Source organism: Lewinella sp. W8, from assembly GCF_004375085.3.
Taxonomy (GTDB): domain Bacteria; phylum Bacteroidota; class Bacteroidia; order Chitinophagales; family Saprospiraceae; genus Neolewinella.
On sequence record NZ_SNAQ03000019.1, the window covers coordinates 56262 to 110251 of the forward strand.

Sequence of the window (53990 nt, forward strand, 5' to 3'; positions counted from 1 at the left end):
CGCAGCAGACGGTAACGGTATTCTAAAAGGTGGTATCGATACCGTTGAAAGTACAGGTTGGTGGGCCTTCCCGCTCAACCCTGATGCGGACGCCTACGGGCGTTTCTCCATCGGAAGGCAGCAAAACAGCAATTCGTTTACCTCGGGGCCTGTTTACACCGCAGCAGGAGGGGAGCAAGCGGCTTTTTTCTTCACGGTAGATTCCTTGGGGAATTATGTGAACGGGGAGTTTGTATTTAATGACGGCCTTAATACTACCCGCTACCGACCGGGGAGTATGTTTTTTCAAGGCAATTCGGCCCCCTTTGGGCATACATTAAGTTTCACAAGTACCGGGATGCAATTTAGTGCGACCCTTACGGGCTCGCCATATATCGCCATGCCGACTGCCGGACCGGGGGTAAGTGCAAACGGCCGGGTACGTGTCACCGACGGGACAGGAGCAACCACCTGGGAAGATTACACTCCAGCAGGGGACATTACCGACGATCAAACTTTATCCCTCAACGGAACGGACCTGAGCATCGAAGACGGGAACACCGTCGATCTTTCGGTAATTCAGGACGGGACAATTGATGGCGACTCCAACCCCGCTAATGAGTTACAAGTTCTAAGCATCAACGGGCAAGACCTCAGCATCAGCAACGGAAATACGGTGACGTTGCCGAGTGGTGGGGGAGGAACTGATAGCCAAACCCTCAGCCTTTCTGGTCGGACACTTTCCATACTTAACGGCAATTCCGTTTCAATTCCATGGGAGCGAACAGGGTCATTGATAGGGTCGTCAGATGTCACCAGAGTTGGTATAGGTACGACCGCTCCCGCTCAACCCCTGCAAATAAGCGTATCAGGATCAAACTTCAATGATCGACCCGGGATTGCCTTAAATAATACCGCGTTCTCAGGATTATGGGGAACGCTTCATGGAAATGGAGCGATAGGTTCTATTGGTCAATCTTACAGTTCTGACGGAGGGTTGTTCTTTCGTGGATTCACCTATTCAAGCCGTCCGGCATTTAGGTTGCAGGGGTATGTTGGAAGTTCATCGCCCGGGGCCGATGATGCAGCCGTATCCATTGAAGGACTCAAGTATGACGCCGGAAACTCGGGTAGCCTGAAATATCAGTCCATGTCGGGCAACGATTTGATTATGAGTGTTACCGCAGGATTCCCTACGGGCCAAACTGAAGTATTAGCGCTCCGCGCCAATTTTACCGGCAATCTAGGATTGTGGAACTACAATTCTGGCATAGCCGGAACGAACGGCCAAGTTTTAGGCTGGTCTGGGGGCGTTCTCCAGCCCATTACAATAAGTAGTGGGTCAACACAAACTTTGTCTATTTCCGGCGACCAGCTTTCAATTAGCGGAGGAAATACCGTAACGCTTCCTTCCGGCGGCGGGGCGGCGGATGGCAATCAAAATTATATTACTGCAACAGGAGATTATGACCCCGACAGTCCCTTGTCCAATTGGACGCAGCCTTCCGCCGTAAATGGGTCAACAGCAGCGGTTTATTTTGACAACGGTGTGGCAAAATACGAGTACGACGGAAGTGCATGGACAAAAGTTATTTTCATCCCCAATTATGTAACTCAAGCCCGAGAAGGATTTGCAACATTCCAAAACGTACATCCAGAAAACCCGGTAGAAACTCAAAACCACGCCTATACCTATATAGGGAGCCACCACAGGACATATTTTGCTTGGGCGAGGGAGACAAATGTCGAGGCCTACGTGAGCTATTATGACCACGAGAAGAAAGAGTTTGGTCCCGAAGTGGCTTGGGGTATTCCTCGTTCAGGAGCAACTGACGATCACGCCGTTCCTGCAATTGTGGTCGCCAATGACGGCCATATTCTGCTTTTTCAAGAGCAATTACTTGGAACCGCCGGATTCGCCAATAACAGCCCAATTCATATCCGCAGAAGCACGAACCCAGAGGACATTAGTTCGTGGAGCGCAGTTTCCGGTAGTCCCTTTAGTAACCGAGGCAGCTACCTGTATCCCAACGTGATGCCAAACGGGGATGTAGTGGTTTATATGCGATCCGATCACGAGTATATGAGTTGTTGGCGGTCTACTGACAACGGAGTTACTTGGAAAAACTTTGACGATACCGCTATTGGATCAACTACTGCCTCAGGTCCGCATATTGTCTCTTTGCCCGCAAACAATTGGTGCTACCTGTTTACGGCCCAGGTCAAAGGGGGACTATCAATCATCGTAAGACATCGAAACGGGAACGTGTCAGAATACCCTAATTCTCACGCTCTTTTCACGTCCGATAATATCACGTATGGAAACTGGACTTGGTGGATAAACGGACAGACTGGAGGATGGTCAAAAAACGTAGATACTGGAGGGGCAATATCTATTACGGAGCTTAATGACAACTGCCTAATTGTTGGCGATGCCGCTGAAACGGAGGACGTAGTTTCGGCAAAGCAATTCCAAGTTTCAGATGGGTACATGTGGATATACTACTTATACAACCCTGACCCCTCCACTTTGGCCACTAGGGCCCGCCTTCGCGTATATGATGTGAATTACAATCAAGTAAGCGATGTTGACATATTCGACAATATAAATAATCCCCCTGCTGCATTAAGATCATTTTCCTATATGGGGATGGATGTTCACGATACGGCCAATGGTGAGGCATCCTTTGTGTTTCCAAATGGTACAGAGTTGTGGCAAATAAAAACGCTTGATTTCGGAAAGAACTTCACCGTCCAAAGGAAAATAACCGATTACGCCGGAACAGAGGCCAATGGCAGTAGAGTTCAATTTTTCAGAAATCAAAGATTCAATGTTAGTGCATTGATGTTCAGGATGGACACGCCAAACCCCGAACTGGGAGTCTACATAATGGACCTGAGAGGCGATGAGTGGAGGTATTTGACAGACCCAATTACCGAGTAATGAGGACCATGCTTGCCACCATACTGCTTTTTGTTTTCGCGGCCGCTCAAGGACAGCACCGGGGGCAGATCACTATTGACGACTTCCCCGCGGGAGGTACTGTTCTTGTTGTGTCGGAATCAGGAGACACACTTGACCTTCAATACCTGAGCATCAATAATCAATTGATTGCCGATTGGAACTCCTCAACGCCCTGCGTTCGGATAGACCTCTTCCCCCGGGCGATTCGAAATTATGTGCTTCAGTACGGCGAATACTTTATCCAGGACATTGGAACCGGCCCCTTTCTGACTTGCCCGCCAGAAGGCGAATTCAACGTCACGCCTCCGCCTCCTTGCGACGATCACGTCTACCCAAATCCTACTTTCGGGCCCCTCTATTCCGATTGCGGCGGAAGGTGGACGGTTTACTCTATGAGTGGCCGGCTAGTCATGCAGCGGAGCAAATCAATTGATCTTTCAGGCCTACCAGCAGGAAACTATTTGCTCCGGCGAAAGAATTACAAGACTATCATCATCAAGCAATGACCGCACAAGCAAACACAGTAAAGGGGGGATTCATTAACCCGGACTTGCTCTACAATGCGTTGAGCTACATCGGCAATACGGAGGAGGTCGGCCCGAAGAGCAACGAGGTTATCCTCAACGCTATTCACACCTTGTTCCCGGGCTGGCGTGACGACAGTACAATCGCGTGGTGCTCTTGCTTTACTCACCTAATCGCAATCAATGTCTGCGGCGAGAATCCACTTCAGACGGGCCACAAAGCCCCGGGGACGGCCCGCTCCTGGCTTACCGTAGGCGACCCGGTAGAAACTCCTTTGCCCGGGGACATTGTTGTCTACTGGAGGGGATCAAAGAACAGTTGGCAAGGCCACGTTGGGTTCTACTGCAACCGGATAGGGGACAAGATTTTCACCCTCGGGGGGAATCAGGCAAACTCCATCACGGTTTCCGCCTATTCCGCCAACCGGCTATTGGGCTTTCGGCGGCTCCGCCCCGCGCCTGAATTTGAGCCAAACATCATTCCGTAAAACGAAAAGCTCCATGAAATACTTCATCATTACCTGGATTATCTCTTTTGGAATATCTGTGGATTGTCCCACGGAGCGAGTATTTGATCCAGTAACCCAAGATTACAAGACTCCGCACTTTGTCCATGCGGTTAACTGTATGGAAATAGTTTCGGACACCCTTTCAATAAGGTTTGAAACCGAAGAGGATTATTTGCGCCACATCGAGCTACTTCAAAGCGATAACCGGGTCAAATCCATCCAGGTAGAAGAAGTGCAAAGTGTAGTTGTAAAAGAATGGGCCAGACCGAAACCTAAGAACGTTTTCGAGACTGAGGTTTGGATCAATGACGCATCCCAAGTAACCCCGATCAGTTCTATTCAGCTAACCCCGGGCAAACAATAAGTTATGATCTGTTCTGAGACCTGCCCCAAAGGGACTAATTGCAAGCCACTCTCAAACGTAATTGCGACCGACGAAAACGGCGTGGCTCTTCCTAACGGTTCGCTTTGTTGTGTCGGCCTCCATGGGGAGCAGAAGCCCGAAGAGGTTGAAGACGACATTTACCGGCATTGCTTCAGGTCTGCCGGTGGAGTCGACCAAGTCAGCGACAATGATGAATACGATTTAATGTCCGTCGTTTCTGTGTTCTCTGAAGCACTCCTTATTAACAATCATTTAGAAGAGGTTTAGCTCCATGACCCCGCCAGACAACATACTCAAGGCTCTTGCCACAATCAACGAGGCCCTGGCAATGATCCACTTTGTATTGCCCACCGAAGAGGGGCGGCAGCGTCGCCGCAAGCAGCGGGAAGACCGGCGGATCAGGAAGGCCACAAGAAAGCTCAACAGAGAGGAACGGAAGTACCGCAAGGATTACGCCGACGGAGAAATCACGGAAAAGACATTCTATAACCTAATGGCATCCCTTCAGAAGAAAAGAAAGGAGCTTGGCATCGTTGAACAAAACCAAACAGCACAGTTAAACAACTAATCTTCGCGCTTTTCTTCTTGGCGTCTGCCGTTGCTTTCGGTCAGCCCTTGGATGAAAACGATTACATCCTACTTCCATCGTTCAGGGATTACCAGCCCTGGGAGTTGTTGCCGGTAAAGACTCAGAAGGACACTTTGGTCCCGAAGGTTTACCTCGAAGTCGACCACGACGTCTACCAATGGGCCGGGGGCCTGGAGGAGACGGAGCTTTTCATCAAGGGGGCTTTTGAGCAAGTCCGAACGCTTTACCTGGGCCCCAATACGGTCTTTGACCTTGAGCCTATCCTATACATTCACGAAAGCCCGAGCGGTTACTCAGGGCAGAGCAGCGGGGAAAGCCTCACGGAGTTTCAGGCATCCGCCCAAGGGCACCCGGGAAACGTTGCGATCCTTGTCTCCTTCAGAGCTTCCGGAGGGATTGCATTTGTAGACCAGACGTGCCGGAGTGCCAACTTTGGATTTGCCTCGATCAATCCCGAGTACATGGTCGTTCCGGTCTACTCCTGGTCGGTCATGGTGGTTGCTCACGAATTGGGGCATATCTTCGGGAGTCTTCACACTCATTCGTGTGTATGGAATGGGAACAACACCGCAATTGATGGTTGTTTCAATACGGAGGGAGGTTGCCCCCGGCCGGGAATCCCCCAAGGCGGGGGCGGGGTAATGTCTTATTGCCACCTGACGACCGCAGGAATCAGCTTTGAACCGGGCTTCGGGGTTCAGGAAGGAGCGGTCATGCGTAACCGGGTTATGGCGGCGGGATGCGTGGAGATCAGGCCAGTTGGTCCAGAGCCTCCCGAAGAGTGCGAACAGGACGAATTGATCGTTGAGCTGTCCACAGACCTTCACCCGAGGGAAACTGCGTGGATAGTCCGCAATGAAGCCGAAGAGGTAATCCTCCAGGGCGGGCCCTTTGACAAATCAGAATGGCTTACCGACTTCCGCAGTCCGGTTTGTCTTGATCCAGGTTGCTACACCTTCACCATTTTCGACGAAGAGGGGGACGGGATTAGTTCTCAGGACTTCGGGCCGGGAGCCTACCGCTTAATTCTGAACGGCGACACCATTGCGTCAGGCGGGGATTTTGGTTTTCAAGAAGAGGTCTCTTTCTGCGTTTCGATTGATCCGGAGGAGTGCGAACCGCTCGACCTTTCAGAAATCGCCAGCTACGGGACCAATCAGGACGCGGGCGTCGTCTTCGTGGATTACGGCGGGCAAGAAATTACGATCCGGGGCAATGGCTGGAAGTCAATACCCCTCGAATACACCGTCACCGAAAGAACGGTCCTGAAGCTCTCTTTCAGGGCGGGCCCCATTGGGGAAATCCATGGCATCGGATTCGACAATAACGACGTGATCGGGTCCAATCAAACGTTCAGGCTTGCCGGCACTCAGTCCTGGGGCATCCCTTCTTATTCTGGCTACCAGCCGGCGGACGGTTGGGTAGACTACGAAATCCCCGTAGGCAACTTTTACCGGGGAGACTTTGATCGATTGTTCTTTGTCAACGATAAAGACCTCGGGACAGCAAATAACGAAAGCAGCTTCCGCAATGTCAGGGTTTGCGAAGACGGGACGGGCGTTACCTCAGAACTCCCTGCCCCCGCCGAAGGAGAGTTTGACCTCCCGGTAATTCCCGAGCCCTACCCCAACCCTACTTCCGGATTGATCTTGCTTCCTGAGCCTGGGGAGTGGACTGTATTCAACCTGACCGGACAATCCCTTTCGTCCGGATCGGGAAGTCAAATTGATTTGTCAGAATACCCGCAAGGCGTCTACCTCGTAAGGCGTGGCGGGAAGACCTCGAAAATCGTAAAGCGATAAAAATAAATGCTATGAAACCGAAATAATCAAAATGTCAGAAAGAAATGAATTCGACCATATTACTGGACATCTTGGCTTGGCTCGAAATGGAGCCGCTGGGAGTAGTTACGGGAACGATAGGATCAATGTTGTCCCTCTTCGTGGTAAACGGAAACACCTTTACCTGGAGGCGGACGGTATTGATCCTAATGGCAGGAGTGGGGCTTTGTGGCTACACCTTAGCCATAACCGGAGTTTGGGCCGACAGGCTCTTTGACAAGCCCGAGGCAATACGGGCTACCTCCCTTGTCCTGAATATCGGAATCGGATTTATTGCTTCTGACGCGCTCTCCTCCATCAAAAGTGCCGCTCCAACATTCACCAACGCCGTTGTAAATCATTTCACAGAATTATTCAAGCTACTGACTAAGCCCTCAACCAAGAAAGATGAATAGCTACATCTACTCAATAACCTTTCAAATAATTGGCTACGTCACGCTTGGCCTGACCTTCTATTTATTGGCCGTTGCGCTGAAGAATGATCGGTTAAAAATGGATCATCCGGTTCTGAGCCGTAGAACAACCAAGCTCGCCTTGGTGGGGGTTTTTGTCAGTCTGTTCGGTTACTTGGCCGTCCCCGGAGAAAATCAAATTTGGTGGGCTCTCTTCAACGCCTCAATCATGGGGGCTCTCGGGACTTTTGCCTACTACTACAAAGAGCAATACGAAAGGATAAAAATTGCCTATGTGGATCATTCCGCATACCTCACGATTCCCACGGAAAACTACATCGAGGCAGAGCCAGGGGTTTGGCTTAGAGTGCTTACCCCAAAATCTAAAATCCTGACTCCAGAAGAAGTTGACCTACTGAAAATCATGGAGGATTACCCCGCTGATAATTGGCTCGGAATAGCTTTTGAAATAAGTGACGGATCAAATTTCCCGCCACACATCCACCCGAAGTGGGAACACACCTACCTGACGAAAGGGGAAGCCGAAGTCTTTGACAACTACCGAAAGCTGGAACCAGGAAAACACATCGAAGTCCCACCCATCACAAAGCATCATTTCAAAGCCTTGGCGAAGTGCCGGGGCATCAGCTTCATTCAAAAATAACCGACCGGGCGGTTTCCCCGGACACCAAACATACTGTACCATGACTACTACATCACCACCCGTAAGTCGGACGATTATCAAATCGACGAACTTTAACGTTCAGGCTCTCATTCCGCTGCTTGTGGCAATCGGGGCCCTCTTCGGGATTGATCCAGACGTAACCCTCACCGCTACTGATTACGCCGCCAACATTGGCGTTACCGTTGTCGGTGCGTGGTATTTCCTTCGGGAGCAATTCAAGGACGGACTTTCCCTGACGTGGAACTCAAACGTGCTGTTCTACATTATCGCGTTCCTGGCAAACTTCGTTCCCTGGATCGTGGACTACCCGATTCAAGAAACGGCCTCGGGACTGATTGAAGCACTCGCCTCCGGGGACTTCTCCCTGATTCTTACCTCCCTTTTTGCCGTTGGGAACATCGTCTACAAGATCATTCAGGACCGGAGAAACGCCAGTTCAGGCGGACAGCCCGCTCCCGCTCGGTAAAGCGGAAAGAATACTATGGTGTTTGGTCCCTCCTTCCCGCCCTGATCCTTCAGGGTTGGGGAGTTGGGGCTTGCAATGCTTGTTTGTGTACGTGTAAGTCCGTAGGAGCCCTTGGAGCTATGCTTCAGGGGTTCTTTGTTGGTGGCTTGGGTAAGGGCATCCAATGGGTGATGTAATTATTTTCAAACTGGAAATCATTACCAACGAAAACCTTAGCATCAGCATGATATTTAGCTATCCCCCAATACCTATCTTTAGTTACCATAACAACAAATTCCAGGTCGCAAGGGAACGCGTCCTCCACGCTTACCCAGGGGGCGCAATCGTTTAACTTATCCTCAATCGCCGCTAAAGCTAATCTCAAATCAGCATCACTAGGGAAAGGCCGATCGTTGGTTGCCGTATTACGATCGTGACGTATTTCGGTTATGATTTTCAAAAGCAGGTCTCTCATTCCTCCAGGCTTTTGAGAACTTCTTCTATTCGGCGAGCCTCTTCACTTTTGGTCTTTAATTTTTCTTCCATCCTGAGCCTTAAAATCGCCTTCACAGAAGAGAGGATTTCAGCCCATTTACTTTCGGCGACTTCCTGTATTATCAGGCCAGCAATTCGTTGATCCACTTCTCTCCCTTTTTGTAAGGGTTGAGAATTAATTGTGTCGAGAACCTTGCTGACGTCAACATCCAAGCCTTGAAACCTTGAAGGGTTTGGGTTTAGGTTAAGCGGCCCACGTATTTTGCGCTCTGGATAGTCGTCCATAAATGCCATAACGATTTGTTCTAATGATTTGAATTATTCGAGGAGGAAGGAATTTGATTATCCCTTTCCTCCCCCAAAGAGGCTTTTAAAAATGGTTGCTATTACATAAGCAACACCTACGGTGTAAGAGACTCTTACCGCAACCTCGGGCCATGTAATTGCCTCGCAGATACATTCATTCATAGTAGATGTGTTTTGGTTATTCTTCCTCTTCTTTTCCGGGGAGGTCAGGAATCCGCATATAGAGATCAACCTCGCTTACTGCATAATGCTTCCCATCAGGGAGAGTCCGGAAATCTTCCAACGGGCCGTAGGTAGCTACGGCAAATCGTTGGTTCACGCATTCGTAATCCATGTAAATAATTACGAGGTCTCCCTTTTCGGGAGGGGAAGCCTCGGGATTAACCCATGTCTTCAGTTTTGAAAGGGCAGCAGCAGCAACTCCAATTCCGTTTCCGAAACCTTCTCCGTAACTCTTTAAAGCGATAATTGTCTCTCTCTTGGTCATTATTGATCTTGATTTTTGAAAAAATCCCAAGCACACCCGATGCGTTTACTCCCGTTAGGCTTTCTCGCGTCCCTCCCTCATGGAAGACGCCTACTTGCGGCACCGGGAATGATACATCGACGTTTCGTTGATCGGCACCAACTCTATCCGCCAGCCGGTTCACTTGGCTAAAGTGTGGGGTGCTTGGGGGTTCTTTATTTGGACAAGGGGGTGTCTTTGATTGAAACCTCCGGGAAATCGTAAACTGTAATGTCTTTTTTGGCAATCTCGTCTACCAATTTCGACACCACATAACGACCTCTTGCCGTGGTAACAGTTCCCTCTTCCGTTTCTACGGCAAGACCGGCCTTTATCAGTCTTCTCGTAGCGTCGTTATTCAGGTTGCGCCCTGTACGAACCGGCTCGTGGTGTCGGAGGTGGAAAAGTTCGCGAACATCGACTTTATGCCCGTGAATAATCTGAGGATTGCTTTCTTGGCTGCTCATGGCTGTTCTGTTTTATGAAGAGTAAAGCGTGTTGTCGATTTGCCCCTCGAATCGCTCAAGAGACATAATGCAATACCCCTCTTTCAATCCAAAGGCACTACCTTCTTTGTCTGTCAGGATAGATGTCACCCGAGAAGCAACCTTGCCCCCGAAATAGGCGTCTAACTCCGGGTCATATCCTTCGCAGACCAAAACGTCACCGACCTCATAAGGACGGTCGTTCTTCCGCAGTTCGAACTTCTTGTTTCGGCTTTTCAACTGGGAGAAAAACGGTTCAACGGTTTTCAAATAATGTACTTTCATAACTCTAGTTTTGGAATGGTTACGCGTTTTGATAATATTGCCAAGCGGCTTCGACTGCCTTACTCCATCGGCCACAGATCGCGGCCAATTCCTTTACGCAATCGTAATCATCTAGCTCCGCGTCAATTATTGAAATAATGTTGTCGTATTGGTAGGACAATGCCCCCGCGTGCTCCGATGGGTTGATGTCAATACCCTCGCTCCATTCTTCGAGTAAGTCAATAGTGAACTGTTCGAGGTTTCTATCTAACCACTTGCTTGCCGCCTTTTCCATTTCTTCAATGAAGGGCGCGCTTACTGCTTTAGCTATCTGGCTAAATTCGGTTCCTGCCCTTTCTTTGTTTACAACTTCCATTTTCTTGCTGAATTTATTGCCCTTGCTGGGCGGGTTAATTAGATTCAACCGGACAAACGCAGTCGAAAATGTCATACATCAAGTCTATTGCCCATTGCGGTAAATCGATCTTGTCCTTGTTGTTCTCGTAGTATTGTCGCGGAGTGTCGCCAAACTCATACCCCATCGCCATCCAATCAACAACCATTTCAACCACGAAGGCGTCCGCATAAGGGTGGTTCTCGTACTTCTTTGTCCAGGTTTGCCAATGATGATCGTTATTAGCCTTGTGGTGCTCCCAGGCAGAATCAAAAGCGGCCTTATCCTTTTCTTCTCCCTCCGAAGGGAAGAACCATTGGCGGTACTGCGTAAACTCCTGCGCGGACAGCTTGCTAAGGTCGTGAGCCTTTACCCCGGCGGCTATGCTATGGTAAACGAAATCATCGTCTAGGAATCGAAACCCCTTCCCATTACATTGTAGCTTTATTTCTAGCCACGCCTTTTGGACGTTCAAGTAATGCCGTTCAACGTAGTCTAAATACTCTCTAAATTTTTGGATTCTCTCTAGCATAATTTCGTTTTTGGGTTGGTTAGTTATTCTTTTCCTGGTAGGCTAGCTCCTCCTCCTTAATGCGGTCAACGATGTACCGTGCAATTGTCCTACCCCATGTGTGTTTACCATGCTCCGGGTCGGTAGACTGCCAGTAGTGGTCCAAAGCCCAAAAGATTACGTCCTCCACCTTTTCGGGGTGTACGTTTTCTTCCAGTTCGTCAAGAATGACCGCTTTGGCTATTTTCCGTATTCCTTCCATTTCTCTTTGACCTTATCCGGCGTTAAACGAGGAAAGTATTAAGCCTCGGCCCCTTTTAGATTCGCCTATGTATTGCACTTTAACTTGGTCTAAATTTGAGGCACTAACCCAATTTCTTGAAGTGTATTCATATTCTCCCCCTTTGGTGAATGTGCCCATCCACATCCCATCTTTAATGTGGGTTACACATTCAGACGGATGAATATTCTTAGCATCTTCCTCGGATTCTGCGGATACTACCGCAGAATCATAAGTGTCATATCCATGTACTAAATCTTGAGTGATTAGGTAGATTTTCATCGTCTTTATATTATTCCCCGGTTGGGGAGGGGGTACAAATTTGAAAGCAAATCGAAGAGCCAAATAGTCCGAAGGCCCATGTTTTAGTAGTCCCGATTTGGTGGAACCGGAAGCCCTTGAGCCCGCAACTTTTGATCTTGAGGTAGAGTTTGTTTCCGGATAACGGGTTTAAAAGGCTCACTTCACTTTCGCTTTTGCAGCAGCCGGCGGCGGCGACAGCGTGACAAACTTCGGGCCTCCATACAGGCGGTTGAAACGATCCGGATCATTGTTTTTCATTTCAATTATCCTACGGACTTCCCGCTTCACGTAGGCGTAATTACTGACCTTGCCTTTCATACGAAGGACAGAGGGGGTTTTCTTCAGGGTTCTTCCGTTGGATTTCAAAGCCCATTGGAACATACCTACCGAAAACGTCCCCCACATACCGAGGGCTTTTTCATCAGGAATATCCGCGTCGAATTTTCCCGCGTGTTGAATTTCTTTAAAACTGTAATTGGTCATTTTGCCTGTTTTATTCTTTCATGTCTTCAAAATAGAAGACGATTTCATCTTCTGAGCACTCTTCCGGATCGGCCTGAATCGTCCCCGTTTCTAGGGGGTGGGAGTAGGTGATTTGATACCAGCCGGAATTTGTGCGGGTCGGGGTGAATGTTTTTTGGTTGTCCATCCCGGCCCTTCGGATTTTTACTTTTTCGTGGTCATGGGAGACGGCGACTTGTCCTTTCATCAGGTCGGAACCTTTCACCATCAGGTTTCTACGCCAGGGCTTCTTCCGCTCGACAATTGTTAGCCGGATCATTGACCTGGAGAATGTAGGAGGCGAAGCATTTCGTCCGCGAAGAGGTTTGCCTCCGGCTCGGTTTGTTCTCGGTAGTTCTCTTGGCTTTGGATAGGCTTGCCGCAATGAAATAGAACGTGTCCGACTTCGTGCCAAAAAGTGCGCTCCGCCCCTTCGTCAGATAGTGGTCGACACATGGTTATGACTCCAATATTTGACCAGCCCCAAAGCTCCCTTCCTGAAACATGGCAAGTAGTGTCTTGCCATTGAAGTTTCACTCCCAATTGCTTGGCAACGGCCATGTAACCGCCATACCCGCTTTCGCAATCAAAGGACAGACGGCCGTAGAGATTCGCCCGGTATTCTGCCTCCTTGATGATCTGAGCGGACCGGGTATAAACTTCGTCTCCGTCATAGACTGATTCCGCATAGCCGTCCGGGTACACCCCTCCCCCATCAGGGGAGAAGGCATAGAAACCGAAGGTGGCCAGCAGGAGGACCAATGCAAAAGTTTTCATTTGGTATCAGTTGAAATAGTGTTTTGGGAGGCCCTTCGCCCTTTTCGGCTATCTGGTTTTAATGGGCTGACGACTGCAAACCAGCAAAGTGTCGTCCCGTCCACCGGCGGAAGCTATCCCCGGCACAATCATCGTTCACCTAATCAGGATTGCACTAGCGTCCTAGCGGCCTCCCCTCTTCACTATTGATGTTGGGAGCAGGGAAGGTTTCGAACCTTCTGACAGCGACCTCATGGTGAAGGCCAGTGAAACATATGCTGCCCGCCGCTTCCGATGCGGCCCTGCTCATGTTGACCGTCTCTCCGGTCTGTCAAGCCTCTACCCACGTCGGCTTTCACTCCTCATTGTTATTGTGCGCGTCTAGCTGCTCTCCCCGCACGTAATGGCTTCAAACAGGATTTCCGGATAGTAGTCCTCCTGAGTTTGGGGATGCAAGAAGTACGGAACACATCCCCTCCAGAGCATGGCGCAGACCTAGCGAATAGCGCACCTCCCTTGCTATGTCTTCGCTTGGAAAAAGGGCAGAGAAACCGAACCGTAACTCCGCCCCAACAAATCATAATCCCAAGCATAATTTCTTTAAAGGCTTTAGGCAACCGGAAGGAAGAAGGCTATCCCCTCCGGCGTAGAAAAACACCTAAAACCCATATTCAATACCGTTTTCAACCCTGGAAATCAGGGTCACAACTCCGGCTGAGGTATCAGTAAGCCGGCTAAATTCTTTATGCGCTTCCGTCAGGCAATTGGCGTAAACGTGTTGCTTTCGCGGGCGGCGGATAATCGATTCGGGCTCCATATACTCGTAGGTGAATCGGTAGCAAACGCCCAATTGGTAGTACAGGTCGGAGTAGTTCAGATTTTCGAACGCCTGTTCCGGCGTCATTTCGACCACCTTCTCTTCGTGGTCGTCGTAGACAAAAAATACTCCGTTCTCTTCGTCGTAGTTCTCCAGGTCTCCAGGAAGGAGCTTTGCGGGAAACGGTTGGCGGATTTGCCCCGCTTCGGTCTCGATCACTACGTCCAGACCTTCGAAGTGGGTGTCTACTATCTTCGGGAGTATCGGAAGGTTTGCGGGAGAAATTTGAATACCCATTGCTAAGGATTTTGATTGCTTATTTTGTTCTCCACAAATCTAATCCAAAAAGAAATAAATTCCAAAAATTTCAGAATTAAAAAACCTCCAGAATTGTAAAATTCCAGAGGCTCAGTTCAAAAGCAATCAAATAAAGTTCTTTAGCCGATGTCCTGGACTTGGCTTTCGTGGTGGTATTCGTTCTTGATGGCGGAGCGGACCCCGGCCATGGTGTTGACCGTCTGCTTGTAAGCGGTGAACGCTGCTTGAAGCTCCCGTCTCAGCCGGATAATATCGGTTAGGTAGTCGTACTCTTCCTTACACTCCTCCTTCGCCTTTAAGTCTGCGGCCTTTGCGGACTCATTGTTCTGCCGGTAGTATTGCTGAAGGCGGGCCTCTTTGGTTTCTCTCCGGTATCGGGCGTTCCGCTCTTCAGTCTCCAGCCTTGCGACCTGGACGCCGAAGGCTTTCAGCCCTCGGGCCATTCTTGCGTTAGCCTTCATCAGCTTGGGGAAGTCCTCGATTGGGCTGCCGCGTTCCACAAACTCCGCAAACCAGCAGTCAAGTTTCGCCATTTCCTCTTCCGCGTTTTCCAGGTCGAAGGCGGAAAGGGGAACGCATGGATGGATTGTGTACCCAGGCTCCGCGTCTTCGTGCTCAAAAACCTCGTAGGGGAAGCAGCAGGGGAAAGAAATGTCTACGGCATGATCCGGAACCGGCTCTCCGATTTCTACCAGCCAATCAGCCAAACCCGAAGGGGAGGCAATCATCTTGTATTGGATCACAGCATTATCATTTTTGCGACTTCCTCCTCCACGTTCATAAGCACAGGCGAAAGTTGTTGGTTAAGGTATTCCCGGGTGCGTTCTACCTGAAGATGTACGTCTTCAATCAATTCCCTGTCCAGGTCAAAGGTCCACGTCCGGATTCTCAGGGCCATGGGCAGATGTGAGAAGGTGTACCGCTTCTTAATCTTGGTCCAAATCTCTTCGTCCACGGAAACGCCTTTCATCCGGGCATACTTCCGGGCCTCGAATTCGATTATTTCGTCTGGAGCGTCGACTAGGCAGTACGCAAGCCCCAATTTCTCTCGGCCGTACAGATCGCCGTAGCCGTTGAGTTGGTACATATAGTCCTTGTTGAACTCTTCGTCAGAGAAAAGGGGAAAGGTGAATTCGTCGTAAGGGGTTTTAACATCCCAAACCCATGTCTTTGGGAGTAGGACGTCACAGGTGCCCCGCTTGTAATCATCCACCCGCTCCGGCCCTTGGTACTTGTCGAGGAAAGGGTCGTTAAGGTAGGACCGAAGCAGGTCGATTGATTGGTCTTCGCTGATTGTCCCGCGGATGGTGTGCTTGGTGCTAAACTCTTTCCGATTGCCGTAAATCTGGCTCTTTCCCCAGGTCTGTGCAATGGTCTTCGTAGTCGCTCCAATTTCTACCGGCGCGTTGGCTTTCTCCAGTAGGGCGGCGTGGTCCTTCTTGAGTTTGTCCGTGTATTTGCCGAGGCTACCGCCTGGAGTCCGGAAAACTCCCGCCTTACGCTGCTCTAGCTCTTCGAGCGTTTCCTTTTCCTTCTCGGTCAGAGCTTCGCGGCGGAAGGCAGACATAAAGGAACCGATTGACGAACAACGGATTTTGAAGTCGTTTGGACTGATTGCCGGGGTGATGATCTTCTTTGTCATTACTCAGCAGTTTCCGGTTGCGCTGTCTGCTCCAGGTCTTTGCGGAGATTGTACTCAACCGCTTCCTTGTCGATCAACTTCATCTGTTCCTTCGTGACGTCGAAAAATTCTTTGACTCGGTCCCATGTGTGGCCGGCAGCAATGCCCCGGACGCATTTATTCCACTCTTCTGAGCCCTGGATGATTTTTGAGGGCTCAGGTGGTGCCTCAGTTGCTTGGGCGGCAAGCTCCATGTCTTTATTTTGGTCGTGGAACTTGTTGTCGAAGGAAATTGCCCGGGCGAGAAGGCTATCGTTAGCCCCCCAGGAGGTCCGCTTAATCATCCGTTTGAACGCCGTCTTGCGACGGAATTCATCAGGGTAGATTTTAGCCGCGGGGGAAGTAGACGAAGCGAGAATCCTGTCGCTCTCCTCCTTGGTGATAAGCTCCGCAATGCAATTCCCGTCGGGAAGGTGTCCAATGGAGTAGACACCAACGACTTTCCCCCGGGAGAATCCCTTCACTTCATGGGTGATCGGCTTCTTTGGGTTGCCTAAGTCCGCGTGGAAAACATCGGCAGCGTAGACTACCTGAGAATTGGAGGACGTGATCGCCCCTTCTTTTATCGCCAGGAAGTTAAGCCCCCGGGAAGTTACTTGAAGAACGGCCTTGGTCGTTCCGCTCCCTTTGAACCAACGGGCCTCCAGGTATGCGTACTGGTGTGCCGGGTTCAGCGTCAGGCCCAAAGAAACAACGTCCAAGACGGCGTTGCCAATGCTTTCGCGGGTAGCTTGTCCGATCTTCGGGTTCTCTTGAATAAGGCGGAGGGCGAAGTTTGCCTCCTTTTCTACGTCCTTCAGGTTCAGGCCCATTACCTTGATCCTGCCCTTTACCGGGTCGACGACTCTTAGACTGTTGTTTTGATTGCTCATTTCGGGTTTATTTGTTTTGATTGCTTACTATTTTTTTTACGATTCTTTGGGCGTCACTTGTGCGGATTTCAGGCATGACCGTAGCGAAGAAAATCTTCAGCCCTGTTTCGCTTTTGTAGTGGTTTTGGGTACCTACTCGCATCAATCCCCGCCCCGCCCTTGCTAGGCGCATCCGGTAGTTGTGATCGTAGATTCTACGGTTAAATTCATCGAAACAGCGGTCGCACATATCGACGCACTCTTCACGAATCGTATTTACCGGGCCGCTGCACTCAGTACATTTATCCATTGTCTTCAGCCTTTTCGGGTTCTTTGAGGTTCGGGATTCCGAAGCCGCCGTCAACAACTTCGATTGCGTCCTCTTCTACGCCGTAGACGTGATAATCCCAATTGCTCAGGTCGTCGTTTTTCAGGATTCGGAAAAGCCTTTGGACGGTCATTGGCTGTCCCTTAAAATCGTTTGCGATTTTATCACGCTCCAATAGAAATGCGTCGGGGTTCGGGTAGTAGTTCATCCCAACTCCAGGAAGGAGCCGGAAGAGCCATGCGTCATTGACGTCCGGACAGATGAAGAGACGGGAGTATTCCCGGTACTGCTCAGGGAATTTTTCCTTTGCGAAGTCGGTGACTTCAGTTGATCTTGCGAATTCGAATTTCATTTGATTGCTTGAAAAACCCCGGGAGCCTTTGGTCGGGCTCCCGGGAGGCTCGATGTGCGGCCTATGGTGTTAAGAAAAAGTGTTGTTGATAGCACCGGCTACGGCGTCCAGCGCGAGGCTTTCGACCTCCCGGCTCTTTTTGATCGCGTCCTTTGCGGACGGATCATTTACGGTTTCGAGGGATTCGGTCAGGTCGTTAACGGTTCCGAAGAACTGGAGCGGCTGTTTTGCGGCGTCCATGATCTTTGTCCCTCCTTGGTTGAGGTAGGAGCACGAAACGTCTCCTTTCTTGATTCCGACGACCAGACGCTTCCCGGTAAAGGTGGTTCGTCTGGTGACGGGGGTAATTCTTTCCATTGCTAAGGAAGTTTTTGATTGCAGGACAAAAATAGCTTTGCCAAATCAAAATTCCAAAAATTCCAGAATTTATTTCTTTCCAAATAAAAAGCCCCTGCCTCGATTTGAGACAGGGGCCTTAGCAACTAACTGAGAATTACTCTATGTGGAGCTTGTCGAAGGTGTAGGTCTTCACCTTGCCTTTTCGGTTCTTCGTGACTCTCCTTTTTCCGGGGCCCAGCTTAACGCTTATCCCTACGCGGCGGAGCGTTTTCGCCCTGCTTAAAAACTTCTTCCTTGCTGACGCCCTTCCCGTATCGGTAGCGTTTGTTTCGCTCCGCTCGTATGACCGCCGGCAAGCCTTCTTCAACTTCTCAAGGTCGTGGCTGGAGATTTCTTCTTCGTCACCCGAGGAGACGAGAAGATCACCGTCCAAATCAAAATCCGTGTCTGTGTCCGTGTTTTGCTGAAAACCGCGTGGCACAACACTTTCAGGGGTTGCCGCTCTTCCAGAAACACGACTTTTTACCTCTTCCGTGTTTCGCGTTTCTTGCTCAGGCTTCGATTTCGTGTCCGTGTTTTTGGCGGTGCCGGAATTCGTGTTTGGCGTGTGTCCGGATCGTGTTTTCGTGTCTTTGCCGTTTCTGTACTTTCTGACGGAGTCGAAAAGGTAGATCATAGCCACGGCCAGGAAGCCAAAATTCCAGGGGTAGGGGAAAATGTCCCCGGCCTTCCGGAAGTTGTTTACCTCGGGGATAACAGTCTGAGTGATTCCAAACAGGAAGGCGGCAAAGGCAAAAGCGAGATTGACAGTCCGAAGCCGGGGGATAGACCAGGGCTTCGCCTCTCCACGGTCTGCGACCTTCGCCCGGGTCGCTTCAGCCCCTTGGACCAAATGCTCCAGCTTGTCATGAAAAATCCCGCCAATGTTGCCCAGGAGCTTCCCGAGTAGGGCTTCGTCATTCCAGGCGATGCCTTCGTACTCGCGCCCGCTCATCCATTTGTAGAACTCCCTGAGAAAGATTCCAAACACAATAAGCCACACCGCGAAGTTGGTGCCGCCGGTCCAATCCTGGACCCGCTTTTCCGTTGCGGCTTTCGCTTCTGCTTCTTCCTGGTCAAATTTGTTCTCCCGCTTTTGGGCATTGCCGTTGTACGACGCTCGGGCCTCAGACAATTCCCGGGCCGCTTCGCTCTCGACCTTCGCAAGCTCGACCTTCATTGCCGCCTCAACAGTCCGGATTTTAGCCCGCATCTCTTGTTCTAAAATGTCAGCCTTCAACCTCCGGGCCTTCGCATCGCCCGGGGCCCAGGGGTGGACCTTTGAATCCAGGTCCGCGTTTCTGTCTGCGGTCTTTCGCTCCTTCTCGATTCGGGGCGTGTAAATGCTTGCGATACTGTCCGCCTTGCCTCCGAAGGAAAGCTCAATCGCCTTTGACGATGCCGCGTGAACCTTACGGATGTTCAGGGTATCCGCCTGGAAGTCTTCCTTCAGATCGGAAAGGTCTACCTCTTCCGGTGCATCGTGCATAGCCAAGGCCTGAGCCTCCGCGCCTCCTGCGCTTGTCTTACGGCTCAACAGGGTAATTCCTACCAGCATGGCGGCTAAGAAGACGAACAGGACCGCCCGGGGAAAGCTCCGAAACGTCTTCTTGTACATGAAGGCCAGCCAAAAAGTAATTGGGGGAATTACGTGGTGCATCAGTTCAATAACAGAGGAAATGGTAAGGGCTATAACCCCCCCAAAGATCATTGCAATTTCCTCGCCAAAGTAGGCAACGATCCCCCACGTTTCGCTTTTGTCATTCGCCCAAGCCAGTCCCCAATTGCAGCCCGTCAGGAAACTAACGACGTGGGCTAATCCGATGAAGAAGTTTAGCCACTTGACTGTCCGGCCGAACAGGATTTCGTTTTCAATCTGCTCTACCGTCCGGTTTTCTTCTTGTGTTAGTGTGTTGTCCTCCATGATTATTGATTTACAGTAAGATTGTGTCTTCCGGCGTTTTCGGTCTTCCGACGAATGTTCGCCCGGAGCCGTTCGACTCTCTCAGGCGTCACCAGTTCAAAGTCTACATCGATGGTTTCCCCCAGTACTTCGTGATTGACCAGGATAGGCTCAGGGTTTTCTTCACAGGCATAGGGAGCCGGGGGAAGCTCTTCGTCGTCTTCCCATACAGGCATATTTTCCGGATTGTCAACCGGCTCGAATGGATCAAAAATATTGGTGTACCGCCACAGGAACTCCCGGATTCCTCGCTCGATCCCGGGAATGAGGAACAACCTCACGAATTGGATCAAGAGGTAAGAAATGAAGCAGCAGCAAAGGAAAAACAGAATCATACCGCACTAAAAAGGCGGCTCACACATCGGATGCAAAAATAATTAAAACGTAGTGTTTATTCCAAAAATTCCAATTTGGAAACATATTTTTGCAGTAAAATGTGATTTCATGGCTTTGGATTTTACGCGCTACGACGAATATGACACCCAGCAAGTGACGATTTGGATTTATCACTTCGTCGAAAAATTGAAGAAAGATTTTGAGGCTCAAAAACGCTCTTTCAAACTGGAGCCCGAGACTCAGCGAGTGGCCGATAAGGTTTCACTAAGCAACAAATGGGCCATGAAACGTGGCTTTCTAGTTGGCCGAAAGATCATCCAGAAAAAAGAACTCAAAATAGGAGATTCCTTTGTCCGCGGAATAGATTTTGCTAAGACCGCGCATTTCTACTTAACCCAGCCGGGGCAATGGAAGAATATAGAAGAGTATCTAAGATCGATTGATGATAAGTTTTCAGAATTAGTAGAATTATCCAAAACCGAGAAAGAGAATAACAACTCCGTGCTTTTTCAAGCACAAAAAAAACTGGAGACCGCCTCCAGACAAGACGCAAATGCTATTCTAAGGGCCGTCCAGGAAGTTCAATCCATGGTGTTACCCTTAGTTGAAGAAAACCATTCCCTCAGAGAACAAAACACTACACAGCAAATGACAATTCTCCGATTAACTAAAGACGTGACGCGAAGAGTCGATCAAAACGAAAAACTGAAAGCCTCCGTTTCACGATTCAAGAAGTCCATGGATAAGCTCCTGGAGAGAATCGGCAAAGAAAAAGACCAAAGTAAAATTGAAGAAATGCGAAAAAAATACAACAAAATGTTGGAAGAGTTTGAAAAGTTGATGGAATGATTTGAGGAATAAATTTTGCCGTGCTAACTTTACACAGCAATAATCTCAGTCATCCGATTCTAAACGTACCCTAAATGCTTGCTCAAGATAGCTTTAACTACACGCCTCCCGAAACCAATGAAAATCAGGAAGTAGACGTTCAAACATCCAAAAAGGAAGATGAAATCTCCGCCAAACTTGATCTTATGTCCGACGACATAGACAAGTTCCTGGACGAGCTTTAGGCTGTAACTCAAGAACAGAAAATAGAATTTATTCCAAAAATTTTGGAATTATAAAATACTTGCTTAGTTTTGCTAACGCACAGCAAAGGGTGGTTCCTTTGACGACGGTGCGTTAAGTACGAACTAGGCCCGCCGAAAGGCGGAGCGCAACGAAAACCATTGCTGGGGTATGCCCTAGCACAAACGCGCCGTCAATTGGAAAGGGGCCGCTCTCGTTTTACGAGGCGGTCTTTTTCATTTTACCCCAATGCTGCCGGTCGATTTTGACCAAATGACTGATCCTGCCACGCGGCGGGCTGGAAAAGCTATGTCTTATGAATTATAAACCAAAGACTACCAGGATTAGCCCCGGGCTGAGGGTGAAGCGTTGCCTCCCCTTCAAGCTCACTAAAGAACAGAAGGACAGGCGGCAAGAAATCATCCAAAGGATCAAATCAAATGGAAAATGAGAGTAGTCGAACTGATAGTCCTTTAGACTTCACGCCGGAAGAAATCCGCTTCCTGGTCGAAGGTCTCAACAACATTATCAATATCCGACAGCGGCTAATTGCCTATTGCCTCAAGAACGGTAGGCATACCCGGGCAAGCCGGTTGACTGCTCAACAGAACGCGGATGAAAACTCAAGAAAATGGCTAAGGGAAAAGCTAGTGGAAAAAATGTCGTCCGGCTTGTAGATCGGATGCTCCGCCAAATGGACGCGGCAAAAGATTTGATCCAATTGGACATTGCCTTTGGGAATCTTGAGACCGCACTTCAGGCCGCGAAGATTAAAGGGCTTGAGGAAATAGCAAACGCCGTCATTGCCAAAGATTTGGTCTCCTCCAGAGAGGGACGGGATATGATAATGACGCTACCGATAGACGACCCCATGGGGGTAGTAGACAGAATGAAACAAAGCGTGAAGACTTATGAAAATGAATTGGCCGACCTATGAGTAAGATTGTCAGAAAAAAAAGGGACAAGCCCTTCGTTATGATCGGTAGGGACGCTTCTCAAGACGTGGAACTGTCTTGGAAGGCCCGGGGAATTCTCCAATATCTTCTTGGCCTACCCGACGGTTGGGAAATCAACATGGAAGACCTTGTCAAGCGGTCGAAGAAAGACGGAAAGGCGTCGCTACGGTCTGGAATCCATGAACTGATTATCGCCGGTTATATGACCCGGAAACTGAAGCGGAAAGACCAGGGCGGGCAACTGGCTGGATATGACTACGAAGTCGACGACGTTCCCGTACCTCCTGAGAAAAGATCAACGGACACCATTGTCCGAAAATCGAATAACGGTTCCACCGTTGTGCGGTTTTCCGATAACGGGAAAACCGATAACGGGAAACCGAACACTAATAAAGAAACAGAGAAAGAAGAGAAACATAGTAATAAAGAAGAGAGAGGAACGCGCTCTATTTCTGATGTTCCTAGGGGTGATTATGACAATGAAATTTCATTGGAGGATGAAGTCTTCTCGAACTGCGTGGAGGAAATCCGTAAACAGCCAAGACTACCTCAAATCATTTGCACCCGGGCGCGGCTTGAACTGACAAAGAAAGAATTCTACCACGAAATGAAGAAATGGATCAATCACAGAATCCAGGATCATGCTTTCGTGGAAAAAGCACATACCCGTCTACTCAGTGGCCGGGGCTCCTTCTTTTCGTGGGTGAATACTGACAAGACCCGGACGAAGTACGCTGCTCTTCGTGAACAAGGCGAAGTCAAAGAAGGCGTCCTCCAGGGAGAAAGCCCGCTGGCAAAACATCGCCAACTGATTGAGGAAATGAAAAAAGAAGACGCCCTATGACCAAAGCAATAGAAAGTCCGCTCCTGAAGGAGCTTACAGGTCTCGATAGTCTCAAGCCGTCAGCCGTCAGCATTGAAAAGCAACTAATTTCAGCTTGTCTTTTCTTTCAAGATGGATTCCCGAAAGCCATTGATCTAGTTAAGGCCGATCACTTTTTCGACCCGCGAAACCGGTTGATCTTCGAGGCAATGACCAGTATTTTCAATTCCCAAAGGGAGGTTGAGCTTTACTTGGTTGCTGAAGAAATGACGAAGCGGGGAACGCTCCAGGAAGCCGGCGGGATGCCCTACTTCCAGGAACTCCGGGGAAGAGTCTCTTCTTCCTTCTACGTTGAGGATCATTCTTTGGTGGTTGCTGAGAAGTATATCGCCCGCACAGGCATCGAGGTAGCGAACAACTTCTCCGACGCTCTTCTCCGCAACGAAGACGTTTTCGAGCAAATCGACGGACTGGAAAACTGGATTGGGGGCGTGAACGGAATTGGTCCGGACTCAAAACCTGAGCTTGCCGGTGACATTGGGGATCGGTACTTACAAAAGTTGGAGGAGTTTGCCGCGGATGAAAATGCGGAGGCCCCGGGCCTGAGTAGCGGTTACAAATCGCTTGACCGCGTTACCACCGGATTTCATCCTGGCGATCTCATTCTGGTCGCTGCCCGCCCTGCAATGGGTAAAACCGCTTTCGCAATGGGCCTCGGGCGCAACGTTGCCCGGAGGAAAGACAAAGGCGTCCTCATTTTCAACCTGGAAATGTCAAAGGATCAATGCCATGGCCGCAATCTGAGTGCTGAGTCCGGAGTCCCTGGAAACCGCTTGCGGGATTGGTCAAGGCTCAGAAAAGACAAAGTTGCTCGGGATTTAATGCACGAAGCGAACGCGAAGATCAAAACCTGGAGTCTTTTCATTGACGACACCCCGGGAATCACATTGTCCAAGGTCCGAGCAAAAGCCCGGGAAACGGCGCGGAAAATGGCAAAGAAAGGGACTCCGCTTTCCATGATAATCATTGATTATCTGCAATTGATGGGGACCAACGCCAAAAAGGGACAGAACAGGGAGCAGGAAGTCGCAGGAATCAGCCGTGGGCTCAAGGCTCTTGCCAAAGAACTGGAAGTCCCGGTCATTGCCCTTTCCCAGCTATCTCGGGCGGTTGAGGCCAGGGGAGGGGATAAGCGGCCTCAACTGTCGGACTTGAGAGAGTCGGGATCGCAGGAACAGGACGCCGACATGGTGATGTTCCTCTACCGCCCGGAATACTACAAAATCACCGAAGACGAACAGGGCAATTCGCTCCTTGGAATGGCTGAAGTAATTGTCGGGAAGAACCGGCACGGCGGAGCCCGAGACGTCATTCTCCAGTTCAAAAGCGAAACAGGGGTTTTCGAAGAACTTGACAATCCAGACTTTTCGCTAACGGGCAATCACCCGTCGGCCCCGAAGACGCCCGCTGCTGCTGACTATAACGATACAGATTCATGGCTTGAGGACTTGCCCTATGGCAGTTCCCAGCACTTTCCTGAAGGGAGTCCCGTAGACCTGGACGAAAACATCCCCTTCGATTAACCCGCCAATACTGGCACAATATCCAATTACCATGCCGAATACTATTCCACATCAGGTTGATCCGGATTACCTGGAAGAAGCTCACACCAAGCGACATTTCGAAGACATTGACTTCGAGCTTTCCGAAGAAGACACCGACGAAAAGAAGAAGCGGGTTGCAGACCTGGGCCTTTACATCTTCAACCGGGAGGAACTGGCGAAGAAGTACAAGGAAATCATCATCAACACCCCTGACCCATTGGAGGCCCTGGACAGAGCTTATGAAGAGCTTGACGGCCTCCCCCGTAGCCGATACGGAGAACTGACGGTCAGCGAAGCCAAGTCAGAGCAAAAACTCCTGAACAAAGTCCTTTCCGCTGGCAAGGAAGTTCAACGGACCGAGCTTTTCGCTCTCCCTTACTACGACCTCAACCGGATGGGCCTTTACACCAAGGAGGGCAGATACATCTACGACCGGTCTCTCCAGGACAATGAACGTCAGAGTTCCATCCTGAACATCAGCGCGAAGTCCGCATAATTCATTCACCAAAATCAAACACAACACCAATGGAAAAAATTCAAATCAGCGTCAATAACGACGAAGGAAACGAAGTGGTAATCCGTACCGGACAAGCCCAAGAACTTCCTGTCCAGCAGCGCGAAACGCTCAGGGGAGTAATTACCACCCCTGCCGATTGGCTGGAACAGCGTACCGAAGCAGAGGACGAATACCTCAAATTCTCCGAAATGTCTACCATCGTAGACAAAGAAGACGGAACCATTACTCTTCGGACCAACGACCGGAATCTTCGCCACGGCGGTTTCACCATCATCGGTAGCCTCCTCATGGACCCGAAACTCCAGGAGTTGAACATCAATCAGGAGCACAAGGTCGCCCCGAAGAGTCTTCACCAAAAGCTGAAATTCCTGCGCCACCTTTTCGCAGACCCCGAAGAGCATCAATCCACCCTGGAAAAAATCCTGAAATTCAAAGGGGCCGTTACTCAGGTTCTCGAAAAGGAAGATAATCTCAAGGGGAGCAAATTGCACCACTTTGAGCAGAAGCTCGAATCCGAATTTGATTGCCGTTTCACCCTGAAGGCCCCGGTTTTCAAAGGATTCAACTCAGAGCAATTCGAAGTGGAGGTCTGTTTCCAGATTGACGGAATGTCCGTTCTCTTCTGGCTGGAAAGCATTGCCATGGAGAACCTGATCCAAGAAAAGAAGTCCGCGATCATTGATAGCGTTACGGAACGCCTCCGGGAACTCGGCGTCACCGTGATCGAGGCCTAAGAATTGAATAGTTATCGCATGATCGACATTTTGCTCCCCGGCAGTTGAGCCGGGGAGCCTTTCAAAAAAAACATCCCTTATGGAACTGACGAAATTACGCGCTGGCCGCGCCGGAGTGATTCAACTCATGTCCGACAACAAAGAACGAAGCCTCAAGGAAATTGTAACCGTAGCAAAGCGGACGCAGAAGGAGACTAACGTAATCCTATCCCGCCTACTCGATGAACGCCTTATCGCTAAAACTCCCGCTGGCGGGTTCAAAAAGTCCTACCAATGAGAAGCGGAACATCTGCCTACGAAACGGCGCAACTCGCCGCGCTCCGACGCCTGGACCTCCCCCGGGAGGCCAGGACTTGCGCCCGTTTCTTCAGGGACTACTACTTCAACCATCCCGACGCTCCTTATGCGAACCGGGATCAACTCCAGGAAGTAGTAAAAATTCCCACGACCAACGCTTCCCGGGCCATGAGCAACCTGAAGGAAGAAGGGGTGATCTTCGACACCGACAAACGCCGGGGGCGTCAAGATTGCTGCCAGTACGAACCGGACCCCGAAAAATGGGCAACCCACCGGCAAAACTACCTGAACCGGAGAAAGCACCGCAGAGCGGAAGGCATCCTAAATGACTTCGGGCACACCATGGACCCAAAGCTCCGCGAAATGTTCCAGGCCTGGGGCCGTCAATCGGTGATTGTATGACCCGTCCCGCCCAAATCTACTTTATCAGCATGGCCCTGTTTGCGGTCTTTTACGCCCTGGCCGTGCCCGTCCTTGATCTGCTTTGCGGCATGGTCGCACTTGGGGCGGCTGGCGTCATGCTTTACAAGGCAAAAAATCGGTATCGGATATGATGTGGAGAGCCTTAGAACGAAACCCCAAGCTCGGGCCCATCCTGGCCATCTTGTTTACGGTCGCTGGCGACTTGGCCGCAACCGCACTCAACGGGCCCAGCCTGATGCGTCAAGCAATTACCGTAACCATGATGATCCTACACGGTGCCGTGTTTACTTGGTGCTGGATGAGGGAGAGTAAAGTTGTTGAGAAATGAGGGAGACGCTAAAATACCTGATCCTGATTGCCCCGACCCTACTTATGGGCATGGCCTACTATCAAATCAATAAGCCCACGCCACCGACTAGAGGTGCAGAACTGCAAAAGGCGGTCATTGAGACGGCTGAACTGTTCCGGTCAACCGATATGAGTTATGACGGCATGGCCCAGGCACTTGGGGTAAAGGTCGTTTACAAAGATGTATTGCAAAATGCACTGGGCCAAACCGATTGCAATGCTACAATATGGATGAAAAACGGATTGAATGTGCCTACAAAAAGGTTTGTGTTTTACCACGAGGTAGGCCACATCGTATTAAACCATTGCCCGGATTGGCCCAGCAACGAGGAAACAGCACAGACCGAGGCAGACTATTTCGGTAAATACTTGGCTGAGGAGTTGGGGCAGTCAATCAATTTTTACACACAACGATGACCCGCAACAAATTCACCGACGTGCTCCACGAAAACGCACCCAAGTATTTACCCGAGGGCGTGACGCTTGCCGAGTTGGTGGAGAAGCCCTACACGTCTGAAAAATGGAAAATGCTTGCTCACTTGAGCTTGCTAGGTGGCTATTGTTTCTCCCCCATGCTTTTATGCGACTGCTTCGGTCTTCCTGAGTATGCTTTTAAGAAAATCGAATGTCAACGCCATTTAATCACAAACAGAAAAAGAGGTTAGCATGAGTGCCACGATCAAAGAAATTCTTTCCGAACCCAATGCCCTGGATAACCTGATTTTGGATTATCTTTTCGACAGGGCGGAGGAGCAAGTCCTTTACCAAGAGGACGAGCCCAAAACCAAGCCGGACAAAGAAAAAGACACAGACAATCCCGAGTAGTGAAAATCACCGACCATATTTATTTTGCCGTTGGTTCCCGCGTAAGCACCAAGAAGCAGGACGCCGGAATATCCATTGAGTCCCAAGACAAGGGAGTCGAAGGGCATATCCTGAAGAGCAACCCGAAGGCGCAAATCCTTTTCAATTTCGCAGCAGCGGAAAGCGGATGGAAGGCGAACCGGGCCAACATTCAAAAAGCGTACGACGAGCTCAGGAGACACAATCAGAGCAACCCCTCGAAGGCGGTGACGTGCTTTGTGTTCCTGCAAGCGGACCGCTACATCCGTAACCTCCTCAACGGTGCTTCCTGGATAGAGAAATTCCAGCAAATAGGGGTTTACATCAACATTGTGGAACGTTGGGTCGATTGGGACGATACAATGTCCGTTTCCATGTTCATGCTTGACCTCGCCCGGGCGGAGGAGTATTCAAAGAAGAACTCTCAGAACATCAAACGGTGCTACACCCAACGGGTAGAAGTAGGCATCCTTCCCGTCCCCAAGCTCCCCCGGATTTACGTTCGGGAATGGATCACCAGGACGCCAAAGAACTACCGCATCCTGAAGGGCCCCGCTTGGGAGCCGTTCGTCAAGTTCAAAGACTACGTCCTTGCCGGGATCAACATGAAAGCAGCTTGGCGACGTGCCGGCGGCAAAGAAGCACTCGGGAGCTACGACTCAGCAATCCAACTGATTGAAAACCCAATGGCCTGGGGAATGTACCGGGGCTACCCCTTCGACGCTCCGGCCCCCATGACTCCGGAGGAGGGGAGGAAGATTGCCCGAATGAGGTCAGCAAAGCAAGCCAAGACAGCCAAAAGCAGAAAGAAGCAAGACGCTTTCATGGCCCCGGTATGCGCCTGTCCGCATTGCTCCTCCAGGCTTACCCTATCCGTTCCCAACGAGAACACCCGCCGCAAGCCGAAGAAGTATTTGATCTGTGGCAAGTTCACTCCGCGGCACTACCGGATAGACGCCGATAAGCTCAACAAGGACGCCCTTGAGTTGATCCAACAGCTAACATTGTCCGGAAGAGCCTCGCAGCGGCTCGGGAAGAAAGCAGAGGAGCGGAGCCGGATTCTCCGGGCCAATACTGAAATAGAGGTGAAAAACCTTCGGGCGGAAGCTAAGAAGGCCAACGAAGCCCGCCAGAACATTGCTTGGTTGCTGGCGACGGGTGCCGTCTCCGTCGAGGACCGGGACGCCGTTATCGCCCGGTGCGACGAAATCAGCGACAGATTGGCCGACGCGGAAGCACGGCTCAAAAATCACGGCAAGATACTGGAGTCCGTTCTTCAAGGCCTCAACAACCTGGGGGCGATCTTCCGGGAGGAGCCCCGCAGGGATATGCTCACCGATTTTCTGCTTATGGCCTTCCCCGACGGCTTGATTTACGACCAAAAATTAGGTATCTTTCGAACAACTACACTTAACTCGGCATTGACCGTAACTACCGATCTATCAAGCAGTTGCACCAAACTAAAAACCCGGCTACCCACTATTAAAGCGAGTAACCGGGTAATGAGCGGATGACCAGGTTCGAACCGGCGACCTCAACCTTGGCAAGGTTGCGCTCTACCAACTGAGCTACATCCGCGTCTGCTGGCTGCTCAGCCATACTTCCTTCCGAAAGCGGTGCAAATATAGGGGTGTCAAAAAGACCCTTGCAAGTAAAACGCGTTGAAAACGGAAAAAAGTTGCCTTCGTCCCCAGCAAATTCCTGATTTTCAGGAACATGTCCCCGAAAAAAAAATTTGCGCTAAAAGCAAGTATTTCGCTCCCGATTGTGGCGTGCCCCTTAGGTACGGATTTGCCCGCTGGTGTAGTTTTGTGCCATGACGGGCAAACAGTGGAAACCTTGGTCTTTATGGATACTCCTCTTCCTCGGGGGCAGTTTGTGGGTCCTGGCCTGGTGGTCTTCCCCTGCCCTGTTCATTGACGAGGCCAACGTGGCCCGCAACGTTTTTGACCGGTCCTTCGGCGGCCTGTTTTCCCCCCAGGATTACGGCACCTACGCTCCCCCACTCTACCTCGTCCTGACCAAGCTCTGCGGAGAAATTTTCGGCTACGGGGAACGGGCCCTCCGCCTCCCGGCACTGCTGGGCGGAATGCTCGCCGTAATCGGATTGCTGAGCGCTGGTCGTCATCTGCGGCTAGGATGGTGGCGCCTCCTGCTGCTGGCCTTCCTCTTCGTCAACCCCACCACCCTGCGCTACGTCAACGAAATCAAGCCCTACGCCCTGGACCTGGGCATCTCCGCCCTGCTGCTCGCCAGAGCCCTACGGAGTTTACGCCCCGGCTGGTCCTGGGCCCTGTGGGGCTGTTTGGCCATCTGGACTTCACTGCCCGCCATCTTTCTGCTGGCGGCCATCGGCCTGACGGGATTACTCTGCACCCGCGGTAACGCCCGCCTCAAATGGTTCCCCGTAGGCTTCCTCTGGCTCCTGGCCTTTGCGCTGCTCTATTTTCTGGTCCTCCAGCCCTCGGTGGGTGACCCGGAGCTCAACAAATACCATCAGGCGTATTTCTTTAACGTTTCCCCCGGCAGTATTGAGGAATTCATCCGGACGCTGGTGCAGCTAAACAGCCCGATCAAGCTGGCTTTCGGGTTTACCGCACTGGCCATGTTCGGAGGGTGGGCCCTCTACCTCAGTGGCCTACTGCAAGATTTTGACGACCGCAAGTTGCTGTTTGCGCTGCCACTCCTGATCGTTCTGGCGGCCTCCTCGGTAAAGCTCTATAGCCTCATTCCGCGGCTGCTCCTGTTCCTGCTGCCCCCACTCTGGTTGGCCGCCACCATCGGGGCCAGAAGCATCACCGACAACCTGCCGGGCAAATACTGGCGGTACGCAATGATCGCGGGGCTCCTCCTGATACTGGGCAGCACCAACGTGGTGCGACACTATCTCCACCCCCTGAAGTTTTCTGAATCCCGGATCATTTCCACCGATCTGCAGCCCGGTTTCCAGCCACTGTTGCACTACAGCACCCTACCTACCTACGACTATTACCGGCGCATCCACCCCCGCAGCCGTGACCGGGAGGAACGGCCGGTCATCCAGAGCATCCGCGAGGCCGAACGGCCGGGGAAATACGTGCTCCTCTTTGATGTGCTGACCCAGCAAAACGTTCGGGAAAGTATGCGCCGGGACACGCTTTGGGCGACGGAGCGCGGGTGCAAAGTCGATTCCCGGATGCTGTTCCGCGGGGCCCAGATTTACCTCGACTGCCCCTAGTCCTCCATCAACTCGGTCAGATTCACGGTCCCCCGTACCGGTCCGAGGACGGTGAGCTTACGCTCCGCCATCCCCCGGCCCGCCTTCGCGCAGGATTCCCAGTCGTGCCCCGCCAGGTGAGCGGCCAGGAAGCCCGACCAAAAGGCATCTCCGGCGCCGGTCGTGTCGCGGACCTCCACCGGACGGACGGGCAGGTGAAACTGTCCGTCGTCGTGCACCACGTAGCTCCCGCCTTCCCCCATCGTCAGACAGACCACGTCCGCGCCTTGCTCCCTGATCCGTTGGGCGGCCACGAAGGGATCTTTGACTTCCTCCGCAAACAGGCGGGCGTAATCCACGTCGCTGAACTTGGCCAAACTGCCCGCCGGCGCCAGGTACCGCCGAAGGATTTCAAGGGCTTCCCGTCGATCCGGCCAAATTTTTCCGGCGTAGTTGAAGTCTATACTGACGCGCGCGCCGGCGGCGGCGGCCAAATCGGCCGCCCGCAGGATGGCGGAGCGGGCCGGCTCCCGGCTCAGCGCAAAGGCCGTCGTGTGGAAGACCCAGCACTGTTGGAAGTAGGCCGGGGGGAATTGGTCGTCGGTAATCATCCGGTCCGCAAGCCGGTAGGCTTCGAAATTGGATACCTCCCGGGATTTGGTAACCAGGATCAGTGTCGTCGGTTCCTCCGATCGCCCCAAATGGGTCACGTCCACGCCAAGGGAGGCTACTCCTTCCCGGAGCATTGCGCCGGCGTCGTCCTGCCCTACCGTAGCCACCAGACCCACCTTCCGTCCCAAACGGGCCAAGTTCATGGCCAGATTGGCCGGGCTTCCTCCGGCCAGCCGCTGGTAGCGATCCGCCGATCGAAAATCTTCAGCGTATTCCGTGCTGATCAGGTCCATTAGAAGTTCTCCGGCACAAATGATCTCGGGGGTAACCATATAATTTTGACGTTTAGCGCAAGGGGGAAGATACTATCCAGGAGAAAACAAACGATTTCCCGGGCGAAATTTCAATTCAACTTGCGAGTGCCCGATCCTTAGGGCCCATATTTTGTTGGTACTTATTGACCGGAAACTCAACCACCACCTTAATTTCCAGTTAACTGGCTGGAGCTACTTTTACGATCAGGAGTATTCCCCACCCGAAAAAACATAACTCGACACCCATGCAAGCATCCCCGCAGCGACAGGCAAAAATCGACAGACTCCGCAACCACACCTTCGAACTGGTCATCATTGGAGGTGGCATCACCGGAGCCGGAGTTGCCCTGGATGCCGCCAGTCGCGGACTCGACGTACTGCTCATCGAGCGAAATGACTTTGCGTCGGGGACGAGTTCTAAATCCACCAAACTGATTCACGGTGGTCTCCGGTACCTGAAGAATCTGGAGATCGGTCTCGTGCGGGAGGTCGGACAGGAAAGGGCCATCGTCCACGACCTTGCCCCCCACTTGGTTCGGCCGGAAAAAATGCTGCTCCCCCTCGTGGAGGGCGGCTCGCTGGGCAAAATGTCCACCAGCATGGCGCTGTGGGTCTATGACTTCCTGGCCGACGTGGAGGGAGACGACAAGCGCGTCATGCTCAGCAAGGAGGAAACCAAAGAAAGGGAACCCCTTTTGCGGGACGATATCCTGAAGGGAGGAGGGTTTTATGCGGAATATCGAACGGACGATGCCCGACTGACCATCGAGAACGTGAAAACGGCCGAAAAACACGGCGCCACGGCCCTCAACTACGTGGAGGCCGTAGACTTCGGCTATAACGCCGAGGAGAAGATTGATGCCGTCGTCTGTCGCGATCGCTTTTCCGGAGAAGAAATTACCGTCCGGACCGAGCACGTCATCAGTTCGGCCGGCCCCTGGGTGGACGATCTGCGCAAAATCGACAAGAGCATGAACGCCAAGCGGCTCTTCCTGTCCAAGGGCGTCCACATCGTCGTTGCTCGCGAACGCCTGCCCCTGAAGAACGCCGTGTACTTCGACGTACCGGACGGCCGCATGCTCTTCGCCATTCCCCGTCTGCGGTCCACCTACATCGGCACTACCGACACCCCTTACGAGGGTGATCCCAACAAAATTCCTACCTACCTGGAAGACGTACAGTATCTGCTGGAGGGCGTCAATGGCATCTTCCCCACGGTCAACCTCACCGTCGCGGACGTAGAATCCAGTTGGGCCGGCGTACGCCCCCTCATCTTTGAGGAGGGCAAATCAGCCGGGGAGATGTCGCGGAAGGACGAAATTTTCGAGTCCGATTCCGGCTTGCTGTCCATCGCCGGCGGTAAGCTTACTGGCTACCGTAAAATGGCGGAACGGGTCGTTGACCGCTTGGGCAAACAGCTGCGGGCCGGAGGCGAAGACCTGGCCAAAAACACCACCAAGGACATTACGCTCTCGGGAGGACCATTTAAAAATTACGCGGACGTACTGGCCTACGAAAAAGAGATTGCCCAACAGCTGGAGGAAGCCAGTCTCAGTCCGGATCGCGCCGCCTATTTGGTGGCCAACTACGGCAAGCAGACGCCAGAAATCATCGAGGCCGCCACAAAAAGAAGCGAAGGAACGGACGTTGGCCGCCTGGCCGCCGCGGAAGCCGCCTGGTGCATCGAGCGCGAGTTGGCCCTTTATCCCATCGACTGGGTGGAACGGCGTTCCGGCAGACTCTACTTTGATATGCCGAGTATCGCTCCCATTCTCGACGACGTACTGGCCGTCTTCGCCGAAGCCTACCAGTACGATGAGGAGGACCTGAACCGGGAGCGGGAACGGGTACTGGAAGCCATCCGCTGGGTGAGTGAGTTTGAGCCGGCACCCTCCTCCGTGGCCACCCCCGAACAGTAGCCCTCCTTGCTGAGGCCCGACCCGAGGAATTATTTTTCCTTTCCCGGCGTAGTTCGGCACAAAGACGATGGTTTTTCCCGCCTATAATCACCTACCAATCAGGGGCTTCTCCCTATTTATGGGCCATTCCTCGCGGGGGTAAATCCTATGCGTGGATACCCGCCAATGGCAAGTCCGGGTCCTTTCATCAAACCAATGTTCTGCCGGGCACGTTACAGAGCCGTACTTTTGCGGCCAATACCACGCTCACTCTAACCCAGCCAGCAAAAGGTAACCTTTGCCATTCAGCAACCCCAAGTATGCGTTACGAAGTTAAAATTGGCATCCTCGCCATCGTTGCCATCGCCCTCTCTTTCTGGGGCTACAAATACATCGAAGGAAGCAACCTGCTTTCCCGTTCCCATATCTACTACGCCAACTACGACAACGTTGCGGGGCTGACCATCGGCACTCCCGTACAGATCAGCGGAGTGACGGTAGGTGCCGTAAACGACATTCAACTGGACCAACAAAGCCGTTTGGTCAAGGTGTCCATGGACGTCAACCGAAGCGTCAACGTTCCCAAGGGAACCGTGGCCTCGCTGGCGACCATCAGCCTGCTGGGCGAAAAGGCCATTGAACTGGAATACGAAAACCCCTGCTTCGGCAACGGAGATTGCGCCGAACCCGGCAGCCTGCTGATCGGGAACTCCAAAAGTATTCTGGCCTCCTTCACCGGCGGCGACGATGGAGAGAACCCCCTGGATGGCCTGAAGGCCGAGATCGGCAGCACCCTCGACAGTCTGGAATACATGCTGTTCAGTAAGGAAAGTGACAACCCGATTGCCCGGTCCAGCCAGGACCTGGCCGCTACGATGGAAAACCTGAAATTCTCCACGGCCCGCCTCCAGCGCATTATGGACGCCAACGCCGGAGAGATCAACGCCACCATGGAAAACCTGGAAGCACTCACCGGAACCCTGGCCAGTAAACAGGAATCCATCGCCGGCATCATCGATAATGCCGAAGAACTCACCGGCTCCCTGAGTGAGGTAGACCTGGATAAAACCATGGCCGAGGTAAACGCCAGCATCACCCAACTCCGGGGTACCCTTCAGGAAGCGGATCAGGCCCTCAGCGGCGTGAGTGGCATCATGTCGGACGTACAGTCCGGCAAAGGCACGCTCGGTAAATTACTTCAGGACGACGCCATCTACGACCGCCTCAACCGCGCCAGCATGGCCGCCGATACTCTCCTGACCGATCTTCAGGAACGTCCCTACCGCTACATCCCCTTCAAAAGTCGGAAACGGGTGCTGAAATTCGACCGGAAAGACGCCGAGTTGGAAGAAGAACAGCAGCAGTAAAGCACCATCTATGTACATCCTCACCGCCCAGCAGCACCGCTCGCTTGACCAGGCGACCATCAGCAGGCATGGTATCAGCAGTGAGGACTTGATGGAACGCGCCGCCACGGCATTTACGGAAGCCTTTATCCAGAGTTTGTCCGGGCGCCAGCCCACCATCATCATCGTCGCCGGATCGGGCAACAACGGTGGTGACGGTCTGGTCGCCGCCCGCCTTCTCCACCAACGGGGATATACCGTAAAAATCTATCTGGCGGAGATTTCTGCCCCCAGTCAGGACAATCTCGCCAACCAGGAAAAGGCTACCCGGGCGGGCTTGATCCTTCACCCCATCGAGGAAAACGGCCCCTTACCCAATTTCCCGAAGGATGCCATTCTCGTTGATGCACTCTTTGGCACCGGCCTTTCGCGGCCCATCACGGGATACTGGGCCGAGCTTATCCACCACCTCAATCAGCTTCCCCTCCGACGGGTAGCGATTGATTTACCCAGCGGCCTGATGGCCGATGGCCCGAGCCAGGAGCCCATCTTCCGGGCGCACCACACCTTTACCCTCGGCTACCCCAAGCTTTGCCTGTACGCCCCCGCCAACACGGACTACCTGGGCGACTGGAGCAGGGTTTCCTTCCAACTGGCGGACGATGCCGTGCCGGAAATCGTGGGGGAGGCCAACCAACCTACTCCCCGTCAAAGCACGGCGGCGGAGCTGGCTCCACTCCTGCGTCCCCGCCGGGCCAATGACCATAAGGGTACTTTCGGTCACGTCCTTCTGTACGCGGGCAGTTTCGGCAGCATGGGCGCGGCGGTCCTTACGGGCAGAGCCATCCTCAGAACCGGTGCGGGCCTCCTTACCTGCCACGTTCCCCGAAGTGGATACGAAATCATGCAGATCAGCTTCCCCGAAGCCATGTGTGAGGTGGACGCTCACCGCTACCACGCCACCGAGGTAGGCCCCCTGGATCGCTATACTACCCTCGCCATTGGTCCCGGTCTCGGTACGGAAGCCCTGACGGAAGCAGCCTTCGGCAAACTCCTTACCCGCTACGACCGCCCAATTGTCGTGGATGCCGACGGATTAAACCTGCTGGCCAGGAACCCTTCCCTGATGGAACACCTTCCCGCTAACAGCATCCTGACGCCCCACCCCAAGGAGTTTGAACGGCTGTTCGGCCAAACGGACGATGACTTTGCCCGCTGGGAGCTTCAACGGGAAATGGCCCGGACGCATCAGGTCATTCTGCTGCTCAAGACGGGCTATACCAGCATTGCCCTCCCCGACGGGCGCCTCTATTTCAATCCCACCGGCAATCCGGGCATGGGAACGGCGGGCATGGGTGATGCCCTCACCGGAGTACTGGCGGGCCTGCTGGCCCAGGGGTATTCCCCCGAACAGGCGGCCCTCCTCGGGGTCTATTTGCACGGTCTGGCCGGCGACCTGGCCGCTAGCGAACTCGGACAGGAAAGCCTGCTGGCCGAAGACCTGATTAACTATCTTGGTCAGGCGTTCCGCGGCTTGCGGTCCGCCGATCCGACTACCCCATAATTCCGAGGTATTCCGGAAAGGCCAGCACGGCCACCATCAGCAGTACCTGAATGATCAGAAAGGGAATGATGCCCCGGTAAAGGTGGCCGGTGGTTACTCCGGGCGGAGCCACTCCCTTGAGGTAAAAAAGGGCAAAACCGAAGGGCGGTGAGAGGAAACTCGTCTGCAGGTTGATCCCCAGCAAAATACCTAGCCAGATCAGGTCAGTGCCGTAGGCCACGAACAGGGGCGTCACGACGGGGACGATGATGAAGACGATCTCGATGAAGTCGATAAAGAAGCCCGCGATGAAGACCACCAACATGACCAGCGCCAGAAACTGATATTCGGGCAGGTCACTACGCTCAATCAATTGCACCAGAAACTGATCGCCCCCCAACTCCCGGAAAACGAGGGAAAAGGTCGTCGCCCCCAGCAAGATCATGAACACCATGGAGGTCAGGTGGGTAGTATCCTCACAAACTTCCCGCAGCACGGTGCCCGACAATTTCCGTTGGCTCCAGGTGAGTAAGATGGCGCCCCCGGCGCCAACGGCGGCGGCTTCCGTGGGGGAAGCCCAGCCCATCAGAATGGAGCCCAAAACGGCCAGAATCAGCAGCAACGGCAGGAACAGGCTGGCCAACAGCTGTTTGACGAATCCCGCATCCCAAACCCTATTTTCGGTTTGGCCCTGCGGGAAAAGTTTGGGCTTCACCAGGCCCAGCACCAGAATGTAGACCACGTAGGCCGCCACCAGCACCAGGCTCGGGTACAGGGCGGCCCGAAACAGTTTGCCCACCGAAACCCCGAGCACGCTGCCCAGGAGCACGAGCACCACCGAGGGAGGGATTATTTGCCCCAGGGTCCCGGAAGCCGCAATCACTCCTGTGGAGACCGTAGCGGGATACCCCTTTTTCAGCATGGGCGGCAGGCTGATGAGGCCCATGGTGATCACCGTAGCCCCAACGATACCCGTGGAGGCCGCCAGCAGGGCCCCGACCACAATGACCGACACCGCCATCCCTCCCCGGACCCTACCAAAGAGGTCGGACATCGTCCGCAACATGCGTTCGGCCAGGCCGCTCTTCTCCAGCATGATGCCCATGAAGACGAAGAGCGGAACGGCCAGCAGTACTGAGTTTTCCATTACCCCCATCACCCGGTTGGGGAGCAGGCTGAGCACCGCGGGATCGAGAAAACAGAAGGCATAGATCAGCGACAGGCCTCCCAGTGTAAAGGCCACCGGATAGCCGTAGAGCACCAGCAGGAAAATACTCACGAAGAGAATGATGGCCAGCACCGCGAGACTCATGCTCCTTCATTTTGGGGTTCCTGATCGGTGGCCTCCCCGGTGGCGTACGCCGCGTAGGCGCGCAGGGTACTCACCAGCCCCTGCAGGAACAGCAGGGCGGCCGCCAGGGGAATAATGGCCTTGATCGGAAAAAAGGTGGGAATACCGTTGGGGTTCGGGCTACCCTCCCCGCTCGTCCAGGCCTCGGCGGCAAATTGCCAACCGGTGTACAGCAACACCAGGGACCAGGGCAGCAGCAGAATCAGGCCGCCCACCAGATTGACCAGGGCACGGTTGCGGGGGGAAAATCGCTCAAAAAAGAGGTCCACCCGCACGTGGCGGTCTTTTTGCAGCGCGTAGGGAATGCCCAGCAAGAAAATAATGGCAAAAAGGTGCCACTCCAGCTCGATGACCCAGACGCTGGTGAGGGAAAAGGTTGCCCGCAGGAAAACGTCCACGATGATGATCACGATCAACAGCACGTTGAGGTAGCTCGCGCCCCGCCCGATGCGGGCAACGATCCGCTCGATGCCATCCGCTAAGGTAGTTTTTCCCTTCACGGGGGTTAAGATAGTGAAGCAGCGCAAAGTAGTTTTTGTGGCTGACCCCGGCTGAGCACGAGGGCGCGAGCGCGCAGGTGCCGGGTGATCACCGAGGAGCAAGGTCGTGACACCTCAGTAGATCCTGGCCGAAACGGGTAGCCTTCCACCGTAAATTTCCGGGCGCAAATCGTACCTTCACCCGGGGCCGGAACGGACCACCGGCAGCTTCAACTACCCCGCCATATGCCTAAATTATTTTGCGTGACCGGCAACATCGGGTCGGGAAAATCCACCGTTTGTGCGGAGTTTTCCCGGCTGGGGATTCCCGTTTATTACGCGGATGCCGCCGCCAAGCGGCTGATGCAGGAAGATCCCACGCTGCGGGACGAGCTGGTGGCGGCCTTCGGGCCGCGCACCTACACGGCGGAAGGCTCCCTGGACCGTAAATGGCTGGCGGCGGAGGTGTTCAATAATCCTCCAGCCCTGGAGCGACTCAACGGCCTGGTCCACCCGGCCGTCGGGCGGGATACCGTGGCCTGGCTGAAGCAGCAGCCGGAGGTTCCCTATGCGCTCTACGAGGCGGCCATCACCCTGGAAATTGGTCAGCGCGACCGCTTTGACGGCATCATTGTGGTCGCGGCGCCTTACCCGGTTCGTTGCACCCGCGTCCTCGCCCGAGACGGAATGACGGAAGCCGACTTCCGGGCCCGGGCCGACCGTCAGTGGACCGACGAACGGAAAGAAGCCGCCGCGGACTGGGTGATCAATAATGACGGCCGGCAGTTACTTTTGCCGCAAATCCTTCGTCTCCACCAGGCACTAAAAAACGCATAGCGCTTAACTCCCCCATCGATCATGTCTACTAAATTTGGCGGCCCTACCTGTACCATCCTCCGGACCCTCGATCATGAGTGGCTCCTGACCGGAAACCACGACCTCAGCAACACGACCCTCATTCACATCGACCTGCGGGAGGTAACCGTTGACTGGAACACCTACCATATCGATGACACCACCCTGTTCATTGGCTGTATTCTTCCCCTGGAACTGGAAATTGATCTCAGACGGAGGGGCGCCAACTTCCTCTACGCTCCGCAGAACATGCCCTACAACCCCCTGCGCCGAAACCTGTACACCTGGCAGGAGCTCATGGAGGGGTACTCGGTCCGGGAAGACAAGAGCACGGATTTGCACATTTACCGGTGGTTCGAATCTTCCCGCCACAAACCGGGCATCAACGAGGCCCTCTGGCAGCGCCTCCACGACTTCAGCATGGACGAAGGCCTGCGGCGGCTGCTGGACTTCAGCGACGATGGTCTGCCACGGCGCAAAACCGTCGGATTTATGGGCGGGCACGGCACGCGGCGGGATGATCCCGACTATCGCCAGAGCCTGATTACGGCAAAGTTGCTGACGGAGTCGGGGTATTTCGTCGTTTCCGGGGGAGGCCCCGGCATCATGGAGGCGGCCAATCTGGGGGCGTACCTGGCCGGAGTGGATAACCAGGAGCTGGAAGAGGTATTCCGCTGGCTCGCGGCTGCGCCGCGCTACGATGACCCCGGCTACCAGGAAGCCGCCTACCGGGTGCTGGATAAGTACCCCCGGGGCAAGGAGAGCCTGGCCATCCCCACCTGGTTCTACGGCCATGAGCCCAGTAACCTGTTTGCCACCTACATCGCCAAATACTTCAGCAACAGCATTCGGGAAGACACCCTGCTGGCCATCGCTTACCACGGCATTGTCTATGCACCGGGCAGTGCGGGCACCACCCAGGAGATTTTCATGGACGCCACGCAGAATCACTACGTCACCTTCGGGTACATCAGTCCCATGGTTTTCCTCGGCCGAAAACGGTATACGGAGGAAACGCAGTTGTTCCCGCTGCTGCAGGATCTGGCCAAAGGAAAAGCTTACGCTGACTACCTGTTTTTAACGGATGATCCTCAGGAAGTCATTACATTTATTGACAAACATCCACCGCTCCGGCAAACTGATTGACGGTTTTTTACTGTTATTAGGGTGAGCTTCCCCGACAAATTGATCCCATGAGAACTTTATTTCTGGCCCTTTTCTCGATCTCCGTGATCGCCTGTAGTGGCACCAAACAGGCCGCTCCGGTAGCCAATACTCCCCCCGCCGGACTCAGCAGCCCGGAGTATGATCCCGCCAACAGTCCGACCCCCATGTCGGCGAATACCCCGCTCCCCGCCCCCGCTCCCGCCGAACCATCGGCGTATAGTTACCCCTCAGCCAGCCAGGTAGCCACCAAGGGCGTGGAGGAAAGCGCTGCTCCCGCCACCTATGGGTCCAGCGTTGCCCTGGGAGCCGACGCCGCCGTCTACACTGCCGTAGCCCTCGACCTGGAAGGCTTGTGGGTCAACACTACTGATGACCGGGAAGAGGTCGAATTTGCCCTGGATCACTACACGACCTTCTTTGAGGGCGAACAAATCATTCGGGAACCGATGACCTTTCACCTGCAGTGTCCGGGAGAATGTTCCGGCGGCGTTCCCTCAGAATTTTCGTGTTTTACCGTGAAGGGGCCCGCCGGACAGGATTGCTACGGCATCATTCGCCTGACGGACGATATTCTGGAGTTGAGCATGCTTGGGGTGAGCACCGAAACGGTCGTTTATCGAAAAAAGAGATAGAAATTTTCTGAATTTATGCGGGACCCCGTAAAAATTATGGGTTCCTTAAGTCACAAAAGCCCCCATTCTTCCGTTCTGAGGGGCATGAATCGCACGCTTCTTTTTCTTTTTGTCCTTTCCGCCTCTTGTCTGGGGGCCCAATCCTACGATGCCGCCCTCGGTCTGCGTCTGGGGACCGAGTGGGGCGCCACCGCCCAAATCCGCCTACCCTTAGTCCAGAAAAACTTCGTGGCCGAAACGATTCTTCAGTCCAGCCTGCAACGCGACGAGGGGCTGTTCACGATTCTCGGCAAACAACATCGTCCGCTGCTCAGCCGCAGACTCAACCTCTTTTACGGAGCGGGGCTGCACACCGGCTGGAACAACGAGATCGACCCCGAGACCAACGAAAAATCAGCCGGCCCCTTCGGGGTTACCGGAGTCGTGGGGGCGGAAATGACCATCGGAAAAGTAAACCTCTCCTACGACTTCAAACCGGCCGTGAACATCAGCGGAGGAAACTCGGTGCTGTACACGCAAACGGCCGTTAGCGTGCGTTACGTCATTGCCAAGCGCCACGACATCTGGGACAAAGCCAAAGAACGCGACCAAAGAAGGGCCCGTAAGCAACGGCAGCGGGACAAGCGCAAGGCCCAGCGGCAACAGGATCGGGAAGCCCGGGGGAAACAGTGGTTTGAATTCTGGAAGAAGGGGAATTAAAAAGCCGGGTAGATCCCCAATTATCACCGGCCCCGTACCTTGAGCGCCACAAAGTCCGAACAAGATGCATCTAGCCGTGATCCCCGCCCGCTACGCCAGTAGCCGATTGCCCGGAAAACCCCTGGCCATGATCGGCAGCAAGAGCCTGATTCAGCGGGTCTACGAGCGGGTGAGCTCCTGCGCGGTTATCGATCAGGTGGTGGTTGCCACGGACGATGCCCGGATACTGGATCACGTCCATGGCTTCGGGGGCAACGCACAGATGACGAGTGCATCGCATAAGAGTGGTACCGACCGGGTAGCCGAGGTCGCCCGGCAATTCCCGGAAGCCACCGTGGTGGTCAATGTCCAGGGGGATGAGCCCTTTATTGATCCCGAGCAGGTAAACGCCGTCATCGCTCCCTTTCAGGATCCAGCCGTGGACATCACGACCCTGGCCCACCGCATCAGTGACGAACAGGCCCTGCTGTCCCCCAACGTGGTCAAGGTCGTTCGCGATAATCGGGGCCGGGCGTTGTATTTCAGCCGCCACGGCATTCCTTTTTTACGGGACGTCCCCGTAGGACAGTGGTTATCCCGGGGCAAACACCTGCAACATTTGGGAATTTATGCCTTCCGAGCTACGGTGTTAGAGAAGATCACCGCACTTAGTCCCGGAGCATTGGAAGTAGCAGAATCGCTCGAACAACTGCGGTGGTTGCAGGCCGGCTATTCCATTCGGGTGGAACTGACAGACCTGCCGGCCTTCGGGGTGGATACCCCGGCCGATCTGGCGGAAGCCATCCGCAGAATATCCTGACAAAAGAGTCGGGAGAAAACGAACATTCGCGAGACACGACGGGTAAGGGGAAAGGAAGATGGGGACATCATCCCCTGAGCTTTTTGAACCAATCCAAAACCAACTCCCATGAAACGATTCTTGTTCGTTGCCGTACTGTCGGCGCTCCTCGCTTCTTCGCTTTCCGCCCAGTACTTTGGCCTAAGAATTGGGGTGAATTCCACCAACGCTAAATTTGAGTCCAGCGCCTTTGACATTGAAACCGACGGAGAAACCAACCTGATGATGGGCCTCTTTTTCGACGTCCCGCTGGGTACCGACCTGATCAGCATCCAACCTGAGCTCAACTACCTCAACCGTGGATTCTCCACCGAAACCAACGTCGGCAACTTTATTTCCTACGAGCAGACCGTAGCCTACGTAGACGTGGGTGCCCTGCTGAAACTCAATTTCGGCCGTGAGGAAGGCCTCGGCTTCTACGTTGGTGCCGGTCCCTACTTCAGCTACGCCCTGAACGGAACGGTCACCGAAGTAGGAGAAGAAAGAGACATTGATTTTGACGCCGACCGGCTTAATCGCGGGGAGCTTCAGCTGTCCGGCGTAGCCGGACTTACCTTCGACCTGGGGCTACTGTTCTTTGTGGAAGGACGCTACAATACCAGCCTCTCCAATCTCTCCGATGACGATGCCGTGGACATCACCCAACGGTCCTTCGGCATCAATGGTGGGATCATGGTGCCCATCGGCAACTAAACATCCCCCTACCCGTAAGTTTCCCGTGGGGAAGCTTACGGGTACCCTCCGGGGTTAATCCACCGCAGGATAGGACGCCAGATGCAGCTTTTGCTCTCCTGACCGGCGATTGGCAAAAAAGCGCCGTAGGGTAAAGACCGAAGAAGTGAAGGCGATATCGTCCCAGGGAATTTCCGCTTCGGTGAACAGCGCACACTCCAGACTTTCCTCCCCCACCCCAAAGGCTCCGTCCAGGAGTTCACCCACAAATTGCAAATAGACTTGATTGATTCGCTCGATATTGTACAAGCTGATCAGGTAGTGCAGTTCCACTTTCGCCGCAGCCTCTTCCCAAACCTCCCGCCGGGCTCCCTCACTGACCGATTCTCCGTTCTCCAGGTATCCGCTGGGCACGTTCCACAGGCCGTATCCGGGTTCGATGGCCCGACGGCAAAGCAACACCTTGTCCTCCCATACGGGTAAACAACCCGCCACAACCTTGGGGTTTTCGTAATGAATGACCCCACAATTCCCGCATACCTTCCGGAGGCGATTATCGCCCGCAGGAATCTTCTGCTCGAGCGCACCCGAACCGCAGTTTGAACAAAACTTCATGTTGGGTGAAGATAGTAGTTTACCCTTGAGGATTCCCAGCCCGATCCTTTTGGGATGAAAAAGAAAAAGCGCGGGAAAAAACTGCCAATCTGTCAGCCAAATGTCCTACCTTTGCGGCCCCTAAGGGTGCAAATTATGTACAACGATAATCCTACCATTCAGGACCTGAACGCCAAGCAGATCGACGAAAAGAAGCAGGGCGAAGTATTTGGAGCGGAATTCGCCCCGAAACAAGCCGGTGAAAAGCGCTTTTACATCGAGAGCTATGGTTGTCAGATGAATTTCTCTGATTCCGAGATCGTCGCTTCCATTCTGGGAGAGGCCGGCTACGGTCCTACCCGGGACATGGAAACTGCGGACCTTATCCTCATCAACACCTGCTCCATCCGGGAAAAAGCGGAGGAGACCGTGCGGAAGCGCCTGCGGGTTTTTGATAAGGTCAAGGAGCGTCAGCCCGGCACGATGGTGGGCGTCCTCGGCTGCATGGCCGAACGCCTGAAGTCCAAATTCCTCGAGGAAGAGAAGCTCGTGGATATTGTCGTTGGTCCGGATGCCTACCGGGATCTGCCCGCCCTCGTAGCCGGAGCGGAAGAAGGCGAGAAGGGAGTGAACGTGTTTCTGAGTCGGGAGGAAACCTACGCCGACATCAACCCCGTGCGCCTGCAGAGCAATGGCGTGACGGCCTTCATTTCCATCATGCGCGGCTGTGACAATATGTGTTCCTTCTGTGTGGTCCCCTTCACGCGGGGCCGGGAGCGTAGTCGGAATGCCTTCAGCATCGTGGCGGAAGCAACCGACCTGTTTGATCGTGGCTTCCGGGAGGTGACCTTGCTGGGACAAAACGTTGACAGCTACAAGTGGGAAAACCCCGAAACGGGAGCTACGGTATCCTTCGCCGAACTACTGACCATGGTAGCGGCCGTCGACCCGGACCTCCGCATCCGTTTCAGTACCAGCCACCCCAAAGACATTACCGACGATGTGCTCTACGCCATGCGGGACCACGAAAACATCTGTAAATACATTCACCTGCCGGTACAGTCCGGCAACTCCAGAATCCTGGACCTTATGAACCGGACCTACACCCGGGAGTGGTACAAGGACAAGGTGGACCGTATTTACGAGATCATGCCGGACTGTGCCATCAGCTCGGACATCATCGCCGGTTTCTGCACGGAAACCGAGGCCGAGCATCAGGAAACCCTGAGTATGATCGAGTACAGCAATTACTCGATGTCCTACATGTTCTTCTACAGCGAACGCCCCGGGACGCCCGCGGCCCGCAAGCTGGAGGACGACGTCCCCCTGGAGATCAAAAAGCGTCGACTGCAGGAGATCATCAATCTGCAGACGGAGATCAGCCGGAAGCATAACCTGGCGGACGTCGGCAAAACCTTCAAGGTGCTGATTGAGGGTGACTCCAAGAAGTCCGACCAGGACTGGAAGGCCCGCAACAGCCAGAATAAGATGGTGATCTTCCCCAAAGCAGCCGGAAAGCACCGCCCGGGAGATTACGTTACCGTTACCATTCACGACGCCACCAGCGCCACGCTCTTCGGCAAGCTGGTGGAGGCCTGATCCTGCCCGCCCCTAACCCATACTTCACTTCTGCTCACCACCCACCATGTCCACAAACATCACTTCCATTAAGCGCCGCTACGGCATCGTGGGCCGTTCCCCGGCCCTGGAGAATGCCCTCAACACGGCGATGCGGGTAGCCGGAACGGACCTTTCCGTGCTGATCACCGGTGAAAGTGGCGTGGGTAAGGAAGTAGTCAGCAGAATCATTCACGACAACAGTTCACGCAAGCACGAAGGCTTCATCGCCATCAACTGCGGGGCCATTCCCGAAGGCACCATCAACTCCGAGCTTTTCGGCCACGTGAAGGGGGCCTTTACCAACGCCATCAACGACCGGAAGGGCTACTTCGAGAACTACGACGGGGGAACCATTTTTCTGGATGAGATCGGGGAAATGCCCCTGGAAACCCAGGCCTACCTCCTCCGGGTTCTTGAGAACGGAGAATTTATCCGGATGGGCTCCAACAAGGTGCAGCGGACCAACGTCCGGGTGGTGGCGGCGACCAACCGCAAGCTGATGGAGCGCGTGGAAAGCGGCAAATTCCGGGAGGACCTCTACTACCGGCTGGCGACCGTGCCCATTGAGATGCCCGCCCTGCGGGAGCGGCCCGAAGATATTTACCTCCTCTTCCGGTACTTCGCCAACAACTTCGCCGAGAAGCAGAGTATTGAGCCCATTCAACTGGACGAAGAAGCCCGCTGGCTGCTGGAGAACTACACCTGGCCGGGAAACATCCGGGAACTGAAGAACGTCGCGGAGCAGCTGAGTATCCTCTCCGAGAAACGGGAGATGACGGCCGTAGACCTCGCCGAAATGATGCCCAAGCTTCTCAAGCGCAACCTGCCGGCCATCCGGCAGGAAGACCAGGACGAAGGAGGCTCCGGCTCCACGATGCAGGAACGGGAAATCCTGTACAAGGTCCTCTTTGACATGAAGGCCGACCTGAACGATCTGAAGGGGTTGATTTTTGAGCTCATCCGCAGTAATGATCTGCGGGTTCCCGACATGGGCCGCATTCAGGCCCTGCAGCTCCCCGGCAACTATCCGGCCGCTGCGGCCGAAATTGATCGGTTCGCCAACAATAATCTGGGGAATTTCGATGCCCCGCGCGCCGCGCCTCCGGGCAACGCTGCGCCCCCGAATTATCCCCCGGCACCCGCGCACCGTCGCCCGGCTGCTGACGATAACTCTTCCGTTAATGACCCCATCATCGTGGATCAGGATATGCAACGGGCCTACGACGAGAGCGAGGTGGTGGAGGAAGATTTGAGCCTGGCCAACGCGGAAAAGGAATTGATCATCAAGGCGCTGCGAAAACACAACGGACGGCGAAAGGAAGCCGCCGCGGAGCTGGGCATCAGTGAACGGACGCTTTACCGTAAGATCAAGGAATACGAGATTACGGAGTAAGCGCTTGGTTTCCCGACGAAGCTAGCCTCCAAACAAGCTCCCGGCCCAAAAACAAACGGCCCGGCCTTCACGCAGAAGACCGGGCCGGTTTTTTGGGAGATTTTTTCTCCGTCGTACTACAGGTCGAACAGCACGCCGACGCCGGCGACCAGTCCGTCAAAGTCACTGATCACGTACCGTACTTCCCCGAACAGGGAAGCCGATCCACCCAGGCCGAACTTGGCCCCGGCACCTACGTTAAGGCCGGTTTCGGTGGTGGAGGCGCTACCAAACTGCCCCAGGTCAACACCTACGGTGGTGAAGTTCAGTCCCGCCAGTGCGTAGACTTTCGTGCCCGCACCGCTGTCCACGAAAACGTAGTTTCCGTTCAGGTTAATTTCGTTGAGGGTCAGGCCATCCTCCACGAGGTAGTAGATAAAGCCGGCCTGGGCCGCGATGGTTTCGTTGAAGGCGTAAACACCCCGGACGTTAATGCCGATTTCTTCGGCCTCGAATCCGTAGGCGATTCCCCCGCCCACGCTGAGCTGGGCAGCCGCCGTGCTGCTGAAGCCGGCGAAGAGGAGTAAGAAAAACAGGTTTCTCAATGTGTACATAGGAAAGGGTTTAGAATTAATGAGTATGTGGTGTACGCTGCTAAAGTAGACAGCATTCTCGAAACCGAAGCATTTCGGGAGCGGTTTCTACCGATTCCTCCACAATTCCTTCCGGTTCCTCCCCCCGCCAATTATCGCTCGTGACCATATTTGCGGAAGGTGATGTTTACCCGCTGATCCCTCACCTCCGGCTCGTTGGGCACGGCGTGTTCGTAGCGCTCCTGACAGTGGCGGCCCATCAGGAACAGGCTTCCGTGAGCCAGGGTAAAGGCGTGCTCCCTTCCGGTAGCTTTTTCCCGCAGCAGAAATTTCCTTTCTGCGCCCAGACTCAGGGAAGCAATGTAGGTCGTATCACCGAAGGCCGAAGGATCGTGATGGTAGGCCACCCCGGTGTTCCCGTCGGGATACCGAATGCATACGCCGGTGTGAAAATGGTGGCCCGTAACGGCCCTGACGCGATCACGGATTTCCCTGGTCTGGGCGGTCCATGGGCGGGTGCGGCCCCATCGCTCCGGGGCCAGTTCTCCGGAGGCATGAATCTCCCGGTCCATCAGAAATAACTTGCCCGTCTCCATGGTAAAGGTTCCCTGCCCGGCCACCTCAATGGTGTTCAGGGGAATTTCAACGTCGTCAACGAGATGATGGTACAATCGCCAGGCCGCCGCCGCGGACAAAAAATCGGGCCAGTAGTGGGCTTCGCAGTTCAGGTTCGGGACAGCAAAAGAATTCAATTCGACCACGGATTTTTCCGCAAAATAGGGTAAGCCAGCCATAAGCTTCGCCGGAGAGTGTCGTAATCCCAACCAACCCTTAATGGAGCGTGAGGATACCAAAACAGCATCGTAATTTTGGGGCAAAGATCACGTGATGTTTCGAGTTCTCCTTTTTCTGTTGTTGACCGCACTGTTCACCGCCTGCATTGGAGATGACGTCGTAGATGATTACGTCCAACCCGAACTTCGCCTGTTGGGCTTAGTGGACACCCTCGAGGTAGGAACGACCCATCAACTGGCCGTTAACTTTTTCAACAACGTGGGCCAGATGGAAAATATCCGTCCGACGTGGACGTCCTCCGACGATCAGGTACTGTCCGTGGATGGCGCCGGCCTGGTCACCGCCCATGAGGTGGGCAGCGCCATGGTCACGGCCAGCTACGAAGATGAATTCGGGGAACAAAGCACCGCCGAACACTACTTATCCGTGGGCGAAAGCACCGTGGTGACCGAAACCTCGGAGCGCCGGCACGGCCAGGTAGAAACCACCAGCAGTTACCCCCTGACCGGGGCCTTTACCCTGGAGGTGGTGGACGAAACCGATCTGGTGCTCGCCTTCGGCGAGGATTACCTGGCCGACACCTCCCTGCCCGGACTCTACGTCTACCTCAGCAACAACCCCCGGAGCACCGAGGGCGCGCTCGAAATCGGAGCGGTACAAGTATTCAACGGCGCCCACGAATACCGCATTCAGGCTACCGGGATCGACGACTACGCCTACGTCCTGTACTTCTGTAAGCCCTTCAACATCAAGGTGGGCGACGGAGAAATCCTGGAGGAGTAAGGGAGGTTGTAATTCAGCCACCGGTCGGCGGACGAACCAACTCGTACCTCGCGTTTCGGCCGACGACCTCTCCATCTTGATCCTACAGCCTAAATCCTCAATCCTTTCCCTCCCCCTACCTACTTCTTCTGTCCCCGGAAGTGGTCGTCCTTGTGCTTGAAGAGGGCATTGAAGCTGGTCAGGGAACCGTAAATACGGGTGATGTACTGCTGCAGATTCACTTTTTCTTCGTCGGTCAGATTACTGGCGTTGATGCGCTGTTCCATCACCCGCAGGCGATCACGGACCATCACGATCTTGTGAAAAAAGGTATCGATGGGCATTTCCTTATTGGCCAGTCCTTCTTCTCCGGGCTGCAGGATGAGCTGTCCGTCGATCCACTTGTCGCCCAGAGCGGTGGTCTCGTCGATACCGTTGTAAGTGCGCAGAATCCTGATCAGTGATTGCTCCGCTTCGTTGAAGGAGGCAACCGCTTCGGGCTCGATGGCCTCCAGCACCTCCCACTTGTCGTAGTCCTTGCCCACGGATTTGATGCCGTGGATCATGAAGGTCACGTCATAGGCGGCTTTATAGCGTTTGATGATGACACCGTCGCCGAAGGCCGGGTGGCGCACGCGGGAGCCAACGCCCAAATCTTGTTTTTCGTTCATGGTAAAAATTTAGGCGCTCAAAGTACTAATTGATGATGGTTTATTGTGCGCGTCGGACAAGCTTTGTAATCCGGGCAACTTTTAGTGAGCGGTTGCTCCGATTCAGGCCAAGGGTTCGAAGAATATCATCCGTATCCGGAAGGGTAATGAACTGCCTTTCGGCGGTAAAACCTCCGGCGACGGTGTAGTTAAGGCGGTAGTTGATCCTTGCGACTCTTCGATTAACCTTGGTGATGGCAGAAGCATTTTGAGCAGGATACCTCCTCTTCCGGTTTACCCTCACTAGTTCTGGTATCATGAGTTCGTACTTTAAGATCCACGAAGGCTCGCCCCCGATACTACCTGAATGGGGCTCGATGGCCAGCGACTGGTGGTCAGCGTAGAGGTCTATCGACAGGTCCTGTGAAATTGCTCTCAAATTAAGTTCCTTTTCCAGTGGCCCCTCGTACTGGCACACCACGGGAATTTTATCCGCAGAAACCCAGTGGCCCAGCACCAACACTTCGTTAATAAAGGGGGAGGAAAAGTATTTGATTTCAACGTCCTGCCTCCCCGAACTGCTGGTTACTTTTAAGTACTCTTCATCGATGGCCTTGAAAAAGACCTCCGAAGAGAGTGATTCATCCGGAAACTGAATATGCATTCCGTGTACGTCTTCCGCGGGGTGAAGGTCAATCTCCCGGTGGATGCTCTCTTCCGGGAGCAACAGCTCATCTAGCGTCAGGAATACATCTCCGATGATGTAGGGTTCCTTGTTCTCAAGCAGCAAATAGTAACCATGGTTGCTCAGGGGGATTTCATAGGCCAGATAAGGTTGATTGATGACGCCAGATTTCGCCGCCGAAAGGTTGTTGATCAGGTACCCACTCCTCCGTGGCACGTTGGTGATAAAGACCTCCTTACGGTTTTTGGTCCCAAAGGACCTCAATTGATTCAGGGTAGCGAAATTCCGAAAATCACTTCCGGTGATGGTTGATGAGGAGAGTCCGCAAATGGAGCGCCCTTCCACTCTGTAGGTTCCCGTATTCAATAATTCTGTTACGGAAAAAGCCGTCAGGATTAATGCTTCGGGTGAATGAGATTTTTTATCCAAAAAAACCGCATCGGTGGTGAGCTCATCGGAGACGTATATACCTTCATCAATGATTTCTCCGGCAAAATCAGTAAGTAGCAAATACACGGTAGCTTCTGGTGGGAATAGATACCGACTTACGGAGAGGCTATCTAATTGAGCGTTCAGCGGTGCTCCTAAAGTCGCAACGAAAAACCATAGAAAAATCGATGTGCGGTAATGGGGAATGAGCATCGTAGAGAATAGGTGAATTAGGTGTGATCCCGAAAGGGTTATTTCGAATAAGGTTGAAAACTTCAAGGTAAGGCCAAAACTTGAAGTAGATCGGTTGTCAAGGTCAGGTTTTCAAAACTACCTATGCCCCGGCGGGCGGGTGCCGGGTAGATCCGTCCGGCCGGGCGATTGGGTAAAACGGCCGGGGCAAAACCGATCCACTTCGTACCTTAGCCGCAAACCTTCCGTATGCACTTGCGCCCCCTGACCTTCCTGATTTTATTCATCGTTTCCAATACGCTGCTTATGTCCCAGGCCGACCCTCAGGCATACCGGCTCTTCGACCAGAAGGGTAAGAAAGTGAAGTACAAAAAGATGGTCAGGGCCCTCCAGGAGGCGGACGTTATTCTCTTCGGGGAAAGCCACAACGACCCCATTGCTCACTGGCTGCAGCACGAGGTCGCCCGGAGTCTGCGGGCCGCAGGCCCGCTGGTGCTGGGCATGGAAATGTTTGAATCCGATCAGCAGGCCGCCCTGAACGCCTACCTGGCCGGGGAAACGGAGGTGGACGCCATCGACAGTGTGGGGTCGGGCCTCTGGCCCAACTTCCAGACGGACTACCGTCCGGTGGTGGACTTCTTCAAATCCAACGGCGATCCCGTGATCGCCACCAACGTCCCCCGGCAGTACGCCCGGCAGTACGCCCGTCAGGTTTACCGGGAGGGCTTCGGGGCCCTGGATAAGCTCTCCGCGGCCGAAAAAGCCCTGCTCCCTCCCCTCCCCGTCCCCTACGACGCCGAACTCCCCGGCTATCAGCGGATGCTGGAAATGATGCCCGCCGGCCACGGCGGAGAAACCTTCCCAATGGCCCAGGCCATCAAGGATGCGACCATGGCCCACTTCATCGTTGCCTATGCCGGTGGGCGTAAGCGCTTCCTGCACCTCAACGGCAGCTACCACTCCGATGACTTTGAGGGCATCGGCTGGTACCTCCAGCAGTACGCCCCCGAACTGAAGGTGGTGACCATCACCACCGTAGAGCAGGAAAGCATTGATGAACTGGCCGAAGAAAATACCGGCAAGGCTCACTTCACCCTGGCCGTACCGGCCCGAATGACGAAGACGTATTAAGGTCAAGGGCGGTTAACACATGACCGCCCAGTACTCGGCCTCGATCAGAAATTGGCGAAAGGATTTGGTCCCGGAAGCGGCGGGCACCCTTTTCTTGACAAAGAATCGGGATTGCTGCCGGTCCCAACCAAGCACGATTTTCTGGTACTTGACTCTGAAATACAGTTCATACTTATCCCGTAGTCGTTGGAGGGTTTCGCGCAACGATTCCTCCGTAGCAAACTGTCCGTAGCTATCGCCGATTAGACGGGAAAAAGCCCGTTTATCCACTTCGGCAAGCTCCGCAAAATCACCGTTGAGGATCGAAGTCAGGGCCTCGTCGTCCGAAAGGGAACGGGCAAAGGTTGCGATCTCGGATATGGGTTGATGCTGACTGATGTTTCCTCCCTCACCGTATTCCGTAACAATTGGCCCGGCTGCCTCCAACTCCAGGCCAAGCGGAATGAGTTTCAGCGAAACTTCCGTATCGGTTCCCTTCCGGGGAATCTCGACGCTAAGAAAAAATGTGGGATCGTCAAGGTCCAGCGCCAGCTCTCTGCCCACAAAGTCCTTTAGCCCGAACTCCTCGGGTAAAACACTCCAAATGTCCCGGTTGGAAGAGAGTTTACGGTCCCAGGAACAGTTGGCTTCGTCCATTTGCAGCAGCGTATACTCCCCCCGATCGTTTCGGTAGGCGCCAACCGTAGAGGCGCAGGAACACCCACAGGTGGGCCAACCGCCACTAACGTGCAGGTAGCCATTTCGTGCATCATCAATTTGGTCGAAATCGGGCTTTCCGTCATCGTCCATATCCTCGAAGTTGGAGAAGCAAGGGTTGACCCTTTCCCACAGTTGGTCCCGGAGGGACTGCTTTTGTCCCATCAAATGAACGCTCAGGCTCAGGCAGGCGATCAACATTATTCCCCGGACGCATCCGGACGTGCGATACAACATCATCGGCGTTTTAGCTTTAGGTAGCCGTAAAATATTTCTCTACGGGCAATACCACCAAACGAACCGCTGCGGTATTTATCCAAAAAAACTATCCCACACCAATAGCGCCGCAATGATGGCCGAAAAGCAGGCCGTAAACAACACGGCCGCTGCGGCCACGTCCTTGGCCTTACCCGCCAGCTCGTGGTATTCGGGGTGCACCAGGTCGACGACATACTCCACGGCGGTATTGAGGGCTTCTGCGGCCAGCACCATGGCGGAGCAGAGAAAGACGATGATCCATTTCCATAGGGCAAAATCGAGGAACCAGCAAAGGCCCATCATCCCGAAGAAGGCCACGAGGTGAATCCGTGAAGGTGCCTGGTTACGCAATAGGTCCCAGGCCCCGCGAAAGGCGTATCCGAAAGCTTTCCACCGACCCGTGAAGTAATTAGTAAGATTATTCATGACATCCAGCCAATCCCTCCGCGCAGGAGTATGAATAAGGCCAGCGCCAACGCTGGTCCAACCCACCCGGAGAGCATGTACTGATAATAATCCCGTTTTACGCGGCTGGGTTCGATCCACTCCACGATGTGGCTGATGGCCCAGACGGCCAAACTGATGGCGCCCACAATCATGGCCAGTAGTTGGCCAAAGTATTCATCGAACAACATGAGCAGCAGATACACAATCAGCTGCCCGATAATCATCAGAATTAAATTCACTACTTATTCTGGGATATGAGCGTCCGGGGTTCGATGCGCTCCAGGACGTGTTGCCCCACGGCGGCTCCCTGGGTCACCCCGTAGTCAATGGCCGGGCGGTAGTGAATCCCACCGTAGAGGCGGCTAAGCGCCGCCTCGTCACTGGCGTGCAGGAAGCTGGTGAAGCTCCGC

The 53990-nt window shown here is 53.5% G+C and carries 68 protein-coding genes, 1 tRNA gene and 1 pseudogene (2 of these 70 cut by a window edge); 37 read left to right on the top strand and 33 right to left on the bottom strand.

Annotated elements, in window-relative coordinates; translation table 11 throughout:
* From E1J53_RS18880 to E1J53_RS18920, 10 genes and pseudogenes are all read left to right on the top strand, one after another.
* Positions 1-2923: the 3' portion of a hypothetical protein gene (locus E1J53_RS18880; RefSeq protein ID WP_134274222.1), read on the top strand. 233 nt of this gene lie to the left of the window's left edge; the window shows 2923 of its 3156 coding nt (coding positions 234-3156); its start codon lies beyond the left edge, outside the window; its stop codon occupies positions 2921-2923.
* 8 nt (positions 2924-2931) lie between these two features.
* Positions 2932-3450 (top strand): T9SS type A sorting domain-containing protein, encoded by a 519-nt coding sequence (locus E1J53_RS18885; protein WP_173021560.1) that lies wholly within the window; start codon positions 2932-2934, stop codon positions 3448-3450.
* Positions 3447-3956 carry a TIGR02594 family protein gene (locus tag E1J53_RS18890; protein ID WP_134274220.1) on the top strand — a complete coding sequence of 170 codons (510 nt, stop codon included), beginning with the start codon at positions 3447-3449 and terminating at the stop codon, positions 3954-3956. Before E1J53_RS18885 ends, E1J53_RS18890 begins: the two co-directional genes overlap by 4 nt.
* A gap of 13 nt (positions 3957-3969) precedes the next feature.
* Positions 3970-4341 (top strand): hypothetical protein, encoded by a 372-nt coding sequence (locus E1J53_RS18895; protein ID WP_134274219.1) that lies wholly within the window; start codon positions 3970-3972, stop codon positions 4339-4341.
* A 292-nt stretch (positions 4342-4633) separates the two neighbouring features.
* Complete coding sequence (locus E1J53_RS18900) at positions 4634-4930, top strand: hypothetical protein (RefSeq protein ID WP_216650079.1); 297 nt, start codon at positions 4634-4636, stop codon at positions 4928-4930.
* A gap of 134 nt (positions 4931-5064) precedes the next feature.
* Positions 5065-5592, top strand: a pseudogene (locus tag E1J53_RS24720) (M12 family metallo-peptidase); the annotation flags it as partial.
* A complete protein-coding gene (locus tag E1J53_RS18905) occupies positions 5593-6753 on the top strand; it encodes a T9SS type A sorting domain-containing protein (protein WP_253932097.1) in 1161 nt (386 codons plus the stop codon).
* A 44-nt stretch (positions 6754-6797) separates the two neighbouring features.
* Positions 6798-7187: a hypothetical protein gene (locus E1J53_RS18910; protein WP_134274216.1), complete on the top strand. Its 390-nt coding sequence runs from the start codon at positions 6798-6800 to the stop codon at positions 7185-7187.
* A complete protein-coding gene (locus E1J53_RS18915; RefSeq protein WP_134274215.1) occupies positions 7180-7848 on the top strand; it encodes a cupin domain-containing protein in 669 nt (222 codons plus the stop codon). The genes E1J53_RS18910 and E1J53_RS18915 overlap by 8 nt, the downstream gene beginning before the upstream one ends.
* 40 nt (positions 7849-7888) lie before the next feature.
* Positions 7889-8335, top strand: a complete 447-nt coding sequence (locus E1J53_RS18920) for a hypothetical protein (protein ID WP_134274214.1) — start codon at positions 7889-7891, stop codon at positions 8333-8335.
* Between the two features lie 124 nt (positions 8336-8459).
* Here E1J53_RS18920 and E1J53_RS18925 read toward each other — a convergent pair whose 3' ends face one another.
* The 20 genes from E1J53_RS18925 to E1J53_RS19020 form a co-directional block, all read right to left on the bottom strand.
* Entirely contained in the window at positions 8460-8789 is a 330-nt protein-coding gene (locus tag E1J53_RS18925) for a DUF551 domain-containing protein (protein WP_134274213.1), read from the bottom strand.
* Positions 8786-9103 (bottom strand): hypothetical protein, encoded by a 318-nt coding sequence (locus tag E1J53_RS18930; RefSeq protein ID WP_134274212.1) that lies wholly within the window; start codon positions 9101-9103, stop codon positions 8786-8788. Before E1J53_RS18930 ends, E1J53_RS18925 begins: the two co-directional genes overlap by 4 nt.
* A gap of 190 nt (positions 9104-9293) precedes the next feature.
* Positions 9294-9602 carry a hypothetical protein gene (locus E1J53_RS18935; protein ID WP_134274211.1) on the bottom strand — a complete coding sequence of 103 codons (309 nt, stop codon included), beginning with the start codon at positions 9600-9602 and terminating at the stop codon, positions 9294-9296.
* Between the two features lie 194 nt (positions 9603-9796).
* Positions 9797-10087 carry a hypothetical protein gene (locus E1J53_RS18940; protein ID WP_134274210.1) on the bottom strand — a complete coding sequence of 97 codons (291 nt, stop codon included), beginning with the start codon at positions 10085-10087 and terminating at the stop codon, positions 9797-9799.
* 12 nt (positions 10088-10099) lie between these two features.
* Positions 10100-10390 (bottom strand): DUF3850 domain-containing protein, encoded by a 291-nt coding sequence (locus tag E1J53_RS18945; RefSeq protein ID WP_134274209.1) that lies wholly within the window; start codon positions 10388-10390, stop codon positions 10100-10102.
* 19 nt (positions 10391-10409) lie between these two features.
* The gene (locus tag E1J53_RS18950; RefSeq protein ID WP_134274208.1) at positions 10410-10745 is read right to left on the bottom strand and encodes a hypothetical protein; all 336 of its coding nucleotides are present in this window, start codon (positions 10743-10745) and stop codon (positions 10410-10412) included.
* 34 nt (positions 10746-10779) lie between these two features.
* Entirely contained in the window at positions 10780-11295 is a 516-nt protein-coding gene (locus E1J53_RS18955; protein WP_134274207.1) for a DUF5662 family protein, read from the bottom strand.
* Between the two features lie 19 nt (positions 11296-11314).
* On the bottom strand, positions 11315-11536 hold the full coding sequence (locus tag E1J53_RS18960; protein WP_134274206.1) for a hypothetical protein: 222 nt from the start codon (positions 11534-11536) through the stop codon (positions 11315-11317).
* A 12-nt stretch (positions 11537-11548) separates the two neighbouring features.
* The gene (locus tag E1J53_RS18965; RefSeq protein ID WP_134274205.1) at positions 11549-11836 is read right to left on the bottom strand and encodes a hypothetical protein; all 288 of its coding nucleotides are present in this window, start codon (positions 11834-11836) and stop codon (positions 11549-11551) included.
* 177 nt (positions 11837-12013) lie between these two features.
* Positions 12014-12340 carry a hypothetical protein gene (locus tag E1J53_RS18970; RefSeq protein ID WP_134274204.1) on the bottom strand — a complete coding sequence of 109 codons (327 nt, stop codon included), beginning with the start codon at positions 12338-12340 and terminating at the stop codon, positions 12014-12016.
* A gap of 10 nt (positions 12341-12350) precedes the next feature.
* Entirely contained in the window at positions 12351-12638 is a 288-nt protein-coding gene (locus E1J53_RS18975) for a hypothetical protein (RefSeq protein ID WP_134274203.1), read from the bottom strand.
* Positions 12635-13135 carry an ImmA/IrrE family metallo-endopeptidase gene (locus E1J53_RS18980; protein ID WP_134274202.1) on the bottom strand — a complete coding sequence of 167 codons (501 nt, stop codon included), beginning with the start codon at positions 13133-13135 and terminating at the stop codon, positions 12635-12637. The genes E1J53_RS18975 and E1J53_RS18980 overlap by 4 nt, the downstream gene beginning before the upstream one ends.
* A gap of 637 nt (positions 13136-13772) precedes the next feature.
* Positions 13773-14228 carry a hypothetical protein gene (locus E1J53_RS18985; protein ID WP_134274201.1) on the bottom strand — a complete coding sequence of 152 codons (456 nt, stop codon included), beginning with the start codon at positions 14226-14228 and terminating at the stop codon, positions 13773-13775.
* Positions 14229-14368: 140 nt separating this feature from the next.
* Positions 14369-14977, bottom strand: coding sequence for a hypothetical protein (locus E1J53_RS18990; RefSeq protein WP_134274200.1), 609 nt, complete (start codon positions 14975-14977; stop codon positions 14369-14371).
* Between the two features lie 11 nt (positions 14978-14988).
* Positions 14989-15891 carry a hypothetical protein gene (locus tag E1J53_RS18995; protein ID WP_134274199.1) on the bottom strand — a complete coding sequence of 301 codons (903 nt, stop codon included), beginning with the start codon at positions 15889-15891 and terminating at the stop codon, positions 14989-14991.
* Positions 15891-16802 (bottom strand): recombinase RecT, encoded by a 912-nt coding sequence (locus E1J53_RS19000; RefSeq protein ID WP_134274198.1) that lies wholly within the window; start codon positions 16800-16802, stop codon positions 15891-15893. The genes E1J53_RS18995 and E1J53_RS19000 overlap by 1 nt, the downstream gene beginning before the upstream one ends.
* Before the next feature lie 281 nt (positions 16803-17083).
* Entirely contained in the window at positions 17084-17461 is a 378-nt protein-coding gene (locus tag E1J53_RS19005) for a hypothetical protein (RefSeq protein ID WP_134274197.1), read from the bottom strand.
* Positions 17462-17530: 69 nt separating this feature from the next.
* Positions 17531-17818: a hypothetical protein gene (locus tag E1J53_RS19010; protein WP_134274196.1), complete on the bottom strand. Its 288-nt coding sequence runs from the start codon at positions 17816-17818 to the stop codon at positions 17531-17533.
* A gap of 136 nt (positions 17819-17954) precedes the next feature.
* Complete coding sequence (locus E1J53_RS19015) at positions 17955-19763, bottom strand: hypothetical protein (RefSeq protein WP_134274195.1); 1809 nt, start codon at positions 19761-19763, stop codon at positions 17955-17957.
* 2 nt (positions 19764-19765) lie between these two features.
* Positions 19766-20077, bottom strand: a complete 312-nt coding sequence (locus tag E1J53_RS19020) for a hypothetical protein (protein ID WP_134274194.1) — start codon at positions 20075-20077, stop codon at positions 19766-19768.
* A 112-nt stretch (positions 20078-20189) separates the two neighbouring features.
* Between E1J53_RS19020 and E1J53_RS19025 the strand changes: the two genes are divergently transcribed.
* The 13 genes from E1J53_RS19025 to E1J53_RS19085 all read left to right on the top strand — a co-directional run bounded on the left by E1J53_RS19025 (position 20190) and on the right by E1J53_RS19085 (position 29268).
* A complete protein-coding gene (locus E1J53_RS19025) occupies positions 20190-20987 on the top strand; it encodes a hypothetical protein (protein WP_134274193.1) in 798 nt (265 codons plus the stop codon).
* Between the two features lie 74 nt (positions 20988-21061).
* Positions 21062-21211 carry a hypothetical protein gene (locus tag E1J53_RS19030; protein ID WP_154640242.1) on the top strand — a complete coding sequence of 50 codons (150 nt, stop codon included), beginning with the start codon at positions 21062-21064 and terminating at the stop codon, positions 21209-21211.
* Between the two features lie 629 nt (positions 21212-21840).
* Positions 21841-22146, top strand: coding sequence for a hypothetical protein (locus tag E1J53_RS19035; RefSeq protein ID WP_134274192.1), 306 nt, complete (start codon positions 21841-21843; stop codon positions 22144-22146).
* Positions 22143-23009: a hypothetical protein gene (locus tag E1J53_RS19040; protein ID WP_134274191.1), complete on the top strand. Its 867-nt coding sequence runs from the start codon at positions 22143-22145 to the stop codon at positions 23007-23009. The genes E1J53_RS19035 and E1J53_RS19040 overlap by 4 nt, the downstream gene beginning before the upstream one ends.
* On the top strand, positions 23006-24571 hold the full coding sequence (gene dnaB, locus E1J53_RS19045; protein ID WP_134274190.1) for a replicative DNA helicase: 1566 nt from the start codon (positions 23006-23008) through the stop codon (positions 24569-24571). Before E1J53_RS19040 ends, dnaB begins: the two co-directional genes overlap by 4 nt.
* 31 nt (positions 24572-24602) lie before the next feature.
* On the top strand, positions 24603-25088 hold the full coding sequence (locus E1J53_RS19050; RefSeq protein ID WP_134274189.1) for a hypothetical protein: 486 nt from the start codon (positions 24603-24605) through the stop codon (positions 25086-25088).
* A gap of 29 nt (positions 25089-25117) precedes the next feature.
* Positions 25118-25843, top strand: coding sequence for a hypothetical protein (locus E1J53_RS19055; protein WP_134274188.1), 726 nt, complete (start codon positions 25118-25120; stop codon positions 25841-25843).
* Between the two features lie 273 nt (positions 25844-26116).
* Entirely contained in the window at positions 26117-26542 is a 426-nt protein-coding gene (locus tag E1J53_RS19060) for a hypothetical protein (protein ID WP_134274187.1), read from the top strand.
* Positions 26539-26694 (top strand): hypothetical protein, encoded by a 156-nt coding sequence (locus E1J53_RS19065; RefSeq protein ID WP_154640243.1) that lies wholly within the window; start codon positions 26539-26541, stop codon positions 26692-26694. Before E1J53_RS19060 ends, E1J53_RS19065 begins: the two co-directional genes overlap by 4 nt.
* 193 nt (positions 26695-26887) lie before the next feature.
* Positions 26888-27328 carry an ImmA/IrrE family metallo-endopeptidase gene (locus tag E1J53_RS19070; protein ID WP_134274186.1) on the top strand — a complete coding sequence of 147 codons (441 nt, stop codon included), beginning with the start codon at positions 26888-26890 and terminating at the stop codon, positions 27326-27328.
* Positions 27325-27576 (top strand): hypothetical protein, encoded by a 252-nt coding sequence (locus E1J53_RS19075; RefSeq protein ID WP_134274185.1) that lies wholly within the window; start codon positions 27325-27327, stop codon positions 27574-27576. Before E1J53_RS19070 ends, E1J53_RS19075 begins: the two co-directional genes overlap by 4 nt.
* A 1-nt stretch (position 27577) precedes the next feature.
* Complete coding sequence (locus tag E1J53_RS19080; RefSeq protein ID WP_154640244.1) at positions 27578-27736, top strand: hypothetical protein; 159 nt, start codon at positions 27578-27580, stop codon at positions 27734-27736.
* Positions 27736-29268 carry a recombinase family protein gene (locus E1J53_RS19085; protein WP_134274184.1) on the top strand — a complete coding sequence of 511 codons (1533 nt, stop codon included), beginning with the start codon at positions 27736-27738 and terminating at the stop codon, positions 29266-29268. Before E1J53_RS19080 ends, E1J53_RS19085 begins: the two co-directional genes overlap by 1 nt.
* Here E1J53_RS19085 and E1J53_RS19090 read toward each other — a convergent pair.
* Positions 29260-29332, bottom strand: a tRNA-Gly gene (locus tag E1J53_RS19090). The two genes, E1J53_RS19085 and E1J53_RS19090, sit on opposite strands and share 9 nt — an antisense overlap.
* A 238-nt stretch (positions 29333-29570) precedes the next feature.
* Here E1J53_RS19090 and E1J53_RS19095 point away from each other — a divergent pair.
* A complete protein-coding gene (locus E1J53_RS19095; RefSeq protein ID WP_134274183.1) occupies positions 29571-30971 on the top strand; it encodes a hypothetical protein in 1401 nt (466 codons plus the stop codon).
* Here the strand turns inward: E1J53_RS19095 and E1J53_RS19100 are convergent.
* Positions 30968-31894 (bottom strand): carbohydrate kinase family protein, encoded by a 927-nt coding sequence (locus tag E1J53_RS19100; RefSeq protein ID WP_134274182.1) that lies wholly within the window; start codon positions 31892-31894, stop codon positions 30968-30970. The genes E1J53_RS19095 and E1J53_RS19100 overlap by 4 nt on opposite strands.
* Before the next feature lie 227 nt (positions 31895-32121).
* Here E1J53_RS19100 and E1J53_RS19105 point away from each other — a divergent pair, with 227 nt between their 5' ends.
* The 3 genes from E1J53_RS19105 (at position 32122) to E1J53_RS19115 (ending at position 36684) form a co-directional block, all read left to right on the top strand.
* Positions 32122-33795: a glycerol-3-phosphate dehydrogenase/oxidase gene (locus tag E1J53_RS19105; RefSeq protein WP_134274181.1), complete on the top strand. Its 1674-nt coding sequence runs from the start codon at positions 32122-32124 to the stop codon at positions 33793-33795.
* Positions 33796-34094: 299 nt separating this feature from the next.
* Positions 34095-35141: an MlaD family protein gene (locus tag E1J53_RS19110; RefSeq protein ID WP_134274180.1), complete on the top strand. Its 1047-nt coding sequence runs from the start codon at positions 34095-34097 to the stop codon at positions 35139-35141.
* 10 nt (positions 35142-35151) lie between these two features.
* A complete protein-coding gene (locus tag E1J53_RS19115) occupies positions 35152-36684 on the top strand; it encodes an NAD(P)H-hydrate dehydratase (protein WP_134274179.1) in 1533 nt (510 codons plus the stop codon).
* Here the strand turns inward: E1J53_RS19115 and E1J53_RS19120 are convergent.
* Both E1J53_RS19120 and E1J53_RS19125 read right to left on the bottom strand, forming a co-directional pair.
* On the bottom strand, positions 36674-37975 hold the full coding sequence (locus tag E1J53_RS19120) for a TRAP transporter large permease subunit (protein WP_134274178.1): 1302 nt from the start codon (positions 37973-37975) through the stop codon (positions 36674-36676). The genes E1J53_RS19115 and E1J53_RS19120 overlap by 11 nt on opposite strands.
* Entirely contained in the window at positions 37972-38514 is a 543-nt protein-coding gene (locus E1J53_RS19125; RefSeq protein ID WP_368671764.1) for a TRAP transporter small permease subunit, read from the bottom strand. Before E1J53_RS19125 ends, E1J53_RS19120 begins: the two co-directional genes overlap by 4 nt.
* A 225-nt stretch (positions 38515-38739) precedes the next feature.
* Here E1J53_RS19125 and coaE point away from each other — a divergent pair, with 225 nt between their 5' ends.
* The 6 genes from coaE (at position 38740) to E1J53_RS19155 (ending at position 43377) form a co-directional block, all read left to right on the top strand.
* Positions 38740-39330 carry a dephospho-CoA kinase gene (coaE, locus tag E1J53_RS19130; RefSeq protein ID WP_134274177.1) on the top strand — a complete coding sequence of 197 codons (591 nt, stop codon included), beginning with the start codon at positions 38740-38742 and terminating at the stop codon, positions 39328-39330.
* 21 nt (positions 39331-39351) lie between these two features.
* The gene (locus tag E1J53_RS19135; RefSeq protein ID WP_134274176.1) at positions 39352-40494 is read left to right on the top strand and encodes an LOG family protein; all 1143 of its coding nucleotides are present in this window, start codon (positions 39352-39354) and stop codon (positions 40492-40494) included.
* Between the two features lie 47 nt (positions 40495-40541).
* Positions 40542-41147, top strand: a complete 606-nt coding sequence (locus E1J53_RS19140) for a hypothetical protein (RefSeq protein ID WP_134274175.1) — start codon at positions 40542-40544, stop codon at positions 41145-41147.
* 84 nt (positions 41148-41231) lie between these two features.
* Entirely contained in the window at positions 41232-41846 is a 615-nt protein-coding gene (locus E1J53_RS19145) for a hypothetical protein (protein WP_134274174.1), read from the top strand.
* 64 nt (positions 41847-41910) lie between these two features.
* The gene (gene kdsB / locus E1J53_RS19150) at positions 41911-42645 is read left to right on the top strand and encodes a 3-deoxy-manno-octulosonate cytidylyltransferase (protein ID WP_134274173.1); all 735 of its coding nucleotides are present in this window, start codon (positions 41911-41913) and stop codon (positions 42643-42645) included.
* A 108-nt stretch (positions 42646-42753) separates the two neighbouring features.
* Positions 42754-43377: a porin family protein gene (locus tag E1J53_RS19155; protein ID WP_134274172.1), complete on the top strand. Its 624-nt coding sequence runs from the start codon at positions 42754-42756 to the stop codon at positions 43375-43377.
* 54 nt (positions 43378-43431) lie between these two features.
* Here E1J53_RS19155 and E1J53_RS19160 read toward each other — a convergent pair whose 3' ends face one another.
* Positions 43432-43971 carry an NUDIX hydrolase gene (locus E1J53_RS19160; protein WP_134274171.1) on the bottom strand — a complete coding sequence of 180 codons (540 nt, stop codon included), beginning with the start codon at positions 43969-43971 and terminating at the stop codon, positions 43432-43434.
* A gap of 135 nt (positions 43972-44106) precedes the next feature.
* Between E1J53_RS19160 and miaB the strand changes: the two genes are divergently transcribed.
* Complete coding sequence (gene miaB, locus E1J53_RS19165) at positions 44107-45549, top strand: tRNA (N6-isopentenyl adenosine(37)-C2)-methylthiotransferase MiaB (RefSeq protein ID WP_134274170.1); 1443 nt, start codon at positions 44107-44109, stop codon at positions 45547-45549.
* A gap of 46 nt (positions 45550-45595) precedes the next feature.
* Complete coding sequence (locus tag E1J53_RS19170; RefSeq protein WP_134274169.1) at positions 45596-46963, top strand: sigma-54-dependent Fis family transcriptional regulator; 1368 nt, start codon at positions 45596-45598, stop codon at positions 46961-46963.
* 116 nt (positions 46964-47079) lie between these two features.
* On the opposite strand, the gene E1J53_RS19175 is transcribed toward E1J53_RS19170, so the two are convergent.
* Positions 47080-47556 carry an outer membrane beta-barrel protein gene (locus E1J53_RS19175; RefSeq protein ID WP_134274168.1) on the bottom strand — a complete coding sequence of 159 codons (477 nt, stop codon included), beginning with the start codon at positions 47554-47556 and terminating at the stop codon, positions 47080-47082.
* Between the two features lie 131 nt (positions 47557-47687).
* On the bottom strand, positions 47688-48287 hold the full coding sequence (locus tag E1J53_RS19180; RefSeq protein ID WP_173021562.1) for an alpha-ketoglutarate-dependent dioxygenase AlkB: 600 nt from the start codon (positions 48285-48287) through the stop codon (positions 47688-47690).
* Positions 48288-48423: 136 nt separating this feature from the next.
* On the opposite strand from E1J53_RS19180, the gene E1J53_RS19185 reads away from it, so the two are divergent.
* Positions 48424-49113 (top strand): Ig-like domain-containing protein, encoded by a 690-nt coding sequence (locus E1J53_RS19185; protein ID WP_134274166.1) that lies wholly within the window; start codon positions 48424-48426, stop codon positions 49111-49113.
* Positions 49114-49232: 119 nt separating this feature from the next.
* On the opposite strand, the gene E1J53_RS19190 is transcribed toward E1J53_RS19185, so the two are convergent.
* Positions 49233-49763, bottom strand: a complete 531-nt coding sequence (locus E1J53_RS19190; protein WP_134274165.1) for a hypothetical protein — start codon at positions 49761-49763, stop codon at positions 49233-49235.
* A gap of 40 nt (positions 49764-49803) precedes the next feature.
* A complete protein-coding gene (locus tag E1J53_RS19195) occupies positions 49804-51069 on the bottom strand; it encodes a hypothetical protein (protein WP_134274164.1) in 1266 nt (421 codons plus the stop codon).
* Positions 51070-51297: 228 nt separating this feature from the next.
* On the opposite strand from E1J53_RS19195, the gene E1J53_RS19200 reads away from it, so the two are divergent.
* Positions 51298-52179, top strand: a complete 882-nt coding sequence (locus tag E1J53_RS19200) for a ChaN family lipoprotein (protein WP_134274163.1) — start codon at positions 51298-51300, stop codon at positions 52177-52179.
* Between the two features lie 12 nt (positions 52180-52191).
* On the opposite strand, the gene E1J53_RS19205 is transcribed toward E1J53_RS19200, so the two are convergent.
* The 4 genes from E1J53_RS19205 to E1J53_RS19220 form a co-directional block, all read right to left on the bottom strand.
* Positions 52192-53115: a hypothetical protein gene (locus E1J53_RS19205; protein WP_134274162.1), complete on the bottom strand. Its 924-nt coding sequence runs from the start codon at positions 53113-53115 to the stop codon at positions 52192-52194.
* 72 nt (positions 53116-53187) lie between these two features.
* Positions 53188-53559 (bottom strand): diacylglycerol kinase family protein, encoded by a 372-nt coding sequence (locus E1J53_RS19210; RefSeq protein ID WP_134274161.1) that lies wholly within the window; start codon positions 53557-53559, stop codon positions 53188-53190.
* Positions 53556-53819, bottom strand: coding sequence for a hypothetical protein (locus tag E1J53_RS19215; protein WP_134274160.1), 264 nt, complete (start codon positions 53817-53819; stop codon positions 53556-53558). Before E1J53_RS19215 ends, E1J53_RS19210 begins: the two co-directional genes overlap by 4 nt.
* On the bottom strand, positions 53819-53990 hold the 3' end of the coding sequence (locus E1J53_RS19220; RefSeq protein ID WP_134274159.1) for a vanadium-dependent haloperoxidase. It continues 1184 nt past the right edge of the window; the window shows 172 of its 1356 coding nt (coding positions 1185-1356); its start codon lies off the right edge, out of view; it ends in the stop codon at positions 53819-53821. Before E1J53_RS19220 ends, E1J53_RS19215 begins: the two co-directional genes overlap by 1 nt.

What these genes read in the sequence shown, in the direction of transcription:
- E1J53_RS18885 (WP_173021560.1), top strand. Translation starts at nt 2,932, where the DNA reads ATGCTTGCCACCATACTGCTTTTTGTTTTCGCGGCCGCTCAAGGACAG.
- E1J53_RS19010 (WP_134274196.1), bottom strand. Translation starts at nt 17,818, where the DNA reads ATGGAAAGAATTACCCCCGTCACCAGACGAACCACCTTTACCGGGAAG.
- E1J53_RS19170 (WP_134274169.1), top strand. Translation starts at nt 45,596, where the DNA reads ATGTCCACAAACATCACTTCCATTAAGCGCCGCTACGGCATCGTGGGC.
- E1J53_RS19100 (WP_134274182.1), bottom strand. Translation starts at nt 31,894, where the DNA reads ATGGTTACCCCCGAGATCATTTGTGCCGGAGAACTTCTAATGGACCTG.
- E1J53_RS18900 (WP_216650079.1), top strand. Translation starts at nt 4,634, where the DNA reads ATGACCCCGCCAGACAACATACTCAAGGCTCTTGCCACAATCAACGAG.
- E1J53_RS19075 (WP_134274185.1), top strand. Translation starts at nt 27,325, where the DNA reads ATGACCCGCAACAAATTCACCGACGTGCTCCACGAAAACGCACCCAAG.
- E1J53_RS19195 (WP_134274164.1), bottom strand. Translation starts at nt 51,069, where the DNA reads ATGCTCATTCCCCATTACCGCACATCGATTTTTCTATGGTTTTTCGTT.
- E1J53_RS19065 (WP_154640243.1), top strand. Translation starts at nt 26,539, where the DNA reads ATGACCCGTCCCGCCCAAATCTACTTTATCAGCATGGCCCTGTTTGCG.
- E1J53_RS19000 (WP_134274198.1), bottom strand. Translation starts at nt 16,802, where the DNA reads ATGAGCAATCAAAACAACAGTCTAAGAGTCGTCGACCCGGTAAAGGGC.
- E1J53_RS19105 (WP_134274181.1), top strand. Translation starts at nt 32,122, where the DNA reads ATGCAAGCATCCCCGCAGCGACAGGCAAAAATCGACAGACTCCGCAAC.
- E1J53_RS18945 (WP_134274209.1), bottom strand. Translation starts at nt 10,390, where the DNA reads ATGAAAGTACATTATTTGAAAACCGTTGAACCGTTTTTCTCCCAGTTG.
- E1J53_RS18895 (WP_134274219.1), top strand. Translation starts at nt 3,970, where the DNA reads ATGAAATACTTCATCATTACCTGGATTATCTCTTTTGGAATATCTGTG.
- E1J53_RS18905 (WP_253932097.1), top strand. Translation starts at nt 5,593, where the DNA reads ATGTCTTATTGCCACCTGACGACCGCAGGAATCAGCTTTGAACCGGGC.
- E1J53_RS18965 (WP_134274205.1), bottom strand. Translation starts at nt 11,836, where the DNA reads ATGAAAATCTACCTAATCACTCAAGATTTAGTACATGGATATGACACT.
- E1J53_RS19120 (WP_134274178.1), bottom strand. Translation starts at nt 37,975, where the DNA reads ATGAGTCTCGCGGTGCTGGCCATCATTCTCTTCGTGAGTATTTTCCTG.
- E1J53_RS18930 (WP_134274212.1), bottom strand. Translation starts at nt 9,103, where the DNA reads ATGGCATTTATGGACGACTATCCAGAGCGCAAAATACGTGGGCCGCTT.
- E1J53_RS19200 (WP_134274163.1), top strand. Translation starts at nt 51,298, where the DNA reads ATGCACTTGCGCCCCCTGACCTTCCTGATTTTATTCATCGTTTCCAAT.
- E1J53_RS19185 (WP_134274166.1), top strand. Translation starts at nt 48,424, where the DNA reads ATGTTTCGAGTTCTCCTTTTTCTGTTGTTGACCGCACTGTTCACCGCC.
- E1J53_RS18975 (WP_134274203.1), bottom strand. Translation starts at nt 12,638, where the DNA reads ATGATCCGGCTAACAATTGTCGAGCGGAAGAAGCCCTGGCGTAGAAAC.
- E1J53_RS18925 (WP_134274213.1), bottom strand. Translation starts at nt 8,789, where the DNA reads ATGAGAGACCTGCTTTTGAAAATCATAACCGAAATACGTCACGATCGT.
- E1J53_RS19140 (WP_134274175.1), top strand. Translation starts at nt 40,542, where the DNA reads ATGAGAACTTTATTTCTGGCCCTTTTCTCGATCTCCGTGATCGCCTGT.
- E1J53_RS19155 (WP_134274172.1), top strand. Translation starts at nt 42,754, where the DNA reads ATGAAACGATTCTTGTTCGTTGCCGTACTGTCGGCGCTCCTCGCTTCT.
- E1J53_RS19145 (WP_134274174.1), top strand. Translation starts at nt 41,232, where the DNA reads ATGAATCGCACGCTTCTTTTTCTTTTTGTCCTTTCCGCCTCTTGTCTG.
- E1J53_RS19135 (WP_134274176.1), top strand. Translation starts at nt 39,352, where the DNA reads ATGTCTACTAAATTTGGCGGCCCTACCTGTACCATCCTCCGGACCCTC.
- E1J53_RS18995 (WP_134274199.1), bottom strand. Translation starts at nt 15,891, where the DNA reads ATGACAAAGAAGATCATCACCCCGGCAATCAGTCCAAACGACTTCAAA.
- E1J53_RS18990 (WP_134274200.1), bottom strand. Translation starts at nt 14,977, where the DNA reads ATGATTGCCTCCCCTTCGGGTTTGGCTGATTGGCTGGTAGAAATCGGA.
- E1J53_RS19190 (WP_134274165.1), bottom strand. Translation starts at nt 49,763, where the DNA reads ATGAACGAAAAACAAGATTTGGGCGTTGGCTCCCGCGTGCGCCACCCG.
- E1J53_RS18915 (WP_134274215.1), top strand. Translation starts at nt 7,180, where the DNA reads ATGAATAGCTACATCTACTCAATAACCTTTCAAATAATTGGCTACGTC.
- E1J53_RS19080 (WP_154640244.1), top strand. Translation starts at nt 27,578, where the DNA reads ATGAGTGCCACGATCAAAGAAATTCTTTCCGAACCCAATGCCCTGGAT.
- E1J53_RS19015 (WP_134274195.1), bottom strand. Translation starts at nt 19,763, where the DNA reads ATGGAGGACAACACACTAACACAAGAAGAAAACCGGACGGTAGAGCAG.
- E1J53_RS18955 (WP_134274207.1), bottom strand. Translation starts at nt 11,295, where the DNA reads ATGCTAGAGAGAATCCAAAAATTTAGAGAGTATTTAGACTACGTTGAA.
- E1J53_RS19175 (WP_134274168.1), bottom strand. Translation starts at nt 47,556, where the DNA reads ATGTACACATTGAGAAACCTGTTTTTCTTACTCCTCTTCGCCGGCTTC.
- E1J53_RS18970 (WP_134274204.1), bottom strand. Translation starts at nt 12,340, where the DNA reads ATGACCAATTACAGTTTTAAAGAAATTCAACACGCGGGAAAATTCGAC.
- E1J53_RS19005 (WP_134274197.1), bottom strand. Translation starts at nt 17,461, where the DNA reads ATGAAATTCGAATTCGCAAGATCAACTGAAGTCACCGACTTCGCAAAG.
- E1J53_RS18960 (WP_134274206.1), bottom strand. Translation starts at nt 11,536, where the DNA reads ATGGAAGGAATACGGAAAATAGCCAAAGCGGTCATTCTTGACGAACTG.
- E1J53_RS18980 (WP_134274202.1), bottom strand. Translation starts at nt 13,135, where the DNA reads ATGAAAACTTTTGCATTGGTCCTCCTGCTGGCCACCTTCGGTTTCTAT.
- E1J53_RS19035 (WP_134274192.1), top strand. Translation starts at nt 21,841, where the DNA reads ATGGCTAAGGGAAAAGCTAGTGGAAAAAATGTCGTCCGGCTTGTAGAT.
- E1J53_RS18940 (WP_134274210.1), bottom strand. Translation starts at nt 10,087, where the DNA reads ATGAGCAGCCAAGAAAGCAATCCTCAGATTATTCACGGGCATAAAGTC.
- E1J53_RS18920 (WP_134274214.1), top strand. Translation starts at nt 7,889, where the DNA reads ATGACTACTACATCACCACCCGTAAGTCGGACGATTATCAAATCGACG.
- coaE (WP_134274177.1), top strand. Translation starts at nt 38,740, where the DNA reads ATGCCTAAATTATTTTGCGTGACCGGCAACATCGGGTCGGGAAAATCC.
- E1J53_RS19060 (WP_134274187.1), top strand. Translation starts at nt 26,117, where the DNA reads ATGAGAAGCGGAACATCTGCCTACGAAACGGCGCAACTCGCCGCGCTC.
- E1J53_RS19050 (WP_134274189.1), top strand. Translation starts at nt 24,603, where the DNA reads ATGCCGAATACTATTCCACATCAGGTTGATCCGGATTACCTGGAAGAA.
- miaB (WP_134274170.1), top strand. Translation starts at nt 44,107, where the DNA reads ATGTACAACGATAATCCTACCATTCAGGACCTGAACGCCAAGCAGATC.
- E1J53_RS18935 (WP_134274211.1), bottom strand. Translation starts at nt 9,602, where the DNA reads ATGACCAAGAGAGAGACAATTATCGCTTTAAAGAGTTACGGAGAAGGT.
- E1J53_RS19210 (WP_134274161.1), bottom strand. Translation starts at nt 53,559, where the DNA reads ATGAATAATCTTACTAATTACTTCACGGGTCGGTGGAAAGCTTTCGGA.
- E1J53_RS18985 (WP_134274201.1), bottom strand. Translation starts at nt 14,228, where the DNA reads ATGGGTATTCAAATTTCTCCCGCAAACCTTCCGATACTCCCGAAGATA.
- E1J53_RS19040 (WP_134274191.1), top strand. Translation starts at nt 22,143, where the DNA reads ATGAGTAAGATTGTCAGAAAAAAAAGGGACAAGCCCTTCGTTATGATC.
- E1J53_RS19205 (WP_134274162.1), bottom strand. Translation starts at nt 53,115, where the DNA reads ATGATGTTGTATCGCACGTCCGGATGCGTCCGGGGAATAATGTTGATC.
- E1J53_RS18910 (WP_134274216.1), top strand. Translation starts at nt 6,798, where the DNA reads ATGAATTCGACCATATTACTGGACATCTTGGCTTGGCTCGAAATGGAG.
- E1J53_RS19055 (WP_134274188.1), top strand. Translation starts at nt 25,118, where the DNA reads ATGGAAAAAATTCAAATCAGCGTCAATAACGACGAAGGAAACGAAGTG.
- E1J53_RS19115 (WP_134274179.1), top strand. Translation starts at nt 35,152, where the DNA reads ATGTACATCCTCACCGCCCAGCAGCACCGCTCGCTTGACCAGGCGACC.
- E1J53_RS19070 (WP_134274186.1), top strand. Translation starts at nt 26,888, where the DNA reads ATGAGGGAGACGCTAAAATACCTGATCCTGATTGCCCCGACCCTACTT.
- E1J53_RS19095 (WP_134274183.1), top strand. Translation starts at nt 29,571, where the DNA reads ATGACGGGCAAACAGTGGAAACCTTGGTCTTTATGGATACTCCTCTTC.
- E1J53_RS19110 (WP_134274180.1), top strand. Translation starts at nt 34,095, where the DNA reads ATGCGTTACGAAGTTAAAATTGGCATCCTCGCCATCGTTGCCATCGCC.
- kdsB (WP_134274173.1), top strand. Translation starts at nt 41,911, where the DNA reads ATGCATCTAGCCGTGATCCCCGCCCGCTACGCCAGTAGCCGATTGCCC.
- E1J53_RS18950 (WP_134274208.1), bottom strand. Translation starts at nt 10,745, where the DNA reads ATGGAAGTTGTAAACAAAGAAAGGGCAGGAACCGAATTTAGCCAGATA.
- E1J53_RS19030 (WP_154640242.1), top strand. Translation starts at nt 21,062, where the DNA reads ATGCTTGCTCAAGATAGCTTTAACTACACGCCTCCCGAAACCAATGAA.
- dnaB (WP_134274190.1), top strand. Translation starts at nt 23,006, where the DNA reads ATGACCAAAGCAATAGAAAGTCCGCTCCTGAAGGAGCTTACAGGTCTC.
- E1J53_RS18890 (WP_134274220.1), top strand. Translation starts at nt 3,447, where the DNA reads ATGACCGCACAAGCAAACACAGTAAAGGGGGGATTCATTAACCCGGAC.
- E1J53_RS19160 (WP_134274171.1), bottom strand. Translation starts at nt 43,971, where the DNA reads ATGAAGTTTTGTTCAAACTGCGGTTCGGGTGCGCTCGAGCAGAAGATT.